The sequence below is a fragment of the Streptomyces sp. DSM 116793 genome (genome assembly GCF_057320905.1).
In genome coordinates this window covers 6,730,944-6,787,211 of sequence record NZ_CM170494.1, presented here as the reverse complement: position 1 = coordinate 6,787,211, position 56,268 = coordinate 6,730,944, and the positions used below count along the sequence as shown (strand labels likewise).

At 71.0% G+C, this 56,268-nt stretch carries 52 protein-coding genes and 2 pseudogenes (1 of these 54 cut by a window edge); 23 read left to right on the top strand and 31 right to left on the bottom strand.

Translation table 11 applies throughout. From position 1 onward, the window contains the following. The 5 genes from ACSMXW_RS26750 to ACSMXW_RS26730 all read right to left on the bottom strand — a co-directional run. Window positions 1–1,670: the 5' portion of a HelD family protein gene (locus tag ACSMXW_RS26750; RefSeq protein WP_485808326.1), read on the bottom strand. 562 nt of this gene lie to the left of the window's left edge; 1,670 of the gene's 2,232 nt are visible here — the first part of the coding sequence; it begins with the start codon at window positions 1,668–1,670; the stop codon falls past the left edge of the window. A 247-nt stretch (window positions 1,671–1,917) separates the two neighbouring features. After that, window positions 1,918–2,250, bottom strand: coding sequence for a thioredoxin (gene trxA, locus ACSMXW_RS26745; protein ID WP_485799992.1), 333 nt, complete (start codon window positions 2,248–2,250; stop codon window positions 1,918–1,920). Next, window positions 2,247–2,675 (bottom strand): MerR family transcriptional regulator, encoded by a 429-nt coding sequence (locus ACSMXW_RS26740; protein WP_485799991.1) that lies wholly within the window; start codon window positions 2,673–2,675, stop codon window positions 2,247–2,249. Before ACSMXW_RS26740 ends, trxA begins: the two co-directional genes overlap by 4 nt. A 77-nt stretch (window positions 2,676–2,752) precedes the next feature. After that, window positions 2,753–3,736 (bottom strand): FAD-dependent oxidoreductase, encoded by a 984-nt coding sequence (locus ACSMXW_RS26735; RefSeq protein ID WP_485799989.1) that lies wholly within the window; start codon window positions 3,734–3,736, stop codon window positions 2,753–2,755. A 282-nt stretch (window positions 3,737–4,018) separates the two neighbouring features. Next, the gene (locus ACSMXW_RS26730) at window positions 4,019–5,386 is read right to left on the bottom strand and encodes a cation:dicarboxylate symporter family transporter (RefSeq protein WP_485799987.1); all 1,368 of its coding nucleotides are present in this window, start codon (window positions 5,384–5,386) and stop codon (window positions 4,019–4,021) included. Window positions 5,387–5,656: 270 nt separating this feature from the next. Between ACSMXW_RS26730 and ACSMXW_RS26725 the strand changes: the two genes are divergently transcribed. From ACSMXW_RS26725 to ACSMXW_RS26715, 3 genes are all read left to right on the top strand, one after another. Then, the gene (locus tag ACSMXW_RS26725; RefSeq protein WP_485799985.1) at window positions 5,657–7,027 is read left to right on the top strand and encodes an ABC transporter substrate-binding protein; all 1,371 of its coding nucleotides are present in this window, start codon (window positions 5,657–5,659) and stop codon (window positions 7,025–7,027) included. A gap of 112 nt (window positions 7,028–7,139) precedes the next feature. Next, the gene (locus tag ACSMXW_RS26720) at window positions 7,140–8,096 is read left to right on the top strand and encodes a carbohydrate ABC transporter permease (protein WP_485799983.1); all 957 of its coding nucleotides are present in this window, start codon (window positions 7,140–7,142) and stop codon (window positions 8,094–8,096) included. Window positions 8,097–8,101: 5 nt separating this feature from the next. Continuing rightward, the gene (locus ACSMXW_RS26715; RefSeq protein ID WP_485799981.1) at window positions 8,102–8,956 is read left to right on the top strand and encodes a carbohydrate ABC transporter permease; all 855 of its coding nucleotides are present in this window, start codon (window positions 8,102–8,104) and stop codon (window positions 8,954–8,956) included. On the opposite strand, the gene ACSMXW_RS26710 is transcribed toward ACSMXW_RS26715, so the two are convergent. The 8 genes from ACSMXW_RS26710 to ACSMXW_RS26675 form a co-directional block, all read right to left on the bottom strand. Further along, window positions 8,946–9,221, bottom strand: coding sequence for a DUF397 domain-containing protein (locus ACSMXW_RS26710; protein WP_485799979.1), 276 nt, complete (start codon window positions 9,219–9,221; stop codon window positions 8,946–8,948). The two genes, ACSMXW_RS26715 and ACSMXW_RS26710, sit on opposite strands and share 11 nt — an antisense overlap. Further along, window positions 9,218–10,075 carry a helix-turn-helix domain-containing protein gene (locus ACSMXW_RS26705; protein WP_485799977.1) on the bottom strand — a complete coding sequence of 286 codons (858 nt, stop codon included), beginning with the start codon at window positions 10,073–10,075 and terminating at the stop codon, window positions 9,218–9,220. The genes ACSMXW_RS26710 and ACSMXW_RS26705 overlap by 4 nt, the downstream gene beginning before the upstream one ends. A 335-nt stretch (window positions 10,076–10,410) precedes the next feature. Next, the gene (locus tag ACSMXW_RS26700) at window positions 10,411–11,442 is read right to left on the bottom strand and encodes a helix-turn-helix domain-containing protein (RefSeq protein ID WP_485799975.1); all 1,032 of its coding nucleotides are present in this window, start codon (window positions 11,440–11,442) and stop codon (window positions 10,411–10,413) included. A 270-nt stretch (window positions 11,443–11,712) separates the two neighbouring features. Then, on the bottom strand, window positions 11,713–12,186 hold the full coding sequence (locus ACSMXW_RS26695; protein WP_485799974.1) for a S26 family signal peptidase: 474 nt from the start codon (window positions 12,184–12,186) through the stop codon (window positions 11,713–11,715). Further along, window positions 12,183–14,045, bottom strand: coding sequence for an ABC transporter ATP-binding protein (locus tag ACSMXW_RS26690; protein WP_485799972.1), 1,863 nt, complete (start codon window positions 14,043–14,045; stop codon window positions 12,183–12,185). Before ACSMXW_RS26690 ends, ACSMXW_RS26695 begins: the two co-directional genes overlap by 4 nt. Then, complete coding sequence (locus ACSMXW_RS26685; RefSeq protein WP_485799970.1) at window positions 14,042–14,584, bottom strand: TlpA family protein disulfide reductase; 543 nt, start codon at window positions 14,582–14,584, stop codon at window positions 14,042–14,044. Before ACSMXW_RS26685 ends, ACSMXW_RS26690 begins: the two co-directional genes overlap by 4 nt. 14 nt (window positions 14,585–14,598) lie before the next feature. Next, entirely contained in the window at window positions 14,599–15,147 is a 549-nt protein-coding gene (locus tag ACSMXW_RS26680; RefSeq protein WP_485799969.1) for a MauE/DoxX family redox-associated membrane protein, read from the bottom strand. Between the two features lie 103 nt (window positions 15,148–15,250). Then, window positions 15,251–15,433 carry a hypothetical protein gene (locus ACSMXW_RS26675; protein WP_485799968.1) on the bottom strand — a complete coding sequence of 61 codons (183 nt, stop codon included), beginning with the start codon at window positions 15,431–15,433 and terminating at the stop codon, window positions 15,251–15,253. A gap of 287 nt (window positions 15,434–15,720) precedes the next feature. Here ACSMXW_RS26675 and ACSMXW_RS26670 point away from each other — a divergent pair, with 287 nt between their 5' ends. Beyond that, window positions 15,721–16,308, top strand: a complete 588-nt coding sequence (locus ACSMXW_RS26670) for a transposase (RefSeq protein WP_485799967.1) — start codon at window positions 15,721–15,723, stop codon at window positions 16,306–16,308. A gap of 256 nt (window positions 16,309–16,564) precedes the next feature. On the opposite strand, the gene ACSMXW_RS26665 is transcribed toward ACSMXW_RS26670, so the two are convergent. Further along, the gene (locus tag ACSMXW_RS26665; RefSeq protein ID WP_485799965.1) at window positions 16,565–17,590 is read right to left on the bottom strand and encodes a 6-phosphofructokinase; all 1,026 of its coding nucleotides are present in this window, start codon (window positions 17,588–17,590) and stop codon (window positions 16,565–16,567) included. 320 nt (window positions 17,591–17,910) lie between these two features. Between ACSMXW_RS26665 and pta the strand changes: the two genes are divergently transcribed. The 3 genes from pta to pyk all read left to right on the top strand — a co-directional run bounded on the left by pta (window position 17,911) and on the right by pyk (window position 23,025). Then, complete coding sequence (pta, locus tag ACSMXW_RS26660) at window positions 17,911–19,983, top strand: phosphate acetyltransferase (RefSeq protein ID WP_485799964.1); 2,073 nt, start codon at window positions 17,911–17,913, stop codon at window positions 19,981–19,983. A gap of 264 nt (window positions 19,984–20,247) precedes the next feature. After that, the gene (locus ACSMXW_RS26655) at window positions 20,248–21,480 is read left to right on the top strand and encodes an acetate kinase (RefSeq protein ID WP_485799962.1); all 1,233 of its coding nucleotides are present in this window, start codon (window positions 20,248–20,250) and stop codon (window positions 21,478–21,480) included. 123 nt (window positions 21,481–21,603) lie between these two features. Then, a complete protein-coding gene (pyk, locus tag ACSMXW_RS26650) occupies window positions 21,604–23,025 on the top strand; it encodes a pyruvate kinase (protein WP_485799960.1) in 1,422 nt (473 codons plus the stop codon). A gap of 282 nt (window positions 23,026–23,307) precedes the next feature. Here pyk and ACSMXW_RS26645 read toward each other — a convergent pair whose 3' ends face one another. The 4 genes from ACSMXW_RS26645 to ACSMXW_RS26630 form a co-directional block, all read right to left on the bottom strand. Then, window positions 23,308–24,582, bottom strand: coding sequence for a hypothetical protein (locus ACSMXW_RS26645; protein ID WP_485799958.1), 1,275 nt, complete (start codon window positions 24,580–24,582; stop codon window positions 23,308–23,310). Beyond that, window positions 24,572–25,144 (bottom strand): DUF6114 domain-containing protein, encoded by a 573-nt coding sequence (locus ACSMXW_RS26640; RefSeq protein WP_485799956.1) that lies wholly within the window; start codon window positions 25,142–25,144, stop codon window positions 24,572–24,574. Before ACSMXW_RS26640 ends, ACSMXW_RS26645 begins: the two co-directional genes overlap by 11 nt. Before the next feature lie 135 nt (window positions 25,145–25,279). Then, a complete protein-coding gene (locus tag ACSMXW_RS26635; protein WP_485799954.1) occupies window positions 25,280–25,897 on the bottom strand; it encodes a DUF6230 family protein in 618 nt (205 codons plus the stop codon). 618 nt (window positions 25,898–26,515) lie between these two features. Then, the gene (locus ACSMXW_RS26630; protein ID WP_485799952.1) at window positions 26,516–27,490 is read right to left on the bottom strand and encodes a tetratricopeptide repeat protein; all 975 of its coding nucleotides are present in this window, start codon (window positions 27,488–27,490) and stop codon (window positions 26,516–26,518) included. A 341-nt stretch (window positions 27,491–27,831) separates the two neighbouring features. On the opposite strand from ACSMXW_RS26630, the gene ACSMXW_RS26625 reads away from it, so the two are divergent. Then, complete coding sequence (locus tag ACSMXW_RS26625) at window positions 27,832–28,476, top strand: TetR/AcrR family transcriptional regulator (protein ID WP_485799950.1); 645 nt, start codon at window positions 27,832–27,834, stop codon at window positions 28,474–28,476. 230 nt (window positions 28,477–28,706) lie between these two features. Here the strand turns inward: ACSMXW_RS26625 and icmA are convergent, their stop codons facing one another. The 3 genes from icmA to ACSMXW_RS26610 form a co-directional block, all read right to left on the bottom strand. Continuing rightward, window positions 28,707–30,407, bottom strand: coding sequence for a coenzyme B12-dependent isobutyryl-CoA mutase large subunit (gene icmA, locus ACSMXW_RS26620; RefSeq protein WP_485799948.1), 1,701 nt, complete (start codon window positions 30,405–30,407; stop codon window positions 28,707–28,709). Between the two features lie 215 nt (window positions 30,408–30,622). Next, window positions 30,623–30,961 (bottom strand): DUF3817 domain-containing protein, encoded by a 339-nt coding sequence (locus ACSMXW_RS26615; RefSeq protein ID WP_485799946.1) that lies wholly within the window; start codon window positions 30,959–30,961, stop codon window positions 30,623–30,625. 114 nt (window positions 30,962–31,075) lie between these two features. Further along, on the bottom strand, window positions 31,076–31,585 hold the full coding sequence (locus tag ACSMXW_RS26610) for a MarR family winged helix-turn-helix transcriptional regulator (RefSeq protein ID WP_485799944.1): 510 nt from the start codon (window positions 31,583–31,585) through the stop codon (window positions 31,076–31,078). A 654-nt stretch (window positions 31,586–32,239) separates the two neighbouring features. On the opposite strand from ACSMXW_RS26610, the gene ACSMXW_RS26605 reads away from it, so the two are divergent. Beyond that, window positions 32,240–33,268 carry a glycoside hydrolase family 6 protein gene (locus ACSMXW_RS26605; protein ID WP_485799942.1) on the top strand — a complete coding sequence of 343 codons (1,029 nt, stop codon included), beginning with the start codon at window positions 32,240–32,242 and terminating at the stop codon, window positions 33,266–33,268. Between the two features lie 58 nt (window positions 33,269–33,326). Here the strand turns inward: ACSMXW_RS26605 and ACSMXW_RS26600 are convergent, their stop codons facing one another. Then, window positions 33,327–35,135, bottom strand: coding sequence for a glycosyltransferase family 2 protein (locus ACSMXW_RS26600; protein WP_485799940.1), 1,809 nt, complete (start codon window positions 35,133–35,135; stop codon window positions 33,327–33,329). Window positions 35,136–35,662: 527 nt separating this feature from the next. Beyond that, a pseudogene (locus tag ACSMXW_RS26595) lies at window positions 35,663–35,833 on the bottom strand (thiamine-binding protein); the annotation flags it as partial. A gap of 12 nt (window positions 35,834–35,845) precedes the next feature. Between ACSMXW_RS26595 and ACSMXW_RS26590 the strand changes: the two are divergent. Further along, window positions 35,846–37,243: a recombinase family protein gene (locus tag ACSMXW_RS26590; RefSeq protein WP_485799939.1), complete on the top strand. Its 1,398-nt coding sequence runs from the start codon at window positions 35,846–35,848 to the stop codon at window positions 37,241–37,243. 489 nt (window positions 37,244–37,732) lie between these two features. Beyond that, entirely contained in the window at window positions 37,733–38,311 is a 579-nt protein-coding gene (locus tag ACSMXW_RS26585) for a recombinase family protein (RefSeq protein WP_485799937.1), read from the top strand. On the opposite strand, the gene ACSMXW_RS26580 is transcribed toward ACSMXW_RS26585, so the two are convergent. From ACSMXW_RS26580 to ACSMXW_RS26570, 3 genes are read right to left on the bottom strand one after another with little or no spacing between them, the layout of a single operon-like run. Beyond that, a complete protein-coding gene (locus ACSMXW_RS26580) occupies window positions 38,312–39,190 on the bottom strand; it encodes a restriction endonuclease (protein WP_485799936.1) in 879 nt (292 codons plus the stop codon). Window positions 39,191–39,227: 37 nt separating this feature from the next. Next, window positions 39,228–39,698: an NUDIX domain-containing protein gene (locus tag ACSMXW_RS26575; RefSeq protein WP_485799934.1), complete on the bottom strand. Its 471-nt coding sequence runs from the start codon at window positions 39,696–39,698 to the stop codon at window positions 39,228–39,230. Window positions 39,699–39,702: 4 nt separating this feature from the next. Beyond that, window positions 39,703–40,416: an XRE family transcriptional regulator gene (locus tag ACSMXW_RS26570; protein WP_485808325.1), complete on the bottom strand. Its 714-nt coding sequence runs from the start codon at window positions 40,414–40,416 to the stop codon at window positions 39,703–39,705. Window positions 40,417–40,562: 146 nt separating this feature from the next. Between ACSMXW_RS26570 and ACSMXW_RS26565 the strand changes: the two genes are divergently transcribed. The 3 genes from ACSMXW_RS26565 to ACSMXW_RS26555 are packed head-to-tail and all read left to right on the top strand — an operon-like array spanning window position 40,563 to window position 41,262. Continuing rightward, window positions 40,563–40,820, top strand: a complete 258-nt coding sequence (locus tag ACSMXW_RS26565; RefSeq protein ID WP_485799933.1) for a hypothetical protein — start codon at window positions 40,563–40,565, stop codon at window positions 40,818–40,820. Then, a complete protein-coding gene (locus ACSMXW_RS26560; RefSeq protein ID WP_485799931.1) occupies window positions 40,817–41,041 on the top strand; it encodes a hypothetical protein in 225 nt (74 codons plus the stop codon). Before ACSMXW_RS26565 ends, ACSMXW_RS26560 begins: the two co-directional genes overlap by 4 nt. Continuing rightward, window positions 41,029–41,262 carry a DUF7848 domain-containing protein gene (locus tag ACSMXW_RS26555; RefSeq protein ID WP_485799930.1) on the top strand — a complete coding sequence of 78 codons (234 nt, stop codon included), beginning with the start codon at window positions 41,029–41,031 and terminating at the stop codon, window positions 41,260–41,262. The genes ACSMXW_RS26560 and ACSMXW_RS26555 overlap by 13 nt, the downstream gene beginning before the upstream one ends. A 145-nt stretch (window positions 41,263–41,407) precedes the next feature. Here the strand turns inward: ACSMXW_RS26555 and ACSMXW_RS26550 are convergent. Further along, window positions 41,408–41,539 (bottom strand): annotated as a pseudogene (locus ACSMXW_RS26550) (thiamine-binding protein); the annotation flags it as partial. Further along, on the bottom strand, window positions 41,536–41,880 hold the full coding sequence (locus ACSMXW_RS26545; RefSeq protein ID WP_485799928.1) for a DUF3817 domain-containing protein: 345 nt from the start codon (window positions 41,878–41,880) through the stop codon (window positions 41,536–41,538). The pseudogene ACSMXW_RS26550 and the gene ACSMXW_RS26545, both read right to left, overlap by 4 nt. Window positions 41,881–42,118: 238 nt before the next feature. Here ACSMXW_RS26545 and ACSMXW_RS26540 point away from each other — a divergent pair, with 238 nt between their 5' ends. The 4 genes from ACSMXW_RS26540 to ACSMXW_RS26525 all read left to right on the top strand — a co-directional run bounded on the left by ACSMXW_RS26540 (window position 42,119) and on the right by ACSMXW_RS26525 (window position 44,844). Continuing rightward, window positions 42,119–42,757, top strand: coding sequence for an AIM24 family protein (locus tag ACSMXW_RS26540; protein WP_485799927.1), 639 nt, complete (start codon window positions 42,119–42,121; stop codon window positions 42,755–42,757). Window position 42,758: 1 nt separating this feature from the next. Further along, entirely contained in the window at window positions 42,759–43,442 is a 684-nt protein-coding gene (locus ACSMXW_RS26535; RefSeq protein ID WP_485799926.1) for an AIM24 family protein, read from the top strand. Further along, the gene (locus ACSMXW_RS26530) at window positions 43,439–44,239 is read left to right on the top strand and encodes an AIM24 family protein (protein WP_485799925.1); all 801 of its coding nucleotides are present in this window, start codon (window positions 43,439–43,441) and stop codon (window positions 44,237–44,239) included. The genes ACSMXW_RS26535 and ACSMXW_RS26530 overlap by 4 nt, the downstream gene beginning before the upstream one ends. Window positions 44,240–44,367: 128 nt before the next feature. Continuing rightward, window positions 44,368–44,844 carry a MarR family winged helix-turn-helix transcriptional regulator gene (locus tag ACSMXW_RS26525; protein WP_485799924.1) on the top strand — a complete coding sequence of 159 codons (477 nt, stop codon included), beginning with the start codon at window positions 44,368–44,370 and terminating at the stop codon, window positions 44,842–44,844. Between the two features lie 435 nt (window positions 44,845–45,279). On the opposite strand, the gene meaB is transcribed toward ACSMXW_RS26525, so the two are convergent. Continuing rightward, window positions 45,280–46,236, bottom strand: coding sequence for a methylmalonyl Co-A mutase-associated GTPase MeaB (gene meaB / locus ACSMXW_RS26520; protein ID WP_485799923.1), 957 nt, complete (start codon window positions 46,234–46,236; stop codon window positions 45,280–45,282). A gap of 200 nt (window positions 46,237–46,436) precedes the next feature. Then, a complete protein-coding gene (locus ACSMXW_RS26515; protein WP_485799922.1) occupies window positions 46,437–47,639 on the bottom strand; it encodes an acetyl-CoA C-acetyltransferase in 1,203 nt (400 codons plus the stop codon). A 391-nt stretch (window positions 47,640–48,030) separates the two neighbouring features. On the opposite strand from ACSMXW_RS26515, the gene mce reads away from it, so the two are divergent. From mce to ACSMXW_RS26490, 5 genes are all read left to right on the top strand, one after another. Next, on the top strand, window positions 48,031–48,480 hold the full coding sequence (mce, locus tag ACSMXW_RS26510) for a methylmalonyl-CoA epimerase (RefSeq protein ID WP_485799921.1): 450 nt from the start codon (window positions 48,031–48,033) through the stop codon (window positions 48,478–48,480). A 287-nt stretch (window positions 48,481–48,767) separates the two neighbouring features. Next, window positions 48,768–52,466: a polarized growth protein Scy gene (gene scy / locus ACSMXW_RS26505; protein WP_485799920.1), complete on the top strand. Its 3,699-nt coding sequence runs from the start codon at window positions 48,768–48,770 to the stop codon at window positions 52,464–52,466. Between the two features lie 297 nt (window positions 52,467–52,763). After that, window positions 52,764–53,699, top strand: a complete 936-nt coding sequence (locus ACSMXW_RS26500; RefSeq protein ID WP_485799919.1) for a cellulose-binding protein — start codon at window positions 52,764–52,766, stop codon at window positions 53,697–53,699. A gap of 199 nt (window positions 53,700–53,898) precedes the next feature. After that, window positions 53,899–54,912 carry an ATP-binding cassette domain-containing protein gene (locus tag ACSMXW_RS26495; protein WP_485799918.1) on the top strand — a complete coding sequence of 338 codons (1,014 nt, stop codon included), beginning with the start codon at window positions 53,899–53,901 and terminating at the stop codon, window positions 54,910–54,912. Window position 54,913: 1 nt separating this feature from the next. Continuing rightward, on the top strand, window positions 54,914–55,681 hold the full coding sequence (locus ACSMXW_RS26490; protein ID WP_485799917.1) for an ABC transporter permease: 768 nt from the start codon (window positions 54,914–54,916) through the stop codon (window positions 55,679–55,681). A 62-nt stretch (window positions 55,682–55,743) separates the two neighbouring features. Here ACSMXW_RS26490 and ACSMXW_RS26485 read toward each other — a convergent pair whose 3' ends face one another. Then, window positions 55,744–56,154, bottom strand: a complete 411-nt coding sequence (locus tag ACSMXW_RS26485; RefSeq protein WP_485799916.1) for a hypothetical protein — start codon at window positions 56,152–56,154, stop codon at window positions 55,744–55,746. Between the last annotated feature and the right edge of the window lie 114 nt (window positions 56,155–56,268).

Below are 56,268 nucleotides of genomic sequence, written 5' to 3'. Positions count from 1 at the left end.
AGCGTCATCGACCGCGTCGGGCAGCGCCGCATCAGCAGCCGCCACGCCATCGGCGACAGCTCCTGCGCCTCGTCGACGATGATGTGGCCGAACGCCCACGTGCGGTCCGCCGCCGCCCGCTCCGCCGCGCTGCGGTGGTCGGCTTCCTCGTGCCGCTCCGCCATCCGCTCGGCGTCGATGACGTCGTGCGCGCCCAGCACCTCGGAGTCCTCGTCGTCCTTGTCCTCGAACTCGAACGTCCGGGATGCGTACGACACCTCCAGCACGCCCTGCGCGTAGGCGACCTTCTCGCTGCGCTCCCGCTCCGCCGCGGCCCGCGCCACCCGGTCGTCCTCGCCCAGCAGCTCCGCGGCCTCGTCCAGCAGCGGCACGTCGGCGGGCGTCCAGGGGCCGCCGGTGCGCCGGATCGCCGCCGCGTCCTCCTCGGGCAGATGGGTCGGCTCGGCGAGGAAGTCGGCGACGAGCCGCTGCGGTGTGAGCCGCGGCCAGAGCTGGTCGATGGCGGTCCAGACCTCGGGGTTCGCGGCCAGTTCGTCGCGGATCTGGGTGACGTCGCTGTCGTCCAGCAGGCTGCTGCCGTCGTACGGGTCCGTGCCGATCCGCTCGGCGTGCATGTCCGTGAGGGTGTTGAGGATGTACCCCTCGAAGTGCTCCCGGGCGACGTTGTGCGGCAGCCGGGCCTCGCGGGTGCGCTCCCTGGCCACCCTGACCAGGTCGTCGTCGAGCATCAGGACCTCACGGTCGTGCTCGATCGCGAGCACCGGGTCGGGCAGCGCCTGCCGGTCGGCCAGCACGGCCGCGAGGACGTCCGCCATCTCCACGCGGCCCTTGACGGCGGCGGCGCGCGGCGTGTCCCGGCCCGTGGCCCGCACACCCGGGTACAGCTCGCCCGGGCTGGCCAGCAGGACGCCCGTCTCGCCGAGCGACGGCAGCACCTCGCCGATGTAGCCGAGGAAGGCCGGGTTCGGCCCGACGATCAGCACCGCGCGCCGGGCGAGCAGCTCCCGGTGCTCGTAGAGCAGGTAGGCGGCGCGGTGCAGCGCCACCGCGGTCTTGCCGGTGCCGGGCCCGCCCTCGACGACCAGGACGCCGCGGTGCGGGGCGCGGATGATGCGGTCCTGGTCGGCCTGGATGGTGCGCACGATGTCACCCATCCGGCCGGTACGGGCGGCGTTCAGCGAGGCCAGCAGGACCGTGTCGCCGGTGGGGTCCTCGTGGCCGGTGCGCTCCTGGTCGGACAGGTCGAGGATCTCGTCGTGCAGCGCGGTGACCTCGCGGCCGCGGGTGGTGATGTGCCGGCGGCGGCGCAGGCCCATCGGGGTGTGGCCGGTGGCCAGGTAGAACGGGCGGGCGACCGGGGCGCGCCAGTCGACGAGGATCGGCGCGCGCTCGCCCGTCTCGTCGGGCTGCTCCTCACGCAGGCCGATCCGGCCGATGTGGTGGTCGCCGCCGTCGGCCAGGTCGATCCTGCCGAAGCAGAGGGAGCCGTCCACGGCGTTCAGTGCGGCGAGCAGTCCCGAGCGCTCGGCGACCCGCACATCGCGTTCCAACCGGGCCTGGAGGTTGTTGCCGACCGGCTCCAGGGCCTCCTGGACGGAGTCCTCGGCGTGCCCGCGCAGGGCGTCCACGTGCTCGTAGAGGCGGTCGACGAATTCCTGCTCCGCCGACAATTCATGGTCGGATCGCCGGTCGGGTTCCTGACCGGGAACGTCGCCCCTCGATGTGTTTGACAATTCGACTCCCACCCCGATAGACTCTGCGCAGTAAAGGTCTTGGTGACGGCTTTCCTGATGACATTCATGCGACTCTCAGGAAGCAGACACGAAAACCCAATATACGCAGAGAAATCCCCCGGCTGTCAATTCGCCGGGGGATTTCTTCTGTGCTACCGCCCCTTACCCCTTACATCACGTCCGCTCACACCACGTCCGCCAGGTCCGCCAGCAGCCGGCGCTTCGCCCGCGCGCCCACCATCGACTTCACGGGACGGCCGGCGCGGAAGACCATCAGCGTCGGCGTGCCCATCACCCCGTACGCGAGCGCCGTCGCCGGGCTGGTGTCCACATCGAGCTGGACCACCTTCAGCCGCTCCGCCTCCTCACGGGCGATCTCGCCGAGCACAGGACCGAGCTGACGGCACGGGCCGCACCACTCGGCCATGAACTCCACCAGCACCGGACGGTCCGCGCCGACGACCTCGCTCTCGAAGTCGGCGTCCGTCACCTCCACCACCCCAGCCGCTCTGATCACAGCCCTTGTCCTCCCAGCTCGCAGCGTGGCTCCGGTCCTTCCGGGGCCACCGCATCGGCCGCCAGCGCGTCCCTCTCCCGCTCCGCGCGGGCGAGTTGCGCGCCCACCTGGGCGCGTACCGAACGCAGCTCGTCGATCAGCCGGTCCAGCTCATCGAGCTTGCGCCGGTAGACGGCGAGCGAGGCGGGGCACGAGTCGCCGGCCGGGTGTCCGGCGCGCAGGCACTCCACGAACGGTCTGGTCTCCTCCAGGCCGAAGCCGAAGTCCTGTAGCGTCCTGATCTGCCGCAGGAGGCGGAGGTCGCTCTCGTCGTAGGTGCGGTGGCCGTTGTCCGTGCGGCGCGCGGGCAGCAGCCCGCGCGACTCGTAGTACCGCAGGGTCCGCGTGGTCACCCCGGCCCGCCTGGCAAGTTCGCCGATGCGCATGTCCTGGACGGTACGTGTTGACGTGGGCGTCAAGGCAAGCGAACGCCCTCTGCGGGGAGCGCCCTCCGGGCTCGTCCTCAGGCGCCCGGCAGCCGGGTGTCGTCGGCGAGGTCGGCGACCGCCCGTGCGCACCCCCAGGAGAGGGTGACGCCCGCCCCGCCCTGGCCGTAGCAGGCGATCACGTCAAGACCGTGGCCGGGAACGTGTTCCAGCCGTATGGCGTCGCGGGCCGGACGCAGGCCCACGGCGCGGGAGAGGACGGGCAGGCCGGCCAGCGCCGGCACCAGGGCCGACGCCCGGTGCAGGATCTCCCGCTCCGTCGCGGGGTCCGGTTCGGTGTCCCAGGACCCGGTCTCGGCGGTTCCGCCGCAGACGATGTCGTCACGGCGGGGAACGACGTATGTGAGGCCGCCGGGATGGTCGCCGTCGTCCGGGTGCTCGTCGTCGGTGATCCACTCGGTGATCCCGGGGTTGGGGAGACGGACGATCTGCCCGCGCACCGGGTACACCGAGTCGTCACCGAGGAGGGGCCCGGACCGCAGGCCCGCGGCGACGACGGCCAGGTCGGCATCGTCGGAGAGGTCGTCGACGGAGTCGACGGTGCCGGTGCCGAACCGGACGCCGAGGGTCGTACAGCGCTTTTGCAGCCACGGCAGGTAGGGGGCCATGGAGATGACGGGCAGGGTCGCCCGCACGCCCGCCGACGCCCCGGGAGGCAGTTCGTCCGCGGTCGCCTCCCGGTGGTCCGGAGCGGCTTCGGTCCACGTACGGTCCGCGTCCGGGCTCCGTTCCACCACGGTGCCCGGCCGGAGGTCGACACCGGTGTCGGGGTCGGCCGCGAGTTCCTCGAAGCATCGCCGGGACTCGCCCAGCCACTGGATGAGGGACGGGGAGGTGCCGCTGCGGTGCGGGAACCAGAGGGCGGCGGCGAGCGCGGAGACGCTCGCCTGTGCGGTGCGGTCGGCGAGCACGGTGACGTCGTGGCCGCGCAGGGCCAGTTCATGGGCCACGCTCAGGCCCATGACCCCCGCGCCCACGACGCTGACGCGTCTCGACACCATCGCAGCACCGTCCCCTCTCGATTCCGCCCCCCGAAATGATCGCAGCTCCCCGCGCCCCTTTGAAGCGGGGCTGCGCCCCGGCCCACCCAGAGGCGCGAGGAACCGCGCGACCACCCCCCACCGGCCGATGGTCCGGACACGACCGGGACAGCCCCCTCGGGACGGTGACGGCCCCTCGGTCTCGTCGTGGCTACTCGCTCCCCCACCGCCCTGACGGCGTGGGAGGCGCCCCCATCCCCGCGCCCCCGGGGCGGGCCGGGCGCAACCCCACACGAGGGGGCTCTAACGGGGCGTAGCCCCGACCGGCTCCCCCGACGTCTCCCCGGAGGTCTCTGCGGACGTCGACTCGTCCACGAGCGTCTTCTCGTCGAACGGGATCTCACCCGCGAGAACCCGTTCGACGCGCGCCTTGTCGATCTCCTTGGTCCACGTCCCGACCAGCACCGCCGCCACCGCGTTGCCCGCGAAGTTGGTGAGCGCGCGGGCCTCGCTCATGAAGCGGTCGATGCCGACGATGAGGCCGACGCCGTCCAGCAGTTCGGGCCGGTGGGACTGGAGACCGCCCGCGAGGGTGGCGAGCCCCGCTCCGGTCACCCCCGCCGCACCCTTGGACGCGATGACCATGAACACCAGCAGCGATATCTGCTCACCGGCGCTGAGCGGCTTGTCCATCGCGTTCGCGACGAACAGCGACGCCATCGTCAGGTAGATCGCGGTGCCGTCCAGGTTGAACGAGTAACCCGTCGGCACCGTGATGCCGACCACCGGCCGGCTGATGCCCAGGTGCTCCATCTTCGCGATCAGGCGCGGCAGCGCCGACTCCGACGACGACGTGGAGAGGATCAGGAGGAATTCGCGGCCCAGGTAGCCCAGGAGCTTGAAGATGTTCACGCCCGCCAGCAGCCGCAGCAGCGCACCCAGCACCACGAAGACGAAGACGATGCAGGTGAGGTAGAAGCCGATCATGACCACGGCGAGCGACTTCAGCGCGTCCACGCCGGTCTCCCCGACCACCGCGGCCATCGCCCCGAACGCGCCCACCGGCGCCACCCACATGATCATCGCGAGGACGCGGAAGACGAGCCGCTGGATGTGTGCGATACCGGTGAGGATCGGCCGGCCCGCCCCGCCCAGCGCCTGGAGCGCGAAGCCGACGAGCAGCGCCACCAGCAGCGTCTGGAGCACCTCGCCCTGGGTGAACGCGGACAACAGGCTGGTCGGGATGATGCCCAGCAGGAAGTCCGTGGTGGACGTGGAGGCTCCCTCGGCCTGTGCCGCGCCCGCGTGCCGTGCCGCCTCGGTGAGGTGCAGTCCGCTGCCGGGCTCCAGGATGTTGCCGACGACGAGCCCGAGCGCGAGCGCCACCGTCGACATCACCAGGAAGTAGCCGAGGGCGAGGCCGCCCACCGCGCCGACCTTGGACGCCTTACGGACCGAGCCGACGCCCAGCACGATGGTGCAGAAGATGATCGGCGAGATCATCATCGTGATCAGGTTCACGAACCCGGTGCCGAGCGGCTTCAGTTCCTTGGCGAAGTCCGGCGCGGCGAAGCCGACCACGATGCCGATCACGACGGCGACGACAACGGCGAGGTAGAGGTAGTGGGTTCTGTCCCTGCGGGTGGCCGGCGCCACCTGAGGAGCGGTCACGGGGTGCCTCCTTGACGACTGTCCGGTGACTATCCCCCAGGCCGTGGAGACGGTCACCCTTCCGTTCATTTAGTTCACGATCGAATGATTCTGGCCTCCTCCTTCGGCCCGGCGAACGGCGGCCCGCCGCCGATGACGACGCGACGGCCCACCATCGTGTAGGCGCACGACCATTGACCCTGCTCACGACCGCCGCTTACGTTCACCGGGCAGCCACCGCCACACCCGTGGCGACCAGGCCACATCCGGCCATCGCAGGAGGTTGTGCCCGTGCGCCCCACCGCTCGATCCGCCGCAGTCGCCCTCGCCGCGCTGCTCACCGCCGGCTCGCTCAGCGCCTGCGGTGGGAGCTCCGGAAGCGACCCGGACACCGTCAAGATCGCGTACAACCGCAGCACCGACAACAAGGTCCGCTTCAAGGACCGGTTCCTCCAGGACATGAAGAAGGAGTTCGAGAAGGAACATCCGGGCAAGAAGGTCGAGCTCATCCCGATCCAGGCGCCGGACAACGACTACGCGACCAAGGCGCAGCAGATGATGCGCTCCCCCAAGACCGCGCCGGACCTGGTCTACGAGGACACCTTCCGGATCAACTCGGACATCGGTGCGGGCTATCTCCGGCCCCTCGACGACTACATCGCCAAGTGGGACACCTGGGACCAGTTCCTGCCCACCGCCAAGAACGCCGCCAAGGCGCAGGACGGCAAGACGTACGGCATCCCGGACGGCACCGACACCCGCGGACTGTGGTTCAACAAGAAGATCTTCAAGCGGGCCGGGCTGCCCACCGACTGGCAGCCGAAGACCTGGGAGGACGTCCTCTCCGCCGCCCGCACCATCAAGAAGAAGGCCCCCGGCGTCATCCCGCTGAACGTGTTCACCGGGAAGGCCCCGGGTGAGGTCGCCGTGATGCAGGGCTTCGAGATGCTGCTGTACGGCACGGGGGACGGCAAGAACCCGATGTACGACCCGGCGTCGAAGAAGTGGGTGACGGGCAGCCAGGGCTTCGAGGCCGCCCTGAAGTTCGTGCGGACGGTGTACGGCGAGAAGCTGGGCCCCGACGTCTCGGACGCGCTGGACCCCAACGTCAACACCACCGCCGTCAACGAGTGGCTCCCGGAGGGCAAGCTCGCCATCTCGCTGGACGGCTCCTGGCTGGGCCAGCAGTGGCTCGGCACCGGCGCCCACCCGTGGCCGGCCTGGAAGACGACCCTGGGGCAGGCCCCGATGCCCACCCAGCACGGCCAGGCACCCGGCAAGGTCTCCATGTCCGGCGGCTGGGCCTGGTCGATCCCCCAGAAGGCCGGCAATCCCGACCTCGCCTTCGACTTCATCAAGACCATGCAGAAGCCGCAGAACGCGGCGCACTGGGATGTGCTCGACGCTCAGATCGCCGTCCGCAAGGACGTCGCGGCCGATCACGAGTACGTGACCTCGATGCCCGGCATCCGGTTCTTCACCGGGCTCGTGAAGTACACCCACTACCGCCCCGCGCTGCCGGTCTACCCGCAGGTGTCGTCCGCGATCGGGGAGGCCATGGAGTCGGTGACCACCGGTGACGCCACTCCGGCGGCCGCCGCGAAGAGCTACGACGGCCAGCTCAAGGACATCACCCAGGGCGCCGTGGTGGCGAAGCCGTGAGCCGCGCAGCGCCGGGCGCCGCCTGCGCCGCGCCGGCCTGTGCCTGCGCGGCACCGGGCCCCGCCTCCGCCGGCCCGGGCGGCGGGGCCCCGCGCGCCGGGGGCAGGCCCGTATGAGCGCCGCACAGACCGTCGGGGCCGCGGACGCGGAGCGCGGCGGCGCACCCGCCGCGGCGCCCGGCCGACCCGCGGGACCGCGGCCCGCCGGCCGCCGCGCCCTCCCCCTGCTCCGCTGGCTGCCCATCACACCCGCGACCGTGCTGCTCCTGCTCTTCCTCGCGGGACCGATCGTCTACTGCGTGTACGCGGCGTTCACCGACATGCAGCTCACCGGCACCTCGCACACGGACTTCGTCGGGTTCGCCAACTTCAGACGGGCCTTCTCCGACTCCGAGTTCCGCAACGCGGTCTGGCTGACACTGGTCTTCACGGTGATCTCGTCGATCGTGGGCCAGAACACGCTGGGCCTGGTGCTCGCGGGGCTGATGCGGCGGTCGGTGAAGTGGGTGCGCACCCTCACCGGTGCGCTCGTGATCACGGCGTGGGTGCTGCCGGAGATCGTGGCCGCGTTCCTGCTGTACGCGTTCTTCCGCCGGGAGGGCACGCTGAACGCCATCCTGGACTGGCTCCACCTGCCGTCCCAGAACTGGCTGTTCACGCTGCCGATCCTCGCGGTGTCCTTCGCCAACGTCTGGCGGGGCACTGCGTTCTCCATGCTGATCTACTCGGCGGCACTCAACGACGTGCCGAAGGAGATCACGGAGGCCGCGGAGGTCGACGGGGCGAACGGGTGGCGGCGGGTCCGGTATGTGACGCTGCCGATGATCAGCAGGTCCATCGGCACGAACCTGATGCTGAACACGCTCCAGACCCTCTCCGTCTTCGGCCTCATCTGGGCGATGACCCGCGGCGGCCCCGGCACCCGCTCCACCACGCTGCCGGTGATGATGTACGACGAGGCGTTCAACAAGAGCCTGATCGGCTACGGCACCGCGATCGCGCTGCTGTTGCTGCTGGTGGGGGCGCTGTTCTCCAGCGTGTACCTGCGTCTTGTCCGAGCGGAGGTGTGAGTGCCGTGTCCCTGTCCTCCCTGCGGGCACCCGCGCTGCACCGTGCGACCCGCGCCAAGATCGCCGCGACCGTCGCGCTGCTGGTCGCCGCGGTGGCCTTCGCGCTGCCGCTGATCTGGCTGGTGCTCTCGTCCGTCGACTCCCATGCGGACCTGCGCGTCAAGGTGCCCTCGGCACCGTCGCTCGACAACTTCCGTGCGGTGCTGACGGACGAGATCACCTTCACGCCGATGCTCAACAGCCTGCTGCTGTGCGGCGGCGCGACGCTGGTGACGGTGGTGTGCGCGGCGCTCGCCGCCTACCCGCTGTCCCGCTACCGCGGCCGGTTCGCCCGCCCGTACCTGCTGACGATCCTGTTCTCCACGTGCCTGCCGATCACCGCCGTCATGGTGCCGGTCTACGGGCTCTTCGTGCAGGTGAATCTGATCGACACCATGTGGGGCACCTCGCTCTTCCTCGCCGCCTCGCAACTGCCGTTCGCCGTCTGGCTGATGAAGAACTTCATGGACGGCGTGCCGATGGTGCTGGAGGAGGCCGCCTGGACGGACGGCGCTTCCGGGCTCCAGACCCTGGTGCGGGTGGTGCTGCCGTTGATGGGTCCGGGGCTGACCGTCGTGACGATCTACAGCTTCATCATGATGTGGGGAAACTTCTTCGTCCCCTTCATGCTGCTGCTCACCCCGGACCAGCTCCCCGCCTCGGTGTCGATCTTCACCTTCTTCGGCAACCGCGGCCAGGTCGTCTACGGCCAGCTCGCCGCGTTCTCGATGCTGTACTCGGTGCCGGTGATCCTGCTGTACGTGCTGATAGCCCGCCGGCTCGGCGGCGGCTTCGCCCTCGGCGGCGCGGTCAAGGGCTGACGGCGCCCGCGCCTTCGGCCGCCCCCGCGGCGTACGGGAGGAACGTCTCCCACGCCGTGGGGGTGAGGGTGAGGCTGGGGCCTCGCCTGTCCTTGGAGTCACGGATGTGGACGGCGGTGGGGCAGGTGGCTATTTCGACGCAGTCGCCCTCACTGCCGCTGCTGTAGGTGGACTTGTGCCAGGTGAGGGCGATCTCGACGCATGCGCCAGCGTCGGACCCGCTGTAACTGCTCTTGAACCACGCCCGCTCGTCGATGCTGCTCATAGCTCTCCTCGCAGTCGCTGCAACAGGTCTCTGGAGTCTTCTGGGTTGAGGGCCTGCGAACGCAGTTTCGCATACCGCTGGATGAGGATGCTGACTTCGTTGGGCGCCTCGATCAGCACGCCGCACCGCTGCCCTTCTGCGAATCCAAACCACTTGTTGCCTTGGGTCTCCGACAACATCAACGTACCGTCCAGCCCTGCGTGCCCCGGTCGTCGCAGAGGCATGATCTGAAGCTCCACATTGAACCGGGCCGACTTCGTCAGCAGGTGATCGATCTGCTGACGCATCACTTCGCTGCCGCCGGTGCAGCGCTCGATGACGGCCTGTTCCACGATGAAGCTGAAGGATGCCGGGGGCCTGCGATCAAGCAGTGCTTGACGTTCCAGCCGCGCGATCACTTCCTGTTCCACCTGTTCCTCGTCCTTGAGCGGCGGGGCGCTCGCGATCACGGCCCGCGCGTAGGCCTCGGTTTGCAGGAATCCAGGGATCACCCGGCACTCGTACGTCCACAGCGTGATCGCTTGCGTCTCAAGCTGCGCCCACTGCCCGAACCACGCCGCCAACCCCCGCCTCCGGCAAAGATGCCGTGCCCCCCGCCGCAGCGCCCCCGTGTTGCCGGTCGCCGCCTCCGCCGCCTCGACGAAGTCGGGATCCGGCATCCGGCGCCCCTGCTCGATCGACGCCACCGTGTGCTTCGAGAACCGCACCAGTTCCGCGAACTCCGCGCGGCTGAGCCCCGCGTGCTCGCGTAACCCCTGCACCACCGCGCCGAACGTCCGCAGGCTGTCCGACGGCTCGGGCTCCGTGTGGCCCGCACCCCCCGTGCCGCCCTTGCCACCCGCCTCTTCGGTCATGCCGAGCTCCCTCCCGTTCGTCTCCATGGAAGACATCCCGTGCTATTAACAGCTCGTGTTCGGAAGAGGTCACGAAAGTCCCGCGTACGCGGGCCCGGCGTACGAGGTCGTCGGGCCCCTAGGGCGTGTGCTGGCTGGCTCGACGGGCTTCCCTTGGTCGTCACTTCGACGAGTGCGGCAAACGAGATTTCGCCGACGGCGCCTTCGCCGCCAAGGCCCGCAGCAGGGTGGCTGCGGCCGTACGCGGCCGGCCCGGCCCCCGCCCCCGCCCCCGCCCCCGCCCCCGCCCCCGGGATCGTTCCGACCGGCCCAGGAGCCGGGCCGGGTGGCCGGATTCAGGTCGTGCCGGATTTCTTCGGTGCGGCAACAGTGTGCGGAGGCGGGATCAGTTCGATCAGGAAATCCTGGTCGGCGGCGCCGGAACAGCGGCCCTGGACGATCTCCGTGCCCTCCTCGGTGTCCTGGTCGCGCAGGCTCAGGCACTGACCGGTGACGGCCGGACGGAGGAGGAAATGTGCGGTGGCGCGCAGGCCGAAGGACTCGATGCGGAACTGTTGGGCCCGGTTGTCGTCGGCGCAGTCGTCGCGGGGTTCCAACAGGTTGCGCGCCGGCCCCTTCGACAGGACGGTGAGGCAGCCGATGCCGTACTTCGGGTGGTGCCACTGGATCTGCACCGTGTCCTTGCCCACCGGTTCGAGGTACACCTGCGGCAGACTGGCCTCCTCGCAGGGCCGTTGGGCGGCGACAGCGGTCTGGTAGCGGCGGGTGCGGTCCCTTCCTTCGGTGAGGCACAGCTTGGGCGTGCGGGCGGGGTGGATACGCGCCCAGCTCCCCACGGCCAGCATGCGCAGCCCGGTCACCGGCATCGCGGGCAGGGCAGGCGGTGCCGACTTGTGGAACCGGCTGCCGAGACCGAGTGTGCCCGCGGCGACGACGCACACGGCACCGAGCAGACCGGCCATGCGACGCCACCGCGGGGCGTGCGCCGGGGCGGAGGCGCCAGTGGCCGATACCGGCGAGCCGCTTACGTCACCGGCCTCGGCCCCGGTCGGTGCGGACACGTGGGTGGCGATACGGCGGCGTGCCGCGAGCCATTCGCCCACTTCTTCCTCGTCGAGGCCGCAGGCGCGGGTGAATGCCTCCACGAACCGTTCCCGGGGCAGGGTGGTGCGGCCGAGCGTACTCGCGATCGTGCTGGCCGGGAGGGGGTCGGTGTGTGCGCCGGCCTGGTCTTCCAGCTCACGGTAGGTCAGCCCGGACCTGATGCGCAGCGCGCGGAGCGCCTCCGTGAATTCGGCTGGGGTCCTGGCGCACACCGGCTGCGGTGGCTTCTGCGGTGACTTGGCGAAGCCTTCCCTCTGGCTCATGGCGTCAGCATGGCCCTACGGATGGCGATCGGTCACCTGTGCAATTCGGCCTTGTCCGCGCACGTTCACAGCGCGAGCCCCGTTTCGGACACGTACGACAACAGGGGGCTCCCGCACGTGCTTTTGACTGGGGGAGGTCGGACGGGTGATACGTTGCGATGAACCGGGGCACTCGCTCACGATGGGCAAGCAGTTCCGGTCCGTGCTCCGTGTGGCCGTGCGGTTCCCATGGGCCGCGGACGCGGAGAACAACCACCGGACGAGCGGGGCTTACCCACGGTGCGCGCCCTCGGGCCGGGGTAGGGACCGCGTTACCACCCCGAGTACGGCACCCATCGGAAAGAAGCCCAACTGGCGTGAGTCCACGCTGGCGGCGGTGTTGTCGCCGAGGAGCACCACGCGGCCCGGCGGCACCCGCCCCTCATGGCCCTCCGCGAGCGGCGGGACGGACCCGGGCGGCACCGGCTCCCCCGGCACCGCTGCCACCCTCTTCACGATCAGCGGACTGTGCCGGTCCTCCCGCCAGACCGCCGGCGACCGGGGCCGCAGCGCAACCACGACCTGTCCCCGGCGCACCGTGCGCGTACGGCGCACCAGCAACCGGTCCCCGTGGTGGTGCGTGGGGGTCATGCTCGTCCCGCGCACGGTGACGACGAGCAGGCGGCGGACGGCGGTCGCCCCGCAGGCCGCGAGGGCCAGGGCCAGCGCCACCACCGGCACCGGGACGTCCCGTCCGCCGGTCACGGTGACATCTCCGTCAGCGCTGCCCCCTCGGACGGCCCGGCGGCGTCGGGCAGGTAGCCCGTGGCCTGGAGGGCGAAGAGCCGGGCGTACTCGCCACCGACCGCCAGCAGCCGGGCGTGGTCGCCGCGCTCGACGATGCGCCCGCCGGAGAGGACGACGATGACGTCGGCGTTGCGGAGCGAGCCCATCCGGTGGGAGATCAGGACGCTGGTTTGGCCCCGGCGGTGGTGCGCGATCGAGGCATGGATCTCGTACTCGGCCTCGGCGTCCAGTCGCGCCGAGGGTTCGTCGAGGATCATCAGGTCCCGTGTGCCCCGCAGAAAGGCCCGCGCCAAGGCGAGACGCTGGCTCTGGCCGCCGGACAGCAGCACGCCCGACTCGGGGTCGTCCTTGTCTTCTTCCATGAAGAACGTTCTGGTGAGGGGCGTCTGATAGCCCTTCGGCAGTCTTTCAAGGTTGTCGTGCGCCCCGGCTCGCCGCGCGGCCGACACGATCTGCTCCTCGTCGTCGAGCGCGCCCAGGTCGCCCAGCGCGATGTTCTCGGCCGCCGTCAGGTCGTACTGCACGAAGTCCTGAAAGACCGCGGTGATCCGGTCGCGCAGCTCCGCCGGATCGACCTCGCGCAGGTCGACGCCGTCCCACAAGATGGCGCCCCGGGTCGGATCGTAGAAGCGGCAGAGGAGTTTGACCAGCGTTGTCTTGCCCGACCCGTTGAGACCGACCAAGGCCGTCGAACTGCCATGGGGAATGGTCAGGTTGACGCCCCTGAGGACCCACGGGTGCCGCTCCGAGTACCTGAACCACACGTCACGTAGCTCGATGCCCCGGCGCAGGGCGGGCAACGGCCGGGGGGCCGGCGCGATCACCAGGTCCGGCGGGGCATCGATGACGTACCGGTAGTGGCCGAAGATCAGCAGCGACTCGCCGGCCCGGGCCGCCTCGTGCGCCAGCGCGGCGAACGCGGACTGCGTACCGGCGATGGCGGCGACGAGGAGCGTGACGTCACCCGCCGACAGCCCACCCCGGTACGTCTCGCGCACCGCCCACAGCAGACTCCCGCCCGTCATCAGCGCCGCGAGCAGCCCGAGGCCCGACTGCACGGCGACCTCCCGACGGTCCACGGCCCGGCGGGCCGCGTCGGCCGTCCGCCGCTCGGCCAGCATCCGGTCTCGTAGGAAGCCGCCAATGGCGAACAGGCGCACCTCCTTGGCCGCCGCGGCATCCGCCAGGAGACCGGCGTAGAACCACTCCCGTCGCTCCGTCGCCCCCAGTCGCCAGGCCACGCCCGCCCGCCGACGGGAAAGGGCGACCTCCGCGCAGAGCGTCGGCACCCCGGCGGCGGCCACCAGCATCGTCAGTACCGGGTTCAGCATCAACAGGGAACCGAGGAAGCCGCTGATCGTGATCGAGGATCGGGCCAGGCCGAATGCCGCGTTCATCACCTGCGCGGGGACGCGGCCGCCGCCCCGCCGGGCCAGTTGCAGCCGGTCGAGGAAGTCCGGGTCCTCGAAGCGGCTCAGACCGGGGAAGCCCGCCGCCCTCGTGAAGAGCCGGGCGTCGGCCCGCAGTGCGGTACGCCGGTCCACCTCCACGGACAGGTAGCGGCACACATGCGGCAGCAGGGCGGCGACGGCGCCGACGAGCGTGAGACCGAGCGCCGGGACGAGCAGCGCGCTCATCCCCGTGTCCGATCCCAGGTTGTCCAGCACCGACTTGGTCATCCATGCTGCGGCGACCGTGAGCAGGCCGGCCGCCAGAGTCAGCACGCCGTACAGTACGCACGCGACCGGAGCGGCCCCGGCCACCAGGGTGGCGGCCAGCAACAGCCCGCCTCGGCGGGCGGGCGCGGACGCAATCATCGCGGGGACGCCTCCCGCGCCAGGTCCACCATTTGACCGGTGACGACTGTACGGTCCCCGTCCGCTTGGATGCGCAGCATCGTGGGAAACGCGTCCACGCGCAGGGCGGCGCACACCGGCCCGCCCTTCGGCTCCACGACGACCCGGGCCACCGGGCTCAGCTCCCGGACGAAAGGCTCGCACTCCTCTGGTTCGCCGACCACGACGGCGAGCGTCCGGTCCCGGCCACCGGGATCGGCGGCCGCGTACGCGACGAGTTCGGGCAGCTTCGTGCGGCACGGCGCGCAGTTCGGGGAGAGGCAGGCGATCAGTGACTCGTCCGGCAGCGAGGACGGGCTGACCATTGTGCCGTCCTCCGCCACGGCGGTGAAGGCCGGCAGTTCCTCTCCGGGGCGCAGTGATGTCATCCCCTTGCCCAGCGACCCCGTAGGCCCGGCCGATCCGTACTCGCGCAGCTTCTTGATCACTCCGATGGTGAGCAGCAGGTTCAGTACGCACAGGATGCCGATCAGCACCACTGCCGAGGTCAGAGCAGCCATCCAGTACCTCTCAGTCACTCAGTCACGGAAGGGGCGACGGGCCGGAACAGACTCATCAGGTCCTCCAGCACGGTGACCAGGCCGCCGGCAACCGCGCCCGCGCACCACGCCACAGCGACCACTCCGGGGTTCGATCCACCGGCCGGGCTGACCGCCACCACCGCCGCGCCCACCCCGGCGACGGACGCCAGCAGCCCGTTCCGTACGAGATGCGTCCGGCCCAGCGGAGCGGCCGATCGGCCGAAACACCGGCAGCGCACGGTCGTCCCCCTGCCCACCGACCGGGCGATGACCACGGTGAACACCGCGAGGAGCACCGTGGCCGCCAGCAGACCCGTCAGTGTCATCGGGGTGTACGGCAGGACCAGTGTGAGGCAGACGGCGCCTTCCACCGCGACAACGGCGAGGGCCACGGCCCGCACGGCCGACCCGGACGCCACGGCAAGCGGCCGCAGCGAGTCGGCGAAGGCGGAGAACGCCCCGGCCCTGCCGGCCTTGCCGACCACGGCGATGAGGAACACGGCGGTCAGCAGCCCGCGCACGCCGTAAGCGAAGTAGTTCATTGCAGCCTCTCCCGGGGTCCGGGCCGTCGGTGGGAGCCCCGTCTTGCAAAGGAGGGAGGGCACACCGAGCGGTACGCCCTCCCCGGTCACCGGTGCTCCGCCGTCAGCAGGGGTTGATCGACGGCTCGCCGACCCAACGGCAGTTCCTGCCGTTGTCGTCACAGCAGTAGTCCTGGTAGTAGCCCTCCGCGTTGCAACGCACGATGCACTGTTGGGCGTCCGCGTCGACGGCGGGGAGGAATCGTTCCAGCAGGGAGGTGCCGAGGTTTCCGAGCCTGTTGAGCATGACCAGTCCTCATTTCGACAGCCCCTCGTGTCCCGTAGGGAGACGCCCGGTGGGGAGGCGAGGGGTCCGGACCCGACCCGGTGAGCGGGCGGGATGAACGGTGACGAGTCTGGGGCGGGGTGAGCTCCGGTTCAACGCTGGACGGCGTTCCGCACACGTTCCGAACGCGTTCCGAACGCCGGGGCCTGGCGGGAGCGGCCGTTCGGAACGTGTCCGCGGTGTTCGCGCCGGGCTTCGCAGCGGCGGTCTGGCGGTGGTGCTCGGCGTCGTAGTGCAGATGGCAAGTTATGGCGAATATCCGGCAACGATGGCTTCGCCTCACGCAGTCGGCCTCGGGCCCAGCCCAGCTGAAGCAGGGCGTGTATTCGTGGCACGTGGAGATCTACAGATGCGCAGGGGGCCCGCCCGGAGCCGCTGCTACCCAAGAGCAAGAAGCCGGGACGCCCGCCGACATGGACGAGCGGCAGCAGATCGACGGCATACGGTGGCGGACCCGAACCGGGACGCCGTGGCGGGATGTCCCGGAGCGGCACGGGGCCTGGGGCGGCGTATACGACCTGTTCCGCCGCTGGCAGCGCAACGGAAGCTGGCACTGGATCTTCACCGGGCGGCAGACCCAGGCGGAGGCGGAGAAACTGATCACCTGGGACATCAACGTCGACTCCACCGTCTGCCGGGCCCACCGGCACGCCGCCGGCGCGCGGAAAAGGGGGACCTCCAGAAGGAGCCGCTCGGCGGCATCGCCACCGAGCCGGACGACCACGGCCTCGGACGCTCACGCGGCGGCCGGCCGCCGAAGTTCGCCCCGGTCGACTACCGCGAGCGCCACGCGGTCGAATGCGGCATCAACCACCTCAAAAGGCACCGTGCCGTAGCCGCGAGATACGACAAGCTGGCCGTGCGCTCCCACAGCCACGCCGGCCATCGAAAATAACCGGGGTCCACAGGTCTCCTGCCATGGCCGACTGCTACCAGCACCTACCCATCGACCGCTGCCGATCTTGCGCACCAGGCTTGCCTGCCCCGGATACCGAGCCGCTCCAAGATCCATTTTCGATACACGCCCCAGTACGCAGGGGAATGCACCGGCCGGGCGTGGCCGGGAAGCGAAGCGTGCCCTGGGAACAGGCCCTAGAACACCGACTCCGCCTCGTCCATCCGATCCGTGGGAACGGTCTTGAGCTCGGTGACCGCCTCCGCGAGCGGCACCATCACGATGTCCGTGCCGCGCAGCGCGGTCATGCGGCCGTGGTCACCGCGGTGCGCGGCCTCCACCGCGTGCCAGCCGAAGCGGGTCGCGAGCACCCTGTCGTAGGCCGTGGGGGTGCCGCCGCGCTGGACGTGGCCGAGGATGACGGGCTTGGCCTCCTTGCCGAGGCGGCGGCCCAGCTCGAAGGCGAGGGCGGTGCCGATGCCCTGGAAGCGCTCGTGGCCGTACTGGTCGATCTCGCCCTTCTTGTAGTCCATCGAGCCCTCGATGGGGTGGGCGCCCTCGGCGACGCAGATGACGGCGAACTTCTTGCCGCGGTCGAACCGCTCCTCCACCATCTTGACCAGGTGCGCCGGGTCGAAGGGCCGCTCGGGCAGACAGATGCCGTGCGCGCCGCCCGCCATGCCGGACTCCAGGGCGATCCAGCCCGCGTGCCGGCCCATGACCTCGACGACCATCACGCGCTGGTGGGACTCGGCGGTGGTCTTCAGCCGGTCCATCGCCTCCGTGGCCACGCCGACCGCGGTGTCGAAGCCGAAGGTGCGGTCGGTGGACGAGATGTCGTTGTCGATGGTCTTGGGGACGCCGACGACGGGCAGGCCGGCGTCGGAGAGCATCCGCGCGGCGGTCAGGGTCCCCTCGCCGCCGATCGGGATCAGAACGTCGAAGCCGATCTCGGTGGCCATCTGGCGGGCGTTCTCACAGGCCGCGCGGAACCGGTCGCGGGCGAGGCGGGAGGAGCCGAGGACGGTGCCGCCCCGGGAGAGGATGCCGCTGACCGCGTCCAGGTCGAGCGTACGGTAGCGGCTCTCCAGCAGCCCCGCGTAGCCGTCCTCGAAGCCGATCACCTCGTCGCCGTAGTGCGTCACGGCGCGGTGCACGACCGACCGGATCACGGCGTTCAGGCCAGGGCAGTCGCCGCCTGCGGTGAGAACTCCGATACGCATCGTGCTGTGTCTCCTGCTCCCCTGCTGTCATCCGTGTGCCGATCCGATTGTTTCACGCCCGGCAGGTGACTCCCGCCGGATCCGCCCGATATCGGCCGCCGACGCATTGCCGCGGGCCTTCTACCGATCCGGCACGGTATTGTCAAGAGGGCCTTTGCTCACAGCGGCCCGCTCGCCGCGCGGCCACGCCGTCCTTCCGTGAACTCTGTCCCCCGAGGACGACGCGGGCGGGTCCGGCCGGTGACATCTCCGCGAACCGGGATCGTCACCGGGGTACCCGGGAGCACAGTGCCGAAGACCACAAGAAACGGAGAGCATGCGTGACGCGCAGCGTGTACGTGACCGGAATCGAACGCGGCGACGGCCGCCAGGTCGTCGAGCTGGGAGTCATGGAGCTGCTGACCCGCCGGGTGGACCGGGTGGGGGTCTTCCGGCCGCTGCTGCACGAGGCCCCCGACCGCCTCTTCGACCTGCTCCGGGGCCGGTACCGGCTGGCGCAGGACCCGGCCACCGCGTTCGGCATGGACTACCGGGAGGCGTCCGCCGTCCAGGCCGAGCTGGGCACCGACGAGCTGGTCTCCCGGCTCGTCGACCGCTTCCACGGCGTGGCCCGCGACTACGAGGCCGTCCTCGTGCTCGGCACCGACTTCGCGGACACCCAGCTCCCCGACGAGCTGGCCCTGAACGCCCGGCTCGCCAACGAGTTCGGCGCGCCGGTGCTGACCGTGGTCGGCGGCCGGGGCCAGAGCGACGGGTCCGTGGCGGCGGAGGCGCGCAACGCCTACCGGGCCTACCAGAGCCTGGGCTGCGAGATCGCCGCGCTGTTCGTGAACCGGGTCGCCCCGGCGGACCGGGACGCGGTCGCCGCGGAGCTGGCCGAGCGGCTGCCGGTGCCGTGCCATGTGTTCCCCGACGAGCCGGCGCTCGCCGCGCCCACGGTCGCGCAGATCACGCGGGCGCTGGACGGCACCGTGCTGCTCGGCGACGAGGCGGGCCTCGCACGGGACGCCATGGACTTCGTGATCGGCGGCGCGATGCTGCCGAACCTGCTGGCCGCGCTGACGCCCGGCTGCCTGGTCGTGACCCCGGGCGACCGGGCCGACCTGGTGGTGGGGGCGCTCGCGGCGCACAGCGCGAGCACGCCGCCCATCGCCGGTGTGCTGCTCACCCTCGGCGAGCGGCCCGGCAAGGAGATCCTGGCCCTGGCCGCGCGGCTCGCGCCCGGCACACCCGTGATATCGGTGGCCGGCAACACCTTCCCCACCGCCACCCGGTTGTTCACGCTTGAGGGGAAGCTGAGCGCGGCCACGCCCCGCAAGGCGGAGACGGCCCTCGGGCTCTTCGAGCGCCACACCGACGGGGACGGGCTGCTGGGCCGGATCTCGGCGCCGCGCAGCACCCGGGTCACCCCGATGATGTTCGAGCACCAGCTGCTGGAGCAGGCGCGCGCCGTCCGGCGCCGGGTGGTGCTGCCGGAGGGCACCGAGGAGCGGATCCTGCGCGCGGCGGAGGTGCTGCTGCGCCGCGGGGTGTGCGACCTGACGCTGCTCGGTCCCGTGGAGCAGATCCGCAAGAAGGCGGCCGACCTCGGGATCGACCTCGCGGACGCGCAGCTCGTCGACCCGGCCGCCTCCGGGCTGCGCGACGCCTTCGCCGAGCGGTACGCGCGGCTGCGCGCCCACAAGGGAGTCAGCAGGGAGCTGGCGCTCGACGTGGTGGCGGACGTGAACTACTTCGGCACCCTGATGGTCGAGCAGGGCCTGGCGGACGGCATGGTCTCCGGGTCCGTGCACTCCACCGCGGCGACCATCCGCCCCGCGTTCGAGATCATCAAGACCCGCGCGGACGCCTCGATCGTCTCGTCGGTGTTCTTCATGTGCCTGGCGGACACCGTGCTCGTCTACGGCGACTGCGCGGTGAACCCGGACCCGGACGCCGAGCAGCTCGCCGACATCGCCATACAGTCGGCCGCCACCGCCGAGCGGTTCGGGGTGGAGCCGCGGATCGCGATGCTGTCGTACTCCACCGGCACCTCGGGCTCCGGCGCGGACGTCGACAAGGTGCGGGCGGCCACCGAGCTGGTGCGGGCGCGCCGGCCCGACCTGAGCACGGAGGGGCCGATCCAGTACGACGCGGCGGTGGAACCGGCGGTGGCGGCGACGAAGCTGCCGCTGTCCGAGGTCGCGGGCCGCGCCACGGTACTGATCTTCCCGGACCTCAACACCGGCAACAACACCTACAAGGCCGTCCAGCGCTCCGCGGGCGCGGTCGCCGTCGGGCCGGTCCTCCAGGGGCTGCGCAAGCCGGTCAACGACCTGTCCCGGGGCGCCCTGGTCGGCGACATCGTCAACACCGTGGCCATCACGGCGATCCAGGCGCAGCAGCCCGGGTGAGCGGCGCAGGGGGCGTGCCGGGCCGAGCGGCCGCCGGGGCCGCCGGGGGCACGCCCGGCTCCCGGGGCGCCGCAGGCGCCGCGGAGCCCGCCGCACCCGTTGGTGGGAGCCTCCGAGCGCCCCCTCCACCCCGCCGGAGCGCCCCCGCTCCGGCCGGTCCGCCCGCCCCGCCGCAGCGCATCCACCCGTCCTCCCCCTCCCCGACCGTCCCTCCCCGACCGTCCCTCCCCGACCATCCGTCCCCGACCCAGAAGGCGCACCTCCGTGAACGCATCGCCCCCGGCCGACGGCGACAGGCCAGGCCATGTCCTCGTGCTCAACTCCGGTTCGTCCTCGCTGAAGTACCAGCTGATCGACATGGCCGGCCGGGAGCGGCTGGCCACCGGTCTGATCGAGCGGATCGGGGAGAGTACGGGGCGTGTGGCGCACACCCCGCAGGCGGCGGGCGGGGAGCGCCGCGAGCGCACCGAGCGGATCGACGACCACCGGGCGGCGCTGCGGGCCGCCGGCGAGGAGCTGTCCCGGGACGGCCTCGGACTCGACTCGCCGCGGCTGGCGGCCATCGGACACCGGGTGGTGCACGGCGGGCGGTCCTTCACGCAGCCGGCGGTCGTGGACGAGACCGTGCTCGCCGAGATCGAGCGCCTGGTGCCGCTCGCGCCGCTGCACAACCCGGCGAACCTCCAGGGCATCCGCACCGCCATGGAGCTCCGCCCCGACCTGCCGCAGGTCGCCGTCTTCGACACCGCCTTCCACACCACCATCCCGCAGGCGGCGGCGCGCTACGCGATCGACGTGGCGACCGCCGACGCCCACCGCGTGCGCCGCTACGGCTTCCACGGCACCTCCCACGCGTACGTCTCGCGGGCCACCGCCGCGCTGCTGGGCAAGGCTCCCGAGGACGTCGACGTGATCGTGCTGCACCTCGGCAACGGCGCCTCCGCGACGGCCGTGCGCGGCGGGCGCAGCGTCGAGACGTCCATGGGGCTGACCCCCTTGGAGGGCCTGGTCATGGGTACGCGGTCGGGAGACATCGACCCCGCGGTCATCTTCCATCTGATGCGGGTCGGCAAAATGTCCGCGGACGAGGTCGACGAATTGCTGAACAAGAAGAGCGGCCTGCTCGGGCTCTGCGGCGACAACGACATGCGGGAGATACAGCGCCGCAGGGCGGCCGGCGACGAGAGCGCCCGGCTCGCCTTCGACATCTATGTGCACCGGCTGCGGAAATACGTCGGCGCCTATTTCGCGGTGCTCGGCCGGCTGGACGCGGTGGCGTTCACGGCGGGCGTCGGGGAGAACTCGGCCGAGGTGCGCCAGGCCGTCGTGGCGGGCCTGGAAGGGCTGGGCCTCGCCGTGGACCCGGAGCGGAACGCGGCGCGGGGCGGGGAGGCACGGCTGATCTCGCCGCCCGGATCGCGGGTCGCCGTGGCGGTGGTGCCCACCGACGAGGAAATGGAGATCGCGAACCAGACATACGCACTGGTAAAGCCCTGAAAACCCCCCGGAAAGTCTCCGCCATGGCCCGACACCTGAGCAAGGCGCCGCACATGTGTCACTTCTGCCCGTTGGCGGACTCCGGATAATTCCGCCCTGAAACAAACCGATAGGATCCGTTCCATGCGCCGTTCCAAAATCGTCTGCACACTTGGCCCCGCCGTCGACTCGTATGAGCAGCTCAAATCGCTCATCGACGCCGGAATGAACGTGGCCCGCTTCAATTTCAGCCATGGCTCCCACACCGAGCACGAGGAGCGGTACCACCGCGTCCGCCGGGCGGCGGAGGACACCGGACGCGCCGTGGGCGTCCTCGCCGACCTGCAGGGCCCCAAGATCCGTCTGGAGACCTTCACCGAGGGTCCGGTGGAGCTCGTGCGGGGTGACGAGTTCACCATCACCACCGAGGATGTGCAGGGCGACAAGTCGATCTGCGGCACCACCTACAAGGGCCTGCCCGGCGACGTCGCCATCGGCGACCCGATCCTGATCAACGACGGCAATGTCGAGCTGCGGGTCGTGGAGGTCACCGGGCCCCGGGTCAAGACGATCGTCGTCGAGGGCGGCGTGATCTCCGACCACAAGGGCATCAACCTCCCGGGCGCCGCCGTCAACGTGCCGGCGCTCTCCGACAAGGACGTGGAGGACCTGCGCTTCGCGCTCCGCATGGGCTGCGACATGGTCGCGCTGTCCTTCGTCCGGGACGCCAACGACATCAAGGACGTGCACGCGGTCATGGACGAGGTCGGCCGCCGCGTCCCCGTCATCGCCAAGGTGGAGAAGCCGCAGGCGGTGGCCAACATGGCGGACGTGGTGATGGCGTTCGACGGCGTGATGGTGGCCCGCGGCGACCTGGCGGTGGAGTATCCGCTGGAGAAGGTGCCGATGGTGCAGAAGCGGCTCATCGAGCTGTGCCGGCGCAACGCCAAGCCGGTGATCGTGGCGACCCAGATGATGGAGTCGATGATCACCAACTCGCGTCCGACGCGCGCCGAGGCCTCGGACGTCGCGAACGCGATCCTGGACGGCGCGGACGCGGTCATGCTGTCGGCGGAGTCCTCGGTGGGGGCGTACCCGATCGAGACGGTCAAGACCATGTCGAAGATCGTGACCGCCGCGGAGCGGGAGCTGCTGTCCAAGGGCCTCCAGCCCCTGGTGACCACGAAGAAGCCGCGCACGCAGGGCGGCGCGGTGGCCCGTGCGGCGTGCGAGATCGCGGACTTCCTGGGCGGAAAGGGGCTGGTCGCCTTCACCAAGTCCGGCGACACCGCCCGCCGGCTCTCCCGGTACCGGGCCGTGCAGCCGATCCTGGCGTTCACGACGGACGCGGCGACGCGGAACCAGCTGGCGCTGACGTGGGGGGTCGAGGCGTTCGTGGTGCCGCACGTGGACAACACGGACGCGATGGTCGAGCTCGTCGACGCGGAGCTGGTGAAGCTGGGCCGCTTCGACAACGGCGATGTCGTCGTCATGACCGCGGGCTCCCCGCCCGGGGTGCCCGGCACGACCAACATGGTGCGCGTCCACCACCTCGGCACGGCCTGAGCGGCCGGCTCCCGGGCGGCCTCCGGCCGCCCCGGCCCACCTCAGGGGCGCGGGGAACGGCGCGCGCAACCCACCACCGGCCGGTGGCCCGGCAGCGACAGAAACAGCCCCCTTCGGACGGTGACGACCCGACGCTTCTCGTCGTGGCTGGTCGCGCAGTTCCCCGCGCCCCTGGAGTGTGCGCCGCACACAACGGCTGAACGGCGGTGGCCCGCACCCCCGCGAGGGGGTACGGGCCACAACATGCGGCTCCCGGACGGTTCCGGTGGACCGGGCAACGGGTCACCCTGTGAGGTACTGGTGGAGGCCGGGAACCGTGAGGTTCCCGCCGAACTGGCCGGCCTGGACGATCTTCACATTGGTGAAGTAGGCGACCGGAATGTTGAGCGGCGGCGGGTGCTCCGGGTCGAAGACGATCGGAATGACGCCGAACAGGTTGCCCGACAGACTCTCCGTGTACATCGTGACCCGGCCCCCACGGATCGTGGACGTCGAGCCGGGCGCGGCCTGGACGTGGTACGTCTTGCCGTCCTGACCCGCCACGGTCTGGTGCAGATCGCCGATGTCGATGCCGTCGTCCGCCGTGAACTTCAGCGCCTGCTTGGTCTGGCCGTTGGGCATCGTGAGGTTCACGACGCCCTTGTAGTCGAGGCCGTTCAGCGTCAGCGAGCTGGCCTGCAGGTTCCACGGCTGGTTGGGGATCGGCACCGGCGGCGTCTCGTCCTTGCCGGACGACTTCTTCTCCACCACGCACGGGTACGCCTTGCCGTCCGCGTCCTGCGCCGTCGGATCACCGGCGGACGGCGACGGCGAGACCGCCTTGTCCGCGGTGTCCTTGACGCCGTCCGTGACGTGCTCGGCGGTGTCCCCGACCTTGCCGACGGTGTCCTTCGCGGTGCCGGTGACCTTGTCCACCAGCGAACCGGATTCCTTGCCGCTCTGGTCGGCGGACGGCGTCGGAGTCGGCGTCGACGGGGCCGACGACTTCTCCTGCCCACCGCTCAGCACACCCCCGAGGGCGTCACCGAGGTCGCCCAGCAGCCCGCCCGAGCTCTTGCCGGAGGACGACGAGGCGGACGGGGCGGGTGTGGACGTGCCGCCGGCGGAGGGCGCGTGGCTCGCCGATCCGGAGGGCGTCGCGGAGGCGGACGGGGAGGGGCTGGCCGAGGCGTCGCCCTTGCCGTCCTTGTCCGCACCGGACGCGTCGGACGCGTCGGACGCGCCGGGCTTCGGCTGGTCGGCCTTGTCCGTGCTCTTGTCGTCCGGCTTCTGGGTGTCGTCGTCCGGGGTCTCGTCCGGCTGGCTGACGCAGGGTCCGTCCGAGAACGGGTTCTTCGGCAGCCCCTTGGCCGCGGCGAACGTCGGAGTCAGGCCCATGCCCATGAGGACGGCGGTCGGCATCGCCGCGAGGGCGAAGGCCTTGCCCGCCGGCATCTGGAGCCTGGTGAACAGCGGCTTCCTGGGCGCGGCATGGCGCCCGGGCGCGGCATGGCGGCCGCCGGCTCTTTCCCGGGTCCCACCCGCTGAATCGTCGTGGTGGACCTCGTCAGCCCGCACGGTGCCTCCCGTTCGTGCCCTTGGATCGGCTGTTTCCAAACAGGTCCTCCGCCTCGCCGTTCACCATATAGGTTGCGCCTGCGACGGCCGGCGGCGGGACGGGGCTCTCGTCGGCCGCCGGGGGGCCGTCGGAGGTCGAGCTTTCCTTCGCGTCCTGGTTGACCGCCCTGCCGGGCGCCCAGGAGATGCCGAGTGCGCCGCCGACGAGGGCGAGCAGGAAGCCGATGAAGAAACCGCCGAAGTTGGAGACGACCAGCGACACCAGGCTCAACAGGATCGCTGCGACACCGGCGAACACCCGCGAGTGCTTCTGGTACCACATCGTCAGACCGAGCACCACGAGCAGCACCCCGATGATCAGGGAGCCGGCACCCGCGGTGGTGGCCATCCGGATCGTCATCGTGCCGAGCGTGAAGTTCGCATACGGGATGTACATGATCGGGATGCCGCCCAGCAGCGTCAGCAGACCACCCCAGAATGGGCGCTGACCGCGCCACCCTCGGAACGATCGGCGCATCCGGCCGAGCCGTGCGCCCAACCCTGCCTGCGCTTCGGCGCTCATGTCGTACAGCTCCTCGGGAATGGCGTTGGTTCTGTGATCATGCGGTTCGGGAGTACGGGGGCACGGGGACGGACGGGAGGTGACCCGCGCCCCCGCGCCCGGCCGTTCAGCCCCAGTGTCTCAGCGGCAATGCGCTCAGTAGCACTCGTGCTTGCCCTTCTGGACCTTCATACCGAGGCCCGAGAGCTTGAAGGTTCCCGCCGTGGTCGCCCAGGCCTGCTGCTTCACATCGGTGAAGGTGGCGGACTCGGCCTGCTGGGCGAAGCTGTCGGGAAGGTACTTGTCGCCCTTCGACGGACCCGGGCCCTTGGTGGTGCTGTCCACCGAGGTACCGATGTCGATCTTGTTGAAGGTCGCGTTGGTGTGCAGGTCGTCGGCGTCGATGTAGAGCTTGTTGGCCTTGACCCGCTCACCACCGGGCGCACCTGCCGTGAGCTTCATCGACACGTCGCCGAAGACCGGCACCGGGACGACCACGGACTGGCAGAGGTTGGTGATCTCCGCGTCGTCGAAGCCGACCACGGCAACCGGGTGGTCACCCGACTTGCCGCTGTCGACGGCGCCGTACTGCACGAACCCAGTACCGTCAAGACGGTCGGCAGTCACCTTGAACTGCTGACCGGACACGCTGAACGATGCCGCAAGCGCACCCTGCGAAAGGGCCACGCCTATCGCGGCGGTCGCCGCGACGCTCGGCACCATGACCACGGCGAACCGCTTCCATCTGGTTCCGCCACGAGCCACGGACTCCATGACTTTCCTCCTTCTCGGACGTACATCTCCGGCCCTGACTGCTCCTCGTCGGGTTCAGCCGGGCAGGGATGGGAGAAGTGCTACGTCCTCGGGAAGGAGAGCGCCCGCTTCGGAGGCACTGCATGCGCCCAAAAACCGGCGATCACCCCCGAGCGACAACCACTTTGGCTGCGCCTTCACGCATATACGCAACCTTCCGGACAGGCCCTGCCGCACATCGGGCAAGGACCCCCCTGTCCAAGGCCGGCGCCAGCGGCACCCGCCCCGCCCGGTGGGGACCCAGACCCCTCGCACACGACTGGCCGTCGGGCTGGGGGGAATGGACCGAGCGTCGCCGATCGTGGTGCATTCTCGGCGCCCGCACAAGGGGGTTCGTTACTGAGCAGTAACGGCCGGATAACTGAATCACGACGGCCCGAGATCAACTGATCACATGGAGTGTGGCATGGCGTGACGTCGGATCGCCCAGGAAGGAACGTATCCGGACAGATTCTCAAACGGTTCTTACTGGGAGTAACAGCGGCCGCTTTCCCCAAGTTTTGGCAAAGTGCGGCCGCCGCATCGCTCCCTCAAAGAACCTTCACCCGGGCATCACAAGGCCCGGTGTTTAGCGACTGGTCAGAAGAGCGCTCGTGCAAGTTCCCTGCGGGCGGTGGCCACCCGGGGGTCGTCGGCGCCGACCACGTCGAAGAGCTCCAGCAGCCGGAGCCGGGCGGCGTTGCGGTCCTCGCCCGCGGTACGCCTCACCGTGTCGACAAGTCGCCCAAAGGCATCCTCGACATGACCACCCACCAGGTCCAGGTCGGCGGCGGCGATCTGCGCGGCGACGTCGTCCGGCTTCCCGGCGGCCTCCGTGCGCACCTGCTGAGGGTCGGCACCCTGCACGCGCTGCAGCAACTCCGCCTGGGCGAGGCCGAGCTTGGCCTCCGTGTTGGCCGGGTCCTCCGCAAGGACGTTCTTGTACGCCTGGGCCGCGCCGCCCAGGTCGCCGGCGTCCAGCGCCGCGACGGCGGCCTCCAGCAGGGCGTCGTACGGGCCCGCGGGGGCGGCGGGGGCGGCGCCGGCCTCCGGCTCCTCGGCGTCCTGATCGACGGTCAGGCCGGTGAGGCCGAAGCGCTGCTCCGCGACCTGCACCAGCTGGTCGAGGGTCTGGCGGATCTGGGCCTCGGGGGCGGCCCCCTGGAAGAGCGGCAGTGCCTGGCCCGCGACCACCGCGAAGACCGCCGGGATGCCCTGGATCCCGAACTGCTGCATCAGCATCTGGTTGGCGTCGACGTCGATCTTGGCGAGCACGAAGCGGCCGTTGTACTCCCGGGCGAGGCGCTCCAGGACCGGGCTGAGCTGCTTGCAGGGCTGGCACCACTCGGCCCAGAAGTCGAGGACGACGGGGACCTCGGCGGAGCGCTGGAGCACCGCGCTCTCGAACCCCGCCTCGTCGACGTCGATCACCAGGCTCGCGGGCGAGACCGCTCCGCCGCCGCCCTGCCGCGCGGCCTCCGCCCGCGCCTGCTCCGCCTTCGCCCTGGCCTCCTGGGCCGCCTTCACCGCGCCGAGGTCGACGACCCCGCTCATGGACATGTTCCGTGGCTGCATGAGTACATCCTCCCCCTTCCTCGGGCCGCAGTGAAAAGCATGGCGAAAAGCGTGGTGCGCGCCGCGCCACCGGCCGTGCGGCCCGCCGCGCGCGGCGACGGAATCCCGGCCGGGCGCGGCCTCCGGCGGGCTTGCCGGACCCTAGTGGGCCTCCTCGTCCGGCGGCGATGGCGGTGCCGGACGCGGTGGCCGTCGCGCCCGGCGCACGACTGCTTTCGCTACGCGTCGTAGCGTAACTGGCCTGCCCGGATTCCGGTGCACCGAGCCCCGTACCGCGCTGTGATCCTGCTCACCGGGACGCCTCGGAGGCGGCTCGGCTACCCGCCGGTATGGTCCCTTGCATGTCCCCCCACAGCCCTGCCCGTACCCGCCCCCGCACCGGGCGTCCGCGCAGTGCCGCCGCGGACGCCGCCATACTCGACGCGACCCGCGCCGCCCTGGTCGACCTGGGCTGGTCCAAGCTGACGCTGGGCGACGTCGCGACGCGCGCGGGGGTCGCCAAGACCACGCTCTACCGGCGCTGGGCCGGGAAGAACGAGCTGGTCGTGGACGCGGTGGCGGCGCTCTTCGACGAGCTGGAGCTGCCCGACCGGGGCAGTCTGGCGGCGGACATCGAGGGCGTGGTCCGGCAGTTCGCCGCACTGCTCGACCGGCCGGAGACGAAGACGGCACTGATGGCGGTGGTCGCCGAGTCCACCAGGGACGAGCCGCTGCGGACCCGGATACGGGACTCGATCGTGGCCCGCCAGAAGCGGCTCGTCCTGCTCGGGCGGGCACGGGCCGAGGAGCGGGGGGAGTTGCCCCGGGCCACCTGCGCCCGGGACGCCGCACGCAGTGCGGATCTCATCTTCGATGTGGTGGCGGGGGCGGTGGTGCACCGGATGCTGGTCAGCAACCAGGCCGTGGACAGCGAGTGGGTCCACGGCCTGGTCGCCCTCCTCACCGGCGGCCTGGCAGCCGCGGTGTCCCCGTTGCCGGGGGGCTAGCCCCCGAGTGGTCACCCCGGGCGTCCCGCCCCCCGGAAGGGGCGCGGGGAACTGCGCGCCCGGCCCCGACGAGACCATCAGGTCGCCACCGCCCCGAAGGGGCGGTCTCTGCCGCCTCCGGGGGGCCTCCCACGCCTTCAAGGCAGTACGGGACGGCCGGGAGCGGGTTGCGCGCGCAGTCCCCCGGCCCCTGGGCAGGTCGGGGCGCACCCGGCCGGGAGGTGGGGAGCTCAGAACCCGGGCGGCTCCGTGTAGACGCCCCACTCGTCGCGGAGGGCGTCACAGATCTCGCCGAGCGTCGCCTCGGCGCGCACCGCCGCGAGCATCGGCTCGATCATGTTCGACCCGTCCCGTGCGGCAGCGACCATGCCGTCCAGGGCCTCCCGCACGCGCGCGTCGTCACGCGCGCGGCGCCGCTCCCCCAGCTCCCGCACCTGCTCACGCTCCACCTCGTGGCTGACCCGCAGGATCTCCAGGTCACCGGTGACCGAGGCGGTGTGCACATTGACGCCCACGACACGCTTCTCGCCCTTCTCCAGCGCCCGCTGGTAGCGGAACGAGGACTCGGCGATCTCCCCGGTGAACCAGCCGTCCTCGATGCCGCGCAGGATCCCGGAGGTCATCGGGCCGATGGGGTGCCGCCCGTCGGGGTGGGCCAGCTCGCCGCGCTCCCTGATCCGGTCGAAGATCTTCTCGGCGTCGGCCTCGATGCGGTCGGTGAGCTGCTCGACGTACCAGGAGCCGCCGAGCGGGTCGGCGACGTTCCCCACGCCGGTCTCCTCCATCAGCACCTGCTGCGTGCGCAGCGCGATCTCCGCGGCCTGCTCGCTGGGCAGCGCGAGGGTCTCGTCGAGGGCGTTGGTGTGCAGGGAGTTCGTGCCGCCCAGCACCGCGGCGAGGGCCTCCACGGCGGTGCGCACGACGTTGTTGTACGGCTGCTGGGCGGTGAGGGACACACCGGCGGTCTGGGTGTGGAAGCGCAGCCACTGCGCACGGTCCGTGGTCGCCCCGTACACGTCCCTCATCCAGCGGGCCCAGATGCGGCGGGCCGCACGGAACTTCGCGATCTCCTCGAAGAAGTCGACGTGCGCGTCGAAGAAGAAGGACAGGCCGGGCGCGAAGCGGTCCACGTCCAGGCCGCGGGAGAGGCCGAGCTCGACGTAGCCGAAGCCGTCCGCCAGCGTGTACGCGAGCTCCTGGGCGGCCGTGGAGCCCGCCTCGCGGATGTGGTAGCCGGAGACCGAGAGGGGCTTGTACGCGGGGATGCCCTCGGCGCAGTACTCCATCAGGTCGCCGATGAGGCGCAGATGCGGCTCGGGGGTGAAGAGCCACTCCTTCTGTGCGATGTACTCCTTGAAGATGTCCGTCTGCAGCGTGCCGTTCAGCACGGCGGGGTCGACGCCCTGGCGCTCGGCCGCGACCAGGTACATGCAGAAGATGGGCACCGCGGGGCCGCTGATCGTCATCGAGGTGGTGACGTCGCCGAGCGGGATGTCCTGGAAGAGCAGCTCCATGTCGGCGGCGGAGTCGATCGCGACACCGCAGTGGCCCACCTCGCCGAGCGAACGGGGGTCGTCGGAGTCCCGGCCCATCAGGGTCGGCATGTCGAAGGCCACGCTCAGGCCGCCCCCGCCGGCCTTGAGGATCATCTTGTACCGCTCGTTGGTCTGCCGGGCGTTGCCGAACCCGGCGAACTGGCGGATCGTCCAGGCGCGGCCCCGGTAGCCGGTCGGGTACAGGCCTCGGGTGAAGGGGTACTCCCCCGGCCAGCCGATCCGCTCGAAGCCTTCGTAGGTGTCGCCGGGCCGCGGCCCGTAGACCGGCTCCACGGGGTCCCCGGAGAGCGTGGTGAAATCCGCGCCGCGGGTGTGGGCGGCGTCGTACCGGGCCTGCCAGCGTCGGCGGCCCTCCTCGATCGCATCAGCGTGCATACCGTGGAATTTTACTAGGACGTCCTAGTAACTGTCGACGCGTACCGGCACGAACTGTGGACGCCGACCCGGGCAGGGGCGCGGGGATGGAGGTGCCTCCCACGGCCTTCAGGCAGTGGGGGACGCCCGGTGGGGCAGCCTCCGCCGCACCGGACCACCGGCGGACGGGTGGCCGATCGGACCCCGCGGGGGCGCCCCCCCGGGAGGGGTGACCGTCAGGCCTTGACGGGCTCCGCGGCGTCCGCCGCGATCTTCGGCTCCAGCTCACGCGTGACCCGCCGCTCGACGAAGAACGCCGCCGTCGGAATCGTGCCCGCGAGCAGCACCCACAGCAGCCTGGGGAGCGGCATCCGAGCCTTGGAACCCAGGTCGAAGGCGAAGATCAGGTACACGACGTACAGCCAGCCGTGCGCGATACCGACGGCGGTCACGAAACCCGCGGCGCCGTCCATCTGCAGCCCGTACTTGGCGATACAGCCAAGGGTCAGCAGCACCAGGAGCACACCGGTGACGTAGGCCATGACGCGGTAGCGCGTCAGCACGCTTTTCCTCATGACAGGAGAGTAACCGCCCGATTTGCGCGCTCTGCGGGCACCCCCGGCCCCCGGGGCGGTGCCCCGCCCCGCGGGATCCCGGCAGTCGCCGGGCCCGCTCCGGCGACCGTCGCCTCAGACGTCCTCGAAGTCGTTCGCCGCCACCCGCAACGGCCGGAGCATCGCGAAGATCTCCCCGCACTCCTCCGCGTCGTACACCCCGAGGCCGAAGTCCATCGCCATCAGGTCCCGGGTGGCCGACTCGACCACCTCGCGGCCCTTGTCGGTGATGGAGGCCAGGGTGCCCCGGCCGTCGTTGGGGTTGGGGCGCTTGGCCACCAGGCCGGACCTGACCAGGCGGTCGACGGTGTTGGTCACCGAGGTGGGGTGCACCATCAGCCGTTCACCGATCTTGGACATGGGCAGCTCGCCCTCCTTGGAGAAGGTCAGCAGCACCAGCGCCTCGTACCGGGCGAAGGTCAGCCCGTAGGGCCTGACGACGGCGTCGACCTCCGCGAGCAGGATCTGCTGCGCGCGCATGATCGACGTGATGGCGGCCATGGAGGGCACGGATCCCCAGCGCTGCTTCCACAGTTCGTCGGCGCGGGCGATCGGGTCGAACGCAAGACTGAGCGGCTTTGGCACGCTTCCGACCTTACCGGTCCGGGTTTTCCGACCGACCGGATGCTGGGAACTCCGTCTCACCCCTCGGGTGGACCGGGCTCCGCGCCACCGCGCCACCGCGCCGCCGGCCGCCGGGCGAGCGGTGCGGCGTAGCTCCAGGGCCGGCAGGACGCCGCAGACGGTGCCCAGGGCGCCGCCGCGGCCACCACCGTCCGCACGGCGACGAGCTCGGCCTCGCTGACGACCACGCCGAGCAGGGAGCAGGCGTGGGCGACGAAGACGGTGCGGAATTCGCGTACCGCGAAGGGGGCACGGTAGCCGGCGGGGCCCCGCCGTGGGGGCGCGCGGCCGGTCGCCGGCCGCGGGCCCGTGCGGGTCGTTCGCGCGGTTCCCCGCGCCCCCACCGGGGAGGGGCCCCATCCCGAAGGGGCGCGGGGAACCGCGCGCGCAACCCACCGGTGGCCCGGACGCCAGCAACAGCCCCCTCGGGACGGTGCCGACCCGACGCGAACGGGGCCGGGGGCGGTGCCCCGGATGGGGGCGGGGCTGTGTTGTAACACGGGCAAATGGGGCATGTGTGCCAGGATGAGCGCACCCCCTGATGATCCGGGGCCCGGTCGCAGAGCCGACGACAGCTGTGCCCGGCGTGCCGTCGTCACCCCCTGAGGGAGCAGGATGTCCCGGCTGATCCGTACCTTCGCGGCCCTGACGCTGCTCGGCGGGCTCGGGGCCGCGGCGGGCTGCTCGTCAGGAAGCGCCGCCGAGACCACGACGGTGGGCGGCGCGGTGCACGACTCGGTGGCGCCCTTCTGGGTGGACCCGGCGAGCCCGGCCGCCTGGCAGGCCGACGACTGGCAGCGGCACGGCCGGGAGGCGGACGCGCGGCTGCTGCAGCGGATCGCCCGGCAGCCCACGGCCATCTGGCCGGCCGGGGACGACCCCGGCCCGATGATGCGCGCGGCCACGGAGGGCGCGGCCAAGGAGGACAGGACCGCGCTGTTCGTCGCGTACAACATCCCGCACCGGGACTGCGGCCAGCACTCGGCGGGCGGCGCCCGCGACGCCGCGGCCTACCGGCAGTGGATCGAGCGGTTCGCGGCGGCCCTCGGCGACGCCCGGGCATGGGTGATCCTCGAACCGGACGCGGTCGCCCACGCGGTGGACGGCTGTACGCCCCACGAGTACCAGGCCGAGCGGTACGCACTGCTCTCCCAGGCGATCGACCGGCTGGGGCGGCAGCCGCACACGCGCGTGTACCTGGACGCGGGCAACCCCGCCTGGATCAACGACCCGCGCCGCCTCGTGGAGCCGCTGGGCCGCGCCGGTATCGCCCGCGCGGACGGCTTCTCGCTGAACGTCTCCAACTTCCAGACCACCGACTCGGCCAAGGCGTACGGCCACCGTCTCTCCGCCGCCCTCAAGGGGACGCAGGCGCGGGGGCGGAGCGGCGGCAAGCACTTCGTGATCGACACAAGCCGCAACGGCAACGGGCCGCTGGACGGCGACCACAGCACGGCCTGGTGCAATCCGCCGGGCCGCGCGCTCGGCACCCCGCCCAGCCTGAACACCGGCGACCCGCTGGTCGACGCCTACCTGTGGATCAAGCGGCCGGGCGAGTCGGACGGCCGGTGCCGGGGCGGCCCCGCGGCCGGCACCTGGTGGCCGCAGTACGCCCTGGGCCTGGCCCGTGCCTCGCAGGGCTGAGGGGGCCGCCCCGGTACGCGCCGGTGGGGCCCCGGCGTGCACCGGGGCCCCACGGGCGTCAGTTCCGTCCCGGCGCGCCACCGCCGACCGTCTCCGGCGGGGCCGTGACCCGGCTGCCCGAGACGAGCGGCCGGACGGGCTCCGCGTCGGCCACCGGCACCGGGCGACGGGCCGGACGGCGCACCCGGGCCGCCAGGGCCGTGCACAGCCAGACCCCCGGCGGTGCGAGGCAGACGGCCAGGGCCAGGCAGGCCCAGGTGCGCATGGCCACATGGGTGTGGTGCAGCACCACGGAGGCGGCGAGGGACGATGTGAGCACCGCCCCCCAGGAGAGATGGATACGGAAGGTCATCAGCCGGTCGGCGCCGCCCGTGCCGCCCTTGGGGGTGACGACGAACCGGCTGGGCCTGCGCAGCACCGCGCTCCACAGCGACCTGGCGTAGATGGGCGCCGACAGCGCGGACATCACCATGCCCGCGAGCCCGCCGGAGCCCGCCGGCTCGTGCGGCGAGACGTTGTGCCGCCGGTTCCACAGGTACAGGCCGATCTGCAGCGCCGCCGCGTCGCTGTAGAGCATCAGCCACACGGAGGCCGCGACCTGCGTCCCGGACGCCCCGAACCACAGGAACAGCACGCAGCTCAGGATGCCGAGCAGCCAGTTGACCGCGGTCATCGGGTAGTAGACGAGCATCAGCGTGTACGAGAAGCAGCGCCCGGGAGGCATGGTGAACGGCGCCTTCCAGTACTGCTTGAACAGCGTCTCGTACGTGCCGCGCGACCAGCGCATCTGCTGCGTGAAGAAGTCCGTCCAGGTGGCCGGGCCCTCGCCTATCGCCAGGACGTCGGGCGTGTAGACGGATCGCCAGTACCGCCCGGTGTACGGGTTCTTCCTGCGGTGCAGCTCGAAACCGGTGGCCATGTCCTCGGTGATCGAGTCGTACAGTCCTCCGATCTGGAGCAGGGCGGGGATGCGGACGACGTTGTTGGTGCCGACGAACATGGGTGCGCGGTAGCGGTTGCCGGCCCGCTGGATCAGGGCGTGGAAGAGGAACTGCTGCGACTCGGCGGCCTTGGTGACGGCCGAGTCGTAGTTGCCGTAGACCTGCGGTCCGACGACGAAGGCCACGTCCGGGTCGCGGAAGTAGCCCATCATCCGCTCCAGGAAGTTCGGCAGCGGTACGTGGTCGGTGTCGACGGAGGCGAAGTAGTCGTAGTCGCGGCCGTGCAGGGCGAGCCAGGCGTTGTAGTTGCCGTGCTTGGTGCCCGCCTTGTGGGGACCGCTGCGCTGGTTCCACTCCGGCACCCCCTTGCGGCTGAAGTGCCGCACACCCAGCTCCGCGCAGAGGTCCCTGGCCTCGTCGCTGTCTCCCTCGTCCAGCAGCCACACGTCGAGCGGCCCCGGGTGCCGCACGCGCACGGCGCCCTGGAGGGTGGCGCGGACCATGGAGATCGGTTCCTTGCCGGGCACGTAGGTGGTCAGGAAGGCCACCCGGGTGCCTTCCTCGGGGACGACCGGTATCGGGTCGCGGGCGACCAGGGTGGCATGGGCGATGGACAGGACGTTGACGAGCATGAACAGTTCGATAAGGCCGATGATGACCAGCATCGCCATGTCGAGGCCGGTCAGCCACCGGTCGGCGCCCTCTCGTCTGGTCCAGTGCGAGGGCCAGACGAGATAGACGAGGAGGACCCCCGTGAGCACGGGCGCCAGCGCCATCAGGGCGACGGCGCGGATGCGGTGGGGCTCCTGGGCGAGCAGGGAGCGGTACCGGACCCGGTAGGGGTCCTCGTCCGGCTCGGTGAGGGGTCCTGCGAGCGTGCTGTGGGTGTCGTAGTCGTAGCCCTCCGGCCGCACAGCGCCCTCCATTGTGTGGTGTCGAAAGAGCCGCTGTACCCACAGAAATGGACATAGAGGACACTGTCGACCCGGGAGGGGCCGTGCGGGCGGTTTTGATGGCGCGCGAGTGCATTTCCGCTCCCGCTCGGGGGTTCCCCGGCAACTTCGCCGCGCGGTTCCCCGCGCCCCTCATCGGGGGTTCGCGTCCTCTTCCGGCTGCCCTGCCGCGGTGCTTCTTCGCGCAGTTCCCCGCGCCCCTGGCTGGGGCGGTCAGCGTCTTCATTCCGGCTGCCCCGCCGCGGTACTTCTTCGCGCAGTTCCCCGCGCCCCTGGCTGGGGCGGGGCGCAGCCCCGCCTTGAAGGGGCGCGGGGAACTGCGCGACCAGCCACGACGAGACCGCAGGATCGCCACCGGGCCGCGGGGCCGGGCCCGATCAGGGGCGCGGGAACTGCGCGACGAGCCACGGCGGGACCGTCAGGTCGCCACCGGGACGAGGGGCTGGGTCTTACGAGGGGCGCGGGGAACTGCGCTGGTGGGTCACCCGCAAAAGGGGCGCTCACATCGCGAGGTGGCGTACCGATTCCACCTTCGAGGTGAGCCCATCGGCGACCCCCGGCCTGATGTCCGCCTTGAGGACGAGCGAAACCCGGGGCGCCCGCCGCTCCACCGCGGCGACCGCGCGTCGCACGACGTCCATCACCTCGTCCCACTCCTCTGGAACATGCGTATCTTGGAGCACATGACGAAACAACGGGCGGTCATCGCCATCTACCTCCGGCTGTCACGCGAGTCCGACGACAGCGCCAGCCTTGAAACCCAGAGGTCCTTCGCTCACCGCTGGTTACTCGCCCACGGGTACGACCCGGCGGACGCCATCGAGTACATCGACGCCGGTGCGTCCGGCGCGAAGCCCCTGGAAGCACGTAAAGGGATGGCCGCCCTGATGGCCGCCCGCCCCACCGTGGTCGTGGCGTGGAAGCTGGACCGGTTCGCCAGGTCCGTGTCCGAGTTCCTGTGGCTGGTCGCCTGGGCCGAAGCGCACGGCGCGTCGATTGCCACCACCGACAACGCCATCGACACCACGACTCCGACCGGGCGCATGGTGGCCACGGTCCTGGCCGCGCTTGCCGAGTGGGAGCGCAACGCGATCGCGTCCCGCATCACCGACGGGCACGCCACACGCCGGAGTCAAGGCCGTTGGTCCTCAGGCCGCCCCCCGTACGGCTACCGCGTCGAGCGTCGGAATGGCGCCGCTTACCTCGCCATCGACGACGACCAGGCCGCGAAGGTCCGCAAAGCCGTCGCGGCTCTCGTCAACGGCTCCACGGTTGCCGCCACGGCACGCATGACGGACCTGTCGGAGCCGCAATGGCGACGGCTCCTGAAGTCCCCCACACTGCGAGGCCAGCGCGCGCACAAGGGCGAACTGGTCTGCGAGGCGGACGGCATCACGCCCGTGAAGTTCGCCGAACCGATCCTGTCCGCCGCCGAGTTGCTCAAGGTCCGGGAGCGCATGCTGGCTCTGGCCACGGGCCAGGACCGTGCCCCGCGTCGCGCTACGCCCATGTGTTCCGGCATGGCGTTCTGCCACCGATGCGCGGGGAAGCTCAACGGCGGCACATCGGACAAGGGCGTCCCCCTGTACCGCTGCAAGGCGGGCCACGTCACCATCTACGCGGAGACGCTGGACGGCCGCGTGGCGGCGGAGTTCCTGGCGACCTTCGGCTCCTACGCAGAGACCGTCATCCGACTGGAGGGCGGCAACGACCTGTCCGCCGAACTACTCGAAGCGAAGGAACAGGCGGAGCGTCTGGCCGCACGCATGGCCACCGCCGGCCCGCTGATGTTGGGGACACTGGAGAGCTTGGCCCAAGACCTCGAAGACACGTACGCCCGTCTGAGGGCCGCGCATGACCCCGACGTCCGGGAAGTCCAGGTGGCCACCGGACGGACCATGGCGCAGGCTTGGGAGATGTACGACGTACCGGACCGGTCCCGCCTCCTGGCGGGCATGAGACTGCGGGTGACACTCCACCCGAAGCAACTGGCCGACCGCCTGACCATTGCCTGGGGACCGACGCCAGAGGAGGCGCCAGAAGCCGAATTGGACGGCCTCGCCTTGAGTGAAGCCCTATAGCCCTGCCCCGAGTACCACTCACGGCCCGCTGCCGGACCCTGATCCGGCGGTGGGGCCGTTCTCGTGTGTGCAAGCGGCAGCGAGGAGCGTGACGCCGAGTGACCGATGACCGACGAGGTTGGGGGTACCCCCTTCGACCGAAGATCACACCCCGCAAGCGTATAGCGACTCAGAGGTGCTACGGGTTCCAGGGTCGCCGGAATCACGGCCTACACCCCGCCGAGTGAGGCCAAAAAACTGCCTCTGCGTACTTCTTCCTCTGTGATTCCCCATAGGAAGTTGGTACGAGAGGCAGTTTTTTGGCCTCGATTCGGGGCGCGGCGCCTGCGAATGATCACGTCGGGTGACGACTGGCAGCCGTCTCGGAATCGATGGTTTGTGAGACGAGAGTGACCCACACCCGGCGAGCCCCGACACGCGCCCAAAACCCGTCTCACAACCAGCCTGGAGGTGCTGACATTTTGAGACGAGTTATGAGACTGTTGGGTCATGGCGAAGAACACGGGACACCTCATCGGGTACGCACGCGTCAGCACGGACGACCAGGAAGCGCAGCTTCAACTCGACGCACTCCAAGAGGCAGGCTGCGCCCGGATCTTCACGGACAAGGCCAGCGGCAAGAACACGGACCGCCCGGAGCTTGCCGCCGCCCTGGACTACCTCCGCCCCGGCGACACCCTGTGCGTATGGAAGCTGGACCGCTTCGCCCGCTCGCTGATCGACCTCGTGTCCATGGTGGACCGCCTCGCGGAGCGCGGGATCGGCTTCAAGGTCCTGACGGGCGCACTGGCGAGCATCGACCCGAACACGCCGGACGGGCGCCTCATGCTCCAAGTCGTGGGCGCCATGGCGGAGTTCGAGCGGTCTCTCATCAAGGACCGGACCCGCGCCGGTCTTGAGGCCGCCAAGGCGCAGGGCCGTACGGGAGGGCGGCCGACTGTCATGGACGCCGACAAGCTCGCCGCCGCCAAGGCCCGCAAGGCCAAGGGCGAGAGCGTCACGGCCATAGCCAAGGCCCTTGGAGTGAGCCGCGCGACGCTCTACCGGGCGCTAGGTTCCACCACCTGACTATCTGCCACGCCTCCTGGAGGCGCCAAACTTACGACTGCGGCCACCCTTATGGGTCTCCCCTTCAAACTTCGCAGAAATGTCGACCATCGAGTATTCACGAGCAAGCTCTCTAGCGGTCCACCCCTGACAGATCATCTTAGGTCGACCCTCCTCATCATCAAATGGCTGACAAATCGCGAACTGGCGCCCTTCACTGTCAGCCATGAGCATGAGGAACCTCAGTGCAGGCTGCTCAATACCCCGAACACAAACTTCCGGAGACTCGCCGTGGTAGAGCTTCCAGAACAACTCGGCCTGCGGCTTCGAGAAAAACAGCGGGAATGCTCCAGCAGGATTTCCCCCCTTCGCGTGCACCCCGCCCTGACGATCAACACCAGGTTCCTGCAGAAGGCACCAAACACCCGTGGTGTGCCCTTCTTCTTGCCGCATCAGAGTCCAGAAGGGTTGACCGACCGCCGACTCATCGGGCATGGCAATCGGCGAGATCATGGATGCAATGACGCTCCCGAGGTGCGGCAAGTCACCCCCGCTGTAGTGCACGACCCCGTGATCTCTAAGATACTTCCTTGCAGCAGGTTGGAATCCGCTCTTCGAGATGAAGATTCCGATAGCGCTCGGTAGGTCACGAATTTTTCCCGCGAAAGCAATCGCATCATCACGCTCCACCGGTCGGCGAGTGTCCTTACACTCAATTGCAACCCGATGATGCACTCCCGCCACATCAAATTCATAGAAAACATCGATGTTGTAGGAGTTTCCGTGATTATCGAAGACGGTCGCCCTCCTGGAGACCGAGATATTCTTCCCCTCGGCACCCAGCAGAGTCTCGTAGATAAATTGAACGTAACTCTCGAAGGTCTCACCTGTGTTTGGCATGTGACATAAGTCCTCACCAGCTCGCTGATCAGTTCGACTACCCCAGGTAAGGAGCGTCCCGATCTTCCATGTAGTGCCAAAGCCTCAGCCTTTGCGTGTGGTGCATAGGCAGGGAGTCCAGTTCCGCAGGCTCCACGAAGCGGAGTTCAGTGCTCTCGTCCGAGATGGCCAGCTCCCCGCCGACAACCCGCGCCGTGAAGCACACGTTGAACTGTCGGCGCACCTCCCCATCGCTGTACGCGATGACGTGCCGTGGGTCGGTGTACGTGCCGACAAGCCCCGTGACCTCCACATCAAGGCCCGTCTCCTCCTTGACCTCCCGGACAGCCGTACCGGGCAGCGAGTCCCCCATGTCCATCCCGCCGCCAGGAAGCGCCCAGAGGTCGTTGTCCCGGCGCCTCTGAAGCAGGATGCGCCCCTGGTCATCGGTGACCACGGCAGAGGCCGCCACGACAAGGCTGTTGGGCTCCGGAGCGTCCGGGTCGTCGTAGTACTCGGTACGGGCCATGGGCTCACCCTTGCACGAGTCGGGCTGTCTCCCATACGGCGTCGAAGCTCTCCGCGTAGGTGTCGAACATGCCGCCATCGACGCTCCGGCGCAGATGCCACACGGGCGCACCGTAGGCGTTCACGCCCCACACGTGGGCATTGACCAACACCTGATCGTCTGCGCGATACAGGCTGTTGTAGAGCGTCGTCCCATGCGTGCGCAGCTCGATCCCCGGTACCCCGGCGAGAGGCTGGTAGTGCAGGAGCGACAGGCGACACCGCGACTCGATCCCGTGCCCGAACCGCTCCTCCCCACCCCGCTGTTGAACGTTGGGACTCTCGGCATCCCCCACAGCGATACGGACCGAACACCCCTCCGCCGCACGCTCCTGGAGCAGGTCATTGAGCCTGGGGTACGCCTCGTGCAGGAACACGGCCGCGTACACCAACACGTCAATCCGCTGGCGGGCCTGTGCCAGGAGTTCCACGAAGACAGACACGGGCAGGTCGGCCCGCTGGCCGTACAGCGCCACCAACTCGGGACTCACTGCCCGCGCGGCCCGCGCCTGGCGCAGGGAGGGCCACAGCGCATGCACGTCCTCACCCAGCGCCTCAGCGGCCCGCAACGCCGTAGCCCTGCGCGGAGTACGCCCCAGATTCACCCATCGCTCAACGGACTTGGGATCGACCTCTGCCTTCTCAGCCAGCGCCGCGCAGGTCCAACCTCCCGCCGCCATGACGGTACGCAGTCTCTCGTTCGGCACGCCATCCCCCCTCATGTGTCCGGGACATACCCAGGGACGTTCTACCCGCTGCGGGACGTCCCGAAGTGGGAAACGTACGAGGTTCCACCGTCCCGAGTGGCAAGCGGACGATCGACGGCATGACCGAGAGCAAGGGGACCGCGGTGAGCATGGAACGACCGTCGGCCGAACAGGACCACGCGTCGACTGCGTGGCGCGAAGCGGACTCCGGGGCACGGGAGTTGAGGGAAGCGTGCGCCATGGCCGGCGTCACGCTCCCGTCGCTGAGCACCGACCTCACCGCGCTCACGTCCGGCCTGCCGCTGGTGGACCTGGGCCGAGTGAACTCCGACACCGCCTTGAAGCTCGCCGAGGCGATCCGTAGCAGGTGCTCATGACTGCCCAGGACGTCCCCGAGGCCGGCAGCCTGGCCGTGGACACCAGGAACGACCGTCACGGCGAAGTCATGGACACCGTGGGCTCGTACGTCCAACTCCGCCCGCCCGGTGGCGGCATCGAGTGGGACGTGCCCCCGCAGGCCCTCAGAGAGGCCACGACGTCCGACGAACTACGCGCCAAGGTGCGCGAGGTGAACGCTTCCAGGAAGTGGACGAGGTGAGGGCCGTCCTGCGTTACGTCAACCACACGATCCGGCACGCCCCGGAGGGCGGCATCACGGCCGCGCTGTTCTGTGTGACGTACGAGTGCGGCGAATCGTCCGGCCCTCAGGGCGACCCGAACGACGCCCAGGACTGGGCGCTACGGCACACCGGACGCACCGGACACGAGCTGTTCCGGCGCGAGTTCACCGACCATGCCCGCGTGACCCGCGACAAGTAGAGCCCATACCCGCTGAGCGACGGCGAGTAACACGGCTCAGCGAGTCGGCCTGGCCCCGTCCGCGCGCTTCTCCGAGGTGCACGGCGGGGCCTTTCACGTGCGCCGAGCCCCCTCCATCCATGTCCTCAGAGCTTTACTCATTCACCTCGACGGAAGTGAACATCGCATCGGTACGGTTCGGCAGCCCGGACTCCCGGACCACCCGGACGGCGTCCGCGACGTACTCCCCCACGTCCTCGCCGACGCCCAGCGGCGTCAGGGAGAAGGCGACGATCACGCGTTCACCACTCCCTCCTGGCGCGCCCGCGCGGCGATCGCGGCGTCCCGCGACTCCCGCCTGAGCCTGCGCTCCGCGAAGAAACCGCCGGTCGGCAGCACGGCCAGCACGAAGTAGAGGATGCCCGTGCGGGCCGGCCACTTCGTGCGGTTCCAGGCGTCCAGCCAGAAGAGCACGTACAGGATGAACAGCACGCCGTGGATGGAGCCCATCACCGGAACGGCGTTGAAGTCGGTGGTCCGCTTGAGCACCGAGCAGATGAGCAGGAGCAGGAAGGAGACGGCCTCGGGGGCGGAGACCAGTCGGAGACGGCGGAGTGCGGTGGCGGTCTTGAGGTCCACGGATCACCTTCGATGGGAGTGCGGCCGGCCCGGGGTGGCGGGGCCGGGGCGCCGGGCCGGGGCCGGCGTACTGGCGTACTGGCGTACTGGCGTACTTGTGAATACGGGCACAAGCATGCCCATTCTGACGCAGCCACCCCCGGGCGCGGCGCGCAGGGGTGCCCGGCCGCGCCCGGACGGGTCCTGATCCTGCCGTCCGGCCTGTGCCGGGATGTCCGGTGCGGATACGGTCGGGCGCGTGGCTGTGTTTCGACTCCAGGGCAGCAGGGTGCTGGCCATCGAGATGAACGGGGACGCCGTCAGGGCGAAGAGCGGCTCGATGGTCGCCTACGACGGCCGGATGACCTTCAAGAAGCTGAGCGGCGGCGGTGAGGGCCTGCGCGGCATGGTGACCCGCCGGCTGACCGGCGAGCAGATGTCCGTGATGGAGGTGAAGGGGCACGGCACCTGCTGGTTCGCCGACCGGGCCACGGAGATCAACCTGGTCCGGTTGCAGGGTGAGAAGCTGCACGTCGAGTCGGGCAACCTGCTGGTGACCGAGGCGGGCCTGCGCACCGGCACCACGTTCACCGGACTGCGCGGCGCCTCCCAGGGGAACGGCCTGTTCACCACCACCGTGGAGGGCCACGGCCAGGCGGCGATCATGTCGGACGGGCCGGCGGTGGCGCTGCGCGTGACGGGGCAGTATCCGCTGACGGTCGACCCCGGCGCCTATGTCGCCCACCAGGGGGACGTCCGCCAGAGCTTCCAGTCGGGTGTGACGTTCCGCACGTTCCTCGGCGAGGGCGGCGGCGAGGCCTTCCAGATCCGCTTCGAGGGCGAGGGCGTGGTCTACGTCCAGCCCAGCGAGCGCAGCACCGTGGCGGGGGAGGTCTGAGATGCCGTTCCGCGAGGTCAATCCGAAGATGGTCGAGGCCACCGTGGCTCCCGGCCAGACCCTCTACAGCCAGCGCGGCGCGATGCTGGCGTACCAGGGCGAGGTGTCGTTCACGCCCAGCATCCAGGGCGGGCAGGGCGGTCTGATGTCGATGATCGGCCGCCGGGTGGCGAACGAGGCCACCCCGCTGATGAAGGTGGAAGTCCCCCAAGGTCCTACTGACCGGCAAGGCGCCCGCACCGCCACCGTGCTGTTCGGGCACGGCGGCCACCACGTCCACGTGATAGCGCTGACGGGCGACACCCTGTACGTGGAGGCGGACCGGCTGCTCGCCTTCGACGGGAGCCTTCGGCAGGGCACGATGTTCATGGGCTCGCAGGGCGGCGTGATGGGCATGGTGCGCGGCCAGGTCACCGGCCAGGGCCTGTTCACCACCACCCTGGCGGGTCACGGCTCGGCGGCGGTGCTGGCGCACGGCGGCGTGATCGAGCTGCCGATCACTCCCGACCGCCCGGTGCACGTGGACCCGCAGGCGTACGTCGCGCACCGGGGTGAGGTGCGCAACAGGCTCTCGGCGGCGATCGGCTGGCGGGAGATGGTGGGCCGCGGCTCCGGGGAGGCGTTCCAGCTGGAGCTGTCCGGCAGCGGCACCGTGTACGTGCAGGCCTCGGAGGAGAAGCTGTGACCTGGTATCCCGCCGCGCAGGGGCCCGTGGTGCACGACCCGACGACCCTGCCCGCCGACGACAACGTCAACAACTACACCTTCTGCGTGGAACTCACCGGCACCCGGTGGTTCCTGCAGAAGGGCAAGATGATCGCCTACTACGGGTCGATGGAGTTCAACGGCGTCGGGCACGGCCGTCTCGACCGGCTGGTCCGGACGTCGTTCCACTCCCCGCTGCACGCGAGCGACTGGGTGGTGGCCGAGGGGCACGGCAAGATGCTGCTCGCCGACCGCGCCTTCGACGTCAACTCGTACGACCTGGACGACGGCAATCTCACGATCCGCTCCGGCAACCTGCTCGCTTTTCAGCCAACTCTCTCGCTGAAGCAGTCCATCGTGCCGGGCTTCCTCACCCTCATCGGCACGGGGAAGTTCGTGGCCGCCTCCAACGGCCCGGTGGTCTTCATCGAGCCGCCCATCCGGGTGGACCCGCAGGCCCTGGTCGGCTGGGCCGACTGCCCCTCGCCCTGCCACCACTACGACCACGGCTATCTGACCGGAGTGCTGGGCGGCCTGCGGGCCCTGACCGGGATCGGCGGAGCGTCCGGCGAGGAGCACCAGTTCGAGTTCGTGGGGGCCGGCACCGTCCTGCTCCAGTCCACCGAGACGCTGATGGCGGAGCAGCCCGTCGGGGCGGTCCCGGGAGAGCCCGGGGTGCCCGGCGGGGGCGGCCCGGCGGAACCGGGGGGCGGGGCGCAGAGGGGACCGGGGCTTCCCGGACAGCTCGGCGATCTCCAGCGTCGCTTCGGTCTGTGAGCGGTAGTCTGCGCAGTGTGACGTCGAACGCGTGCTCAGCCGCTGCCGTCACGGCGGCGGGGACCCTCTCGCCGCCGTCGCACCACCAGGCTCGTTCGTTATTCAACTTCTTAGGTAGAATGCATTCCATGGACACCGAGACGGCCACGCGCTGGCTGACCGACGCCGAGCAGTGTGCGTGGCGCACCCATCTGGACGTCAACCGCCTGCTGACGTACCAGCTCGAGAAGGACCTGCAGCCCTTCGGGCTGACCATGAACGACTACGAGATCCTGGTCAACCTCTCGGAGTCCGAGGACCAGCGGATGCGGATGAGCGACCTGGCCTCGGCCACCCTGCAGTCCAAGAGCCGGCTCTCCCACCAGATCACCCGGATGGAGAGCGCCGGGCTGGTGCGGCGGGAGAGCTGCGAGTCCGATCGCAGGGGGTTGTTCGCGGTGCTCACCGAGCAGGGCATGGAGACCATGCAGAAGGTGGCGCCGCATCATGTGGGCTCCGTGCGGCGGCATTTCATCGATCTGCTGTCTCCCGAGGCGCTCGCGGAGCTGCGGCAGTCGCTCGCGCCGGTGGCAGAGCACTTGCGCGCGCAGCGGGGCCGGGGTTGACCCCGGCCTGAGCCCCGGCCCTTTTGGCCTCCCGCATCCCGGCCACCGGCCGGTGGGCGTCTCGCGCAGTTCCCCGCGCCCCTTGGTCCGGGCCTGCGCGTCTCCTGCGCCTTTCCCCCGTCGTGGCTTGTTCGCGCAGTTCCCCGCGCCCCTGGCCCGGGGCCTGCGCGTCTCCTCATGGCTTCCCCGCCTTCGTGGCTCGTCGCGCAGTTCCCCGCGCCCCTGGTTGTGGCTGGTGCGCGGCTTCTTTGGGCTGAACCGCCGTGGTGGCCCCGCGCCCCTGGTCAGGCCGGGGCGCAGCCCCGCCGCCAAGGGGCGCGGGGATGGGGGTACCTCCCACGCCTTCGAGGCAGTGGGGGAGCGACCAGCCACGACGGGACCGTCAGAGCACCACCGGGCCGAGCGCAGACAACGGGGGCACCCCCGAAGGGAAGCTCACCGCTGTGTCACGCCCGCGACCAGCTCGTCCGCGGCCCGGTAGGGATCCAACTCCCCGCCCACGACCCGCTCGGCAAGAGCACTCACCCGGCGATCGCCGTGCAGATCGCCGATCCGCTCACGGAGCGCGGTCACCGCGATGCTCTCGATCTCCCGAGCGGCGCGGGCAAGGCGCCGCTCGGCGAGCACGCCCCGCTCCTCCATCCACGCCCGGTGCTTCTCCAGCGCCTCGACGACCTCCTCGGTCCCCTCCTGCCGCGCGGCGACGGTCTTCACGATGGGCGGGCGCCAGTCGCCGGGCGCCCGCGCCTCGCCGAGGCCCAGCATGTGGTTGAGTTCGCGGGCGGTGGCGTCGGCGCCGTCCCGGTCGGCCTTGTTGACCACGTAGACGTCGCCGATCTCCAGGATGCCGGCCTTCGCGGCCTGGATGCCGTCGCCCATCCCCGGGGCGAGCAGCACCACGGAGGTGTCGGCCTGCGAGGCGATCTCCACCTCGGACTGCCCGACGCCCACGGTCTCCACCAGGATCACCTCGCACCCGGCCGCGTCCAGCACCCGGATGGCCTGCGGCGCGGCCCACGCGAGGCCGCCCAGGTGGCCCCGGGTCGCCATGGAGCGGATGTACACGCCCGGGTCCGAGGCGTGCTCCGACATCCGCACCCGGTCACCCAGCAGGGCTCCCCCGGAGAACGGGGACGAGGGGTCCACGGCCAGCACGCCGACCCGCTTCCCGGCCCGCCGGTACGCCGTGACCAGCGCGGACGTCGATGTCGACTTGCCGACGCCCGGCGATCCCGTGATCCCGACGACATAGGCGCGGCCGGCCAGCGGCGCCAGGGCCGCCATGACCTCCCGCAACTGCCCGGAGGCCCCCTCCACCAGGGAGATCAGCCGCGCCACGGCCCTCGGCCTGCCGTCCCTGGCCTGGGCGACCAGCGAGGCGACATCCTGCATCACAGCTCCGTTCGTCCACGCGGCCCGCGGACCGGCCGCGGTACCACACCGCCGCCCCACCGCGGGCCGGCTCCCTCGGCGCCCCCGCCTGCTCGACGGCGCCCGCGGCCCGGGCGCCCAGGTGGGCCTCACCCGATGCGGCCCGGCCGCCCGGCACCCGTCAAGGTCCCGGGTACCCCGCACGCGGGCCCCGGCGACCGTCAGGCCCCGGGCACCCGGACGATCAGGGCATCCCCCTGGCCGCCGCCACCGCACAGCCCCGCCGCGCCCATACCGCCGCCGCGCCGCTTCAGCTCCAGCGCGAGGTGCAGCACGATACGCGCGCCGGACATGCCGATCGGGTGACCGAGGGCGATGGCACCGCCGTTGACGTTCACCATTTCAGACGACACGTCGAGATCCTTCATCGACTGCACGAGGACCGCAGCGAACGCCTCGTTGATCTCGATCAGGTCGAGGTCGGCGACGGTCAGGCCCGCCTTCTTCAGGGCATGCTGGATGGCGCCCGACGGCTGGGAGTGCAGGGAGTTGTCCGGGCCCGCGACATTGCCGTGCGCCCCGATCTCGGCGAGCCAGGTGAGGCCGAGCGCCTCGGCCCGTGCCCTGCTCATCACCACGACCGCGGCGGCGCCGTCGGAGATCTGCGAGGAGGACCCGGCGGTGATGGTGCCCTCCGCGTGGAACGCCGGCCGCAGCCTGGCCAGGGACTCCACGGTGGTGTCGGCCCTGATGCCCTCGTCCGCGGCGAACACGACCGGCTCGCCCCGCCGCCGCGGGATCTCCACGGGGACGATCTCCACGTCGAAGAGCCCGGCCTGCTGGGCGGCGGCGGCCCGCTGGTGGGAGAGGGCGGCGATGGCGTCCTGCTCGGCACGGCCGATGCGCAGCCGGGTGTTGTGGTGCTCGGTGGACTCGCCCATGGCGATGTGCTCGAAGGAGTCGGTCAGGCCGTCGTACGCCATCGCGTCCAGCATCTCGACGGCGCCGTACTTGAAGCCCTGCCGGGACTTGGGGAGCAGGTGCGGGGCGTTGGTCATGGACTCCTGGCCGCCGGCCACGATCACGTCGAACTCTCCGGCGCGGATGAGCTGGTCGGCCAGCGCGATGGCGTCGAGTCCCGACAGGCAGACCTTGTTGACGGTGAGCGCCGGAACGTCCATGGGGATACCGGCCTTGACGGCGGCCTGCCGCGCCGGGATCTGCCCGGCGCCGGCCTGGAGCACCTGACCCATGATCACGTACTGCACCTGGTCGCCGGCGATCCCGGCCCGCTCCAGGGCCGCCTTGATGGCGAAGCCGCCGAGGTCGGCGCCCGAGAAGGGCGTGAGGGAGCCCAGCAGCCGCCCCATGGGCGTACGGGCGCCCGCGACGATCACTGAGGTGGTGCCGTTCGTTGCAGACATGACGTGCGATCCCTTTCCAGCGTACGGCGGGGACGGCGGGCCGCCGGTCCGGTGCCGCGGGCGCGCTCCGTGCCGTGGGCACGCGGGCGGCCGGTGCGGCTCGTACGGCTGTCGTACGGACGAGGAGTAGTAGGACGGATACGGCGTTTGGTGCGGACGGGTGATCCGCACCTGCATGAGAGGAACCGGTACGCCGAATCCCTTCGGTCTCCGGTTCCCCGGTCCTTCGGTCTGTCCGGCCCCGGGCCGGGCGGGCGGAGGGGCGGTACGGACGGGGCGGTGAACGATGGTTCACTTGAATGTACTGGCCGGTAAGCCGTCCGTCATCGCCGCGGGAGTGTGATGGCGCGCACGTTGCGTAACCACACTCCGAGGCGCTGCACTGTGGGCCATGCTGACGAGAATCGACCACATCGGAATCGCCTGCTTCGACCTGGACGCCACCGTCGAGTTCTACCGCGCGACCTACGGCTTCGAGGTGCACCACACCGAGGTCAACGAGGAGCAGGGCGTGCGCGAGGCCATGCTCAGGATCAACGCCACGGACGACGGCGGCGCCTCCTACCTGCAGTTGCTCGAACCCGTCAGGGAGGACTGCGCGGTCGCCAAGTGGCTCGCGAAGAACGGCGAGGGGGTGCACCACATCGCCTTCGGCACGCCGGACGTGGCGGCCGAGGCGGACGGCATCCGGGACAAGGGCGTACGGGTCCTCTACGACCGGCCGCGCCGGGGCTCCATGGGCTCGCAGATCACATTCCTGCATCCGAAGGACTGTCACGGTGTGCTCACCGAACTGGTGACCAGCGCCGGGGCGCAGGACGCGCCGCAGGTGGAGCACTGACCCCCGCGGAGCGGACCCCGGCCCCGGCGCTCGTGGCCGCGGCGGGAAAAAGCGCATCGGCCAGGCCAACCGGAAATGCGGGAACGGTAGGGTTGGCAGCGGTCGTCCGGGCTTGGAGTTTCACCAGTGGCGGCCGCGACCGGGGTCCGGGTTTCGGGGGGCGAGCGTCGGGGCACCAGCCCAAGTTCCGCCGTTGATCTGACACCATTTCCCCGGGAGCCTCGTTCAGTCGGGCGGGCGGGGCTCGTTCGGAGAACTTGCGACCATGGGACGGATGGGACCGCAGAGTGCGGGGCTACGAACGCCAGGAGCGAGAGCGGGCTGAGGTCGACCACCTCTCTCGGTTCGAGGCCGAGATGGATCGGCTGAAGACCGAGCGGGAGAAGGCCGTCCAGCACGCCGAGGACCTCGGCTATCAGGTCGAGGTGTTGCGCGCCAAGCTGCACGAGGCGCGCCGTGCTCTGGCGACCCGTCCTGCCTACGACAGCGCCGACATCGGCTACCAGGCCGAGCAGCTCCTGCGCAACGCCCAGACCCAGGCCGACCAGCTGCGCGCCGACGCCGAGCGCGAGCTGCGCGAGGCCCGCGCACAGACCCAGCGCATCCTCCAGGAGCACGCCGAGCAGCAGGCCCGGATGCAGGCGGAGCTGCACGCGGAGGCCGTCTCCCGCCGCCAGCAGCTCGACCAGGAGCTGGCCGAGCGCCGCGCCACCGTCGAGTCCCACGTCAACGAGAACGTCGCCTGGGCCGAGCAGTTGCGGGCCCGCACCGAGCAGCAGGCCCGGCGGCTGCTCGCCGAGTCCAGGGCCGAGGCCGACCAGGCCCTCGCGGCGGCCCGCGCCGAGGCCGAGCGGCTCACGGCCCAGGCCCGCCAGCGGCTCACCGAGGAGGCGGAGGCCGCGCGTGCCGAGGCGGAGGCACTGCTGCGCCGCGCCCGCGCCGACGCGGAGCGGATGCTCAACACCGCCTCCACCCAGGCCCAGGAGGCCACCGAGCACGCGGAGGCGCTGCGCACCTCCACCGCCACCGAGTCGGAGCAGGCCCGCCGGCAGGCGACCGAGCTGAGCCGGGCCGCCGAGCAGCGGATGGCCGAGGCCGAGCAGGCACTGCGGGACGCCCAGGCCGAGGCGGAGAAGGTGGTCACGCAGGCCAAGGAGGAGGCGGCGAAGCGGCTCGCCGGCGCCGAGGCCACCAACGAGCAGCGCACCCGCACGGCCAAGGAGCAGGTCGCCCGGCTGGTCGCCGAGGCCACCAAGGACGCGGAGGCCAGCAAGGCGGAGGCCGAGCAGCTCGTCGCCGACGCCAGGGCCGAGGGCGAGAAGCTGATCGCGGAGGCCGCCGAGAAGGCCCGCACGGTCACCGCGGAGGAGACCGCGTCCCAGCTCGCGAAGGCCGCGCACACCGCGGAGGAGGTGGTCACCAAGGCCTCCGCGGACGCCAAGGCGACCACCAAGGCCGCCGCCGAGGAGGCCGAGCGGATCCGCCGCGAGGCGGAGGAGGAGGCCGACCGGCTCCGCTCCGAGGCCCATGACATCGCCGAGCAGCTCAAGGGCGCCGCGAAGGACGACACCAAGGAGTACCGCGCCAAGACGGTCGAGCTGCAGGAGGAGGCCCGCCGGCTGCGCGGCGAGGCCGAGCAGCTGCGCGCCGAGGCGGTCGCCGAGGGCGAGCGGATCCGCGGCGAGGCGCGCCGGGAGGCCGTCCAGCAGATCGAGGAGGCGGCCAAGAGCGCCGAGGAGCTGCTGACCAAGGCGAAGGCCGACGCCGGGGAGCTGCGGACGGCCGCCCAGAGCGAGTCCGAGAAGGTGCGCACGGACGCCATCGAGCGCGCCACCGCCCTGCGCAGGCAGGCCGAGGAGGCGCTGGACCGCAGCCGCGCCGAGGCCGAGCGGCTGCGCACGGAGGCCGCCGAGCACGCCGAGCAGGTCAAGTCGGAGGCCGACCGCGTGGCGCGGGAGCGGCAGGAGGAGACCGACAAGGCGATCGCGGACCGCCGGGCGGAGGCCGACCGGGAGGTGGCCCGCCGCCGGGCCGAGGCCGAGGAGCGCCTCACCGCCGCCGAGCAGGCCCTGAAGGACGCCCGCGCGGAGGCGGACCGGCTGCGCCGGGAGGCCGCCCAGGAGACCGACCGGCTGCGCACCGAGGCGGCGGAGCGGATCAGGACGCTCCAGGCGCAGGCCGAGGCGGAGGCCGAGCGGCTGCGCAACGAGGCCGCCGCGGACGCGTCCGCGTCCCGCGCGGAGGGCGAGAACATCGCCGTACGGCTGCGTTCCGACGCGGCGGCGGAGGCCGAGCAGCTCAAGTCGGAGGCGCAGGACGCCGCGGACCGCATCCGCAGTGAGGCCGCGGCCGCGGCGGAGCGGGTCGCCGCGGAGGCCGCCGAGGCGCTGTCCGCCGCACAGGAGGAGGCCGCCCGGCGCCGCCGCGAGGCCGAGGAGACGCTCGGCTCGGCGCGTGCCGAGGCCGACCAGGAGCGGGAGCGGGCCCGGGAGCAGAGCGAGGAGCTGCTGGCCTCCGCGCGCAAGCGGGTGGAGGAGGCCCAGGCCGAGGCGGTACGGCTGGTCGAGGAGGCCGATCGGCGGGCCACCGAGATGGTCTCGGCCGCCGAGCAGACCGCCCAGTCGGTGCGGGAGTCCGTCGCCGGCCTGCACGAGCAGGCCCAGGAGGAGATCACCGGCCTCAGGTCCGCCGCCGAGCATGCCGCGGAGCGCACCCGCACCGAGGCGCAGGAGGAGGCCGAGCGGGTCCGCGCCGACGCCTACGCCGAGCGGGAGCGGGCCGGCGAGGACGCCGCCCGCATCCGGCGGGAGGCCCAGGAGGAGTCCGACGCCGCCAAGGCCCTGGCCGAGCGGACCGTCACCGACGCCATCGCCGAGTCCGACCGGCTGCGCTCCGAGGCCCGCGCGGACGCGGGCAAGCGCCGCTCGGAGGCCGCCGAGCAGGCCGACAAGCTCGTCGCGGAGGCCACCACGGAGGCGGAGCGGCTGCGTGCCGAGGCCGCCGAGACGGTCGGCTCCGCGCAGCAGCACGCCGAGCGCACCCGCGCCGAGGCCGAGCGGATCAGGACGGAGGCGGTCGCGGAGGCCGAGCGGGTCACCTCCGCGGCCCGCGAGGAGGCCGACCGGCTCCTAGACGAGGCGCGCAAGGAGGCCAACAAGCGCCGCTCGGAGGCGGCCGAGCAGGCCGACAGCCTCATCACCGAGGCCGCGGCCGAGGCGGACAAGCTCACCTCCCAGGCCCGGCAGGCGGCACAGCGCACCACGGCGGACGCCGAGGCGCAGGCCGACACGATGGTCGGCGTCGCCCGCAGCGAGGCGGAGCGGCTGGTCGCCGAGGCGACCGTCGAGGGCAACTCCCTGGTGGAGAAGGCCCGCTCGGATGCCGACGAACTGCTCGTCGGGGCCCGTCGGGACGCCACCGCCATCCGGGAGCGCGCCGAGGAGCTGCGCGAGCGGATCACCAGCGAGATCGAGAAGCTGCACGACCGCGCGCGCCGGGAGGCCGCGGAGGCGATGAAGTCCGCGGGCGAGCGGTGCGATGCGCTGGTGCGGGCCGCGGAGGAGCAGCGCGCCGAGGCCGAGACCAAGGCGGCCGAGCTGCTGGCGGAGGCCAACTCCGAGGCGAGCAGCATCCGGATCGCCGCGGTGAAGAAGGCCGATGCCCTGATCAAGGAGGCGGAGCAGAAGAACGCGGAGGCCACCCGCGACGCCGAGCGGATCAGGAGCGAGGCCGAGGCGGAGGCGCACCGGATCGTCTCGGAGGGCAAGCACGAGCTGGATGTGCTGGCCCGCCGCCGGGAGGACATCAACGCCGAGATCTCCCGGGTGCAGGACGTGCTGGAGGCACTGGAGTCCTTTGAGACCCCGGCGTCGGGCGGCGGCAAGTCCGCCTCCGGTAATACGGGCGGCAGTTCGGGGCCCGGAGGGGTCAAAGCGGCCGCCGCCGCGGGTGCGACACCTTCGAGTGGCAAGTCTTCGGAGAGCTAGTGTTCCGGCAGGCAACGTTTGCGTGCCGAACGCCCCGACGGGGTGAATGGTGCCTGCTGGGGTACTAGCCTGGCGGACTGCTTCTGTGCTTGGCAGATGGGCGACTTCTGTGTTTGGCGGATGGGCAACTTCTGTGCTTATGGGGGCGCTTGAGGCGCCTCTGGCAAGAGCTGTGACGGTTCGCCACCCAAAAGGGGTGTCAATCTCCAGATCAAACGGGCATCTGCTCGATGCCACGCCGTTTGGACCCCTAGGATTCCCTCTATCACCTCACCGGTCTCATTCGACAGGAACCCCATGAGCGACACTTCCCCCTATGGCTTCGAGCTTGTGCGGCGTGGGTACGACCGCGCTCAGGTGGACGAACGCATTTCCAAGCTCGTCTCCGACCGTGACGGCGCACTCGCCCGCATCACAGCCCTGGAAAAGCGCATCGAAGAGCTCCACCTCGAGACGCAGAACGCTCAGGCCGCGATCAACGACGCCGAGCCGTCGTACGCCGGTCTCGGCGCCCGTGTCGAGAAGATCCTCCGCCTCGCAGAGGAGGAGGCGAAGGATCTGCGCGAGGAGGCGCGGCGCGCCTCCGAACAGCACCGCGAGCTGGCCGAGTCGGCGGCCCAGCAGGTGCGCAATGACGCCGAGGCCTTCGCCGCGGAGCGCAAGGCCAAGGCGGAGGACGAGGGCGCGCGGATCGTCGAGAAGGCCAAGGGCGAGGCCAGCGCGCTGAGGTCCGAGGCGCAGAAGGACGCGCAGTCCAAGCGCGAGGAGGCGGACGCCCTCTTCGAGGAGACCCGGGCGAAGGCGGCGCAGGCCGCGGCCGACTTCGAGACGAACCTCGCGAAGCGGCGTGAGCAGTCCGAGCGGGACCTGGCGTCGCGTCAGGCGAAGGCGGAGAAGCGGCTCGCGGAGATCGAGCACCGGGCCGAGCAGCTGCGTCTGGAGGCGGAGAAGCTGCGGACCGACGCGGAGCGGCGGGCGCGGCAGACCGTGGAGACGGCGCAGCGGCAGGCCGAGGACATCGTGGCCGACGCGAATGCGAAGGCGGATCGGATTCGGAGCGAGTCCGAGCGGGAGCTGGCGGCTTTGACGAATCGGCGGGATTCGATCAATGCGCAGCTCACCAATGTGCGGGAGATGCTGGCTACGCTCACCGGGGCGGCCGTGGCGGCTTCCGGGGGCGCCGGGGAGGACGAGCCCGTGTCCCGTGGGGTTCCGGCTCAGCAGAGCCGCTGATCCGGGTCTTCCCTCTTCCTCGCCTCAAGCGCCTCGCACCGCCGGCTGCGGTGCGGGGCGCTTCTGCGTGTGCGCGGGGCGCTCTTTCTTCCGGGCCGACGGGCCTGCTGTTTCGTTGGAGGGAGGGCGCTACCCCAGCCGGGGGGCCGGGGGCCGTTTCGGCGGGCCGGGCGGCGTGCGCACGCTTAGCGTGGGGGGCATGATCGAGATGGTGGGGCTCACCAAGCGGTATGGGGAGAAGGTGGCCGTGGACCACCTGACCTGCGCCGTGCGGCCAGGCATCGTCACCGGCTTCCTCGGTCCGAACGGCGCCGGAAAGTCCACCACGATGCGCCTGATCCTCGGCCTGGACCGCCCCACCTCCGGACGGGTGACGGTCGATGGCCGGCCGTACGACCGGATCAGGGACCCGCTGAAGGGCATGGGCGCGCTCCTGGAGGCCAGGGGCGCACACGGCGGCCGCAGCGCCTTCCACCACCTGCTGTGCCTCGCGCAGAGCAACGGCATCCCCACCGGCCGGGTGCACGAGGTCCTGGAGACGGTCGGGCTGACCGCGGTGGCCGGGAAGAAGGTCAAGGGGTTCTCGCTGGGCATGAGCCAGCGCCTGGGCATCGCCGTCGCCCTGCTCGGCGACCCGCGGATCCTGATGTTCGACGAGCCCGTGAACGGCCTGGACCCGGAGGGCATCCACTGGGTCCGCACCCTGATGAAGTCGCTCGCCTCCGAGGGCCGCACCGTCTTCGTCTCGTCGCACCTGATGAGCGAGATGGCGTTGACCGCGGGGCACCTGGTGGTGATCGGGCAGGGCCGGCTCCTCGCCGACCTGCCGATGGACGAGTTCATCCGCCGGCACGCCCGGTCGTACGTCCGGCTGCGTTCCCCGGAGCGCGAGCGGCTGCTCGAGGTGCTGGCCGCCGCCGGGATCGCCGTCACCCGGACGCCGGACGGCGCGCTGGAGGTCGCCGACGGCGACCCGGCGCAGCTCGGCGAGCTGGCCGCCCGGAACCGGCTGGTGCTCCATGAGCTGAGCCCCCAGCAGGCGTCGCTGGAGGAGGCGTTCATGCGGCTCACGGCCCAGGCGGTGGAGTACCACGCGCACACCGACGGGCCGAAGGGGCGCGGTGGCGGCGCTCCCGCGCCGGACGAGCACCGTGGCGGCCCGCCGGCCGGCTCCGCGTGGGGCGCCGGCTGGAAGCCGCGGAAAAGGTTCTGACGTGCTGACGGCCCAGGTCATGAGGTCCGAGTGGACCAAGGTCAGGACCGTGGCGTCGACGGTGTGGACGCTCTCCGTCGCCCTGGTCGTCACCGTCGCCCTGGGGATGCTCATCAGCTACCTGTCACGGCGGGACTTCTCCAGCAGGAGCGCCGAGGAGCAGATCACCTTCGACCCGACGTTCGTCAGCTTCGCCGGGACCAGCCTGGGGCAGTTGGCGATGATCGTCTTCGGGGTCCTGGTGGTGTCGAACGAGTACAGCACGGGCATGATCCGCACCTCGCTGGCCGCGGTGCCGCAGCGGGGCACGTTCCTCGCGGGCAAGATCGCAGTCGCCGCCGCGCTCGCCCTGGTGGTGGGCATGGTGACCAGCTTCGCGGCCTTCTTCCTCGGGCAGGCCGTGCTGGGGCCCTTCCGGGCGCACATCGGGGATCCGGGGGTGCTGCGTGCGGTGTTCGGGGGCGGGCTCTACATGACGTTGATCGCGCTGTTCTCCATGGGCGTCGCGGCGATGCTCCGCGGGCCACTGCTCTCGCTCGGCATCCTGATGCCGTTCTTCTTCCTGATCTCCAACGTCCTGGCCAACGTCTCCGCCACCCGGAAGGTGGGCCGCTACCTGCCGGATCAGGCGGGCAGCAGGATCCTGCGGGTGGTGCCCCCGCTCGACCGTACCCCGTACGGGCCCTGGGGCGGGCTCGGGATCATGGTGCTGTGGGTGCTCGCGGCGCTGGCCGGCGGCTTTCTGCTCCTCAGGCGGCGGGACGCGTGACGGGAGCGGGACGAGACGCCTGACGGGACGCGCCGTCCGGTGGCGGTCGGCAGGGGGCGGGCTCAGGACGCGAGCCGCGGGGCGTCGTCGTCCGCGGCGTCCGGCCGCGGTGCGGGGGCGGGCACCGGGGCCGCGTCCCCGGGTGCCGGGCCGGGGGCGTCGAGCGGGAGGCGGGGCGGTTCGGCGGCCGCGGCGCCGCCGGGCGCCGGGCGGGGGCCCTCCGGCACCAGGGCGTCGAAGTCCTGCCAGCCGTCCCACTCCCACACGTCGCGCTCGGTGTCCGCCTGCACGCCGGCGAAGCGGCCCAGCTCGAAGTCGCCGCCCGCCAGGTCGAACCACCGCTCGTCCGCCACCTCGGTGCCGAGGCCCACGGTGCGCGCCCTCAGCCGCACCAGCAGCTTCACCCCGTACGACTGGGAGAGGTCCTTGCCCTGGATCCGGCTGAACGGCAGCCCGGGCACCGGTGCGTCCACCGGTATCCAGACCGTGAACGGGGCGCCGCGCTGGGCCGGCCGGCAAGGGGCGCGGGGAACGGCGCGAGCAACCCCCACCGCCCGACGTCCCGGAGACGGCACGGAGTCGCACTC

Excerpts from the sequence above, each read along its gene's own strand:
- ACSMXW_RS26740 (WP_485799991.1), bottom strand. The coding sequence starts at position 2,675 with ATGCGCATCGGCGAACTTGCCAGGCGGGCCGGGGTGACCACGCGGACC.
- ACSMXW_RS26735 (WP_485799989.1), bottom strand. The coding sequence starts at position 3,736 with ATGGTGTCGAGACGCGTCAGCGTCGTGGGCGCGGGGGTCATGGGCCTG.
- ACSMXW_RS26720 (WP_485799983.1), top strand. The coding sequence starts at position 7,140 with ATGAGCGCCGCACAGACCGTCGGGGCCGCGGACGCGGAGCGCGGCGGC.
- ACSMXW_RS26710 (WP_485799979.1), bottom strand. The coding sequence starts at position 9,221 with ATGAGCAGCATCGACGAGCGGGCGTGGTTCAAGAGCAGTTACAGCGGG.
- ACSMXW_RS26705 (WP_485799977.1), bottom strand. The coding sequence starts at position 10,075 with ATGACCGAAGAGGCGGGTGGCAAGGGCGGCACGGGGGGTGCGGGCCAC.
- ACSMXW_RS26700 (WP_485799975.1), bottom strand. The coding sequence starts at position 11,442 with ATGAGCCAGAGGGAAGGCTTCGCCAAGTCACCGCAGAAGCCACCGCAG.
- ACSMXW_RS26690 (WP_485799972.1), bottom strand. The coding sequence starts at position 14,045 with ATGATTGCGTCCGCGCCCGCCCGCCGAGGCGGGCTGTTGCTGGCCGCC.
- ACSMXW_RS26685 (WP_485799970.1), bottom strand. The coding sequence starts at position 14,584 with ATGGCTGCTCTGACCTCGGCAGTGGTGCTGATCGGCATCCTGTGCGTA.
- ACSMXW_RS26680 (WP_485799969.1), bottom strand. The coding sequence starts at position 15,147 with ATGAACTACTTCGCTTACGGCGTGCGCGGGCTGCTGACCGCCGTGTTC.
- ACSMXW_RS26675 (WP_485799968.1), bottom strand. The coding sequence starts at position 15,433 with ATGCTCAACAGGCTCGGAAACCTCGGCACCTCCCTGCTGGAACGATTC.
- ACSMXW_RS26670 (WP_485799967.1), top strand. The coding sequence starts at position 15,721 with ATGGCGAATATCCGGCAACGATGGCTTCGCCTCACGCAGTCGGCCTCG.
- ACSMXW_RS26665 (WP_485799965.1), bottom strand. The coding sequence starts at position 17,590 with ATGCGTATCGGAGTTCTCACCGCAGGCGGCGACTGCCCTGGCCTGAAC.
- pyk (WP_485799960.1), top strand. The coding sequence starts at position 21,604 with ATGCGCCGTTCCAAAATCGTCTGCACACTTGGCCCCGCCGTCGACTCG.
- ACSMXW_RS26640 (WP_485799956.1), bottom strand. The coding sequence starts at position 25,144 with ATGAGCGCCGAAGCGCAGGCAGGGTTGGGCGCACGGCTCGGCCGGATG.
- ACSMXW_RS26635 (WP_485799954.1), bottom strand. The coding sequence starts at position 25,897 with ATGGAGTCCGTGGCTCGTGGCGGAACCAGATGGAAGCGGTTCGCCGTG.
- ACSMXW_RS26630 (WP_485799952.1), bottom strand. The coding sequence starts at position 27,490 with ATGCAGCCACGGAACATGTCCATGAGCGGGGTCGTCGACCTCGGCGCG.
- ACSMXW_RS26625 (WP_485799950.1), top strand. The coding sequence starts at position 27,832 with ATGTCCCCCCACAGCCCTGCCCGTACCCGCCCCCGCACCGGGCGTCCG.
- icmA (WP_485799948.1), bottom strand. The coding sequence starts at position 30,407 with ATGCACGCTGATGCGATCGAGGAGGGCCGCCGACGCTGGCAGGCCCGG.
- ACSMXW_RS26615 (WP_485799946.1), bottom strand. The coding sequence starts at position 30,961 with ATGAGGAAAAGCGTGCTGACGCGCTACCGCGTCATGGCCTACGTCACC.
- ACSMXW_RS26605 (WP_485799942.1), top strand. The coding sequence starts at position 32,240 with ATGTCCCGGCTGATCCGTACCTTCGCGGCCCTGACGCTGCTCGGCGGG.
- ACSMXW_RS26600 (WP_485799940.1), bottom strand. The coding sequence starts at position 35,135 with ATGGAGGGCGCTGTGCGGCCGGAGGGCTACGACTACGACACCCACAGC.
- ACSMXW_RS26590 (WP_485799939.1), top strand. The coding sequence starts at position 35,846 with ATGACGAAACAACGGGCGGTCATCGCCATCTACCTCCGGCTGTCACGC.
- ACSMXW_RS26585 (WP_485799937.1), top strand. The coding sequence starts at position 37,733 with ATGGCGAAGAACACGGGACACCTCATCGGGTACGCACGCGTCAGCACG.
- ACSMXW_RS26580 (WP_485799936.1), bottom strand. The coding sequence starts at position 39,190 with ATGCCAAACACAGGTGAGACCTTCGAGAGTTACGTTCAATTTATCTAC.
- ACSMXW_RS26575 (WP_485799934.1), bottom strand. The coding sequence starts at position 39,698 with ATGGCCCGTACCGAGTACTACGACGACCCGGACGCTCCGGAGCCCAAC.
- ACSMXW_RS26570 (WP_485808325.1), bottom strand. The coding sequence starts at position 40,416 with ATGGCGGCGGGAGGTTGGACCTGCGCGGCGCTGGCTGAGAAGGCAGAG.
- ACSMXW_RS26565 (WP_485799933.1), top strand. The coding sequence starts at position 40,563 with ATGACCGAGAGCAAGGGGACCGCGGTGAGCATGGAACGACCGTCGGCC.
- ACSMXW_RS26560 (WP_485799931.1), top strand. The coding sequence starts at position 40,817 with ATGACTGCCCAGGACGTCCCCGAGGCCGGCAGCCTGGCCGTGGACACC.
- ACSMXW_RS26535 (WP_485799926.1), top strand. The coding sequence starts at position 42,759 with ATGCCGTTCCGCGAGGTCAATCCGAAGATGGTCGAGGCCACCGTGGCT.
- ACSMXW_RS26525 (WP_485799924.1), top strand. The coding sequence starts at position 44,368 with ATGGACACCGAGACGGCCACGCGCTGGCTGACCGACGCCGAGCAGTGT.
- meaB (WP_485799923.1), bottom strand. The coding sequence starts at position 46,236 with ATGCAGGATGTCGCCTCGCTGGTCGCCCAGGCCAGGGACGGCAGGCCG.
- ACSMXW_RS26515 (WP_485799922.1), bottom strand. The coding sequence starts at position 47,639 with ATGTCTGCAACGAACGGCACCACCTCAGTGATCGTCGCGGGCGCCCGT.
- mce (WP_485799921.1), top strand. The coding sequence starts at position 48,031 with ATGCTGACGAGAATCGACCACATCGGAATCGCCTGCTTCGACCTGGAC.
- ACSMXW_RS26500 (WP_485799919.1), top strand. The coding sequence starts at position 52,764 with ATGAGCGACACTTCCCCCTATGGCTTCGAGCTTGTGCGGCGTGGGTAC.
- ACSMXW_RS26495 (WP_485799918.1), top strand. The coding sequence starts at position 53,899 with ATGATCGAGATGGTGGGGCTCACCAAGCGGTATGGGGAGAAGGTGGCC.